The 55,371-nt window shown below is 69.9% G+C and carries 56 protein-coding genes, 2 tRNA genes and 3 pseudogenes (1 of these 61 only partly in view); 37 read left to right on the forward strand and 24 right to left on the reverse strand.

Annotation, left to right across the window (positions count from 1 at the left end):
- Nucleotides 1–173: 173 nt before the first annotated feature.
- From AMK33_RS10085 to AMK33_RS10105, 5 genes are read left to right on the forward strand one after another with little or no spacing between them, the layout of a single operon-like run.
- Nucleotides 174–3,824: a sensor histidine kinase gene (locus AMK33_RS10085; RefSeq protein WP_235618032.1), complete on the forward strand. Its 3,651-nt coding sequence runs from the start codon at nt 174–176 to the stop codon at nt 3,822–3,824.
- Nucleotides 3,821–4,330 carry a roadblock/LC7 domain-containing protein gene (locus tag AMK33_RS10090; RefSeq protein ID WP_073932437.1) on the forward strand — a complete coding sequence of 170 codons (510 nt, stop codon included), beginning with the start codon at nt 3,821–3,823 and terminating at the stop codon, nt 4,328–4,330. Before AMK33_RS10085 ends, AMK33_RS10090 begins: the two co-directional genes overlap by 4 nt.
- On the forward strand, nt 4,327–4,746 hold the full coding sequence (locus tag AMK33_RS10095) for a DUF742 domain-containing protein (RefSeq protein WP_073932438.1): 420 nt from the start codon (nt 4,327–4,329) through the stop codon (nt 4,744–4,746). The genes AMK33_RS10090 and AMK33_RS10095 overlap by 4 nt, the downstream gene beginning before the upstream one ends.
- A complete protein-coding gene (locus AMK33_RS10100; protein ID WP_073932439.1) occupies nt 4,727–5,368 on the forward strand; it encodes a GTP-binding protein in 642 nt (213 codons plus the stop codon). Before AMK33_RS10095 ends, AMK33_RS10100 begins: the two co-directional genes overlap by 20 nt.
- A gap of 44 nt (nt 5,369–5,412) precedes the next feature.
- A complete protein-coding gene (locus AMK33_RS10105; RefSeq protein ID WP_073932440.1) occupies nt 5,413–6,675 on the forward strand; it encodes a styrene monooxygenase/indole monooxygenase family protein in 1,263 nt (420 codons plus the stop codon).
- On the opposite strand, the gene AMK33_RS10110 is transcribed toward AMK33_RS10105, so the two are convergent.
- The 9 genes from AMK33_RS10110 to AMK33_RS10150 all read right to left on the reverse strand — a co-directional run bounded on the left by AMK33_RS10110 (nt 6,639) and on the right by AMK33_RS10150 (nt 14,893).
- Nucleotides 6,639–7,799 (reverse strand): C40 family peptidase, encoded by a 1,161-nt coding sequence (locus AMK33_RS10110; protein ID WP_073932441.1) that lies wholly within the window; start codon nt 7,797–7,799, stop codon nt 6,639–6,641. The genes AMK33_RS10105 and AMK33_RS10110 overlap by 37 nt on opposite strands.
- 103 nt (nt 7,800–7,902) lie before the next feature.
- Nucleotides 7,903–8,217, reverse strand: a complete 315-nt coding sequence (locus AMK33_RS10115) for a hypothetical protein (protein WP_073932442.1) — start codon at nt 8,215–8,217, stop codon at nt 7,903–7,905.
- 28 nt (nt 8,218–8,245) lie between these two features.
- Entirely contained in the window at nt 8,246–8,899 is a 654-nt protein-coding gene (locus AMK33_RS10120; protein ID WP_073932443.1) for a TetR/AcrR family transcriptional regulator, read from the reverse strand.
- 170 nt (nt 8,900–9,069) lie between these two features.
- Nucleotides 9,070–10,008, reverse strand: a complete 939-nt coding sequence (locus tag AMK33_RS10125; protein ID WP_073932444.1) for an AurF N-oxygenase family protein — start codon at nt 10,006–10,008, stop codon at nt 9,070–9,072.
- 113 nt (nt 10,009–10,121) lie between these two features.
- Complete coding sequence (locus AMK33_RS10130) at nt 10,122–10,625, reverse strand: DUF3291 domain-containing protein (protein ID WP_073932445.1); 504 nt, start codon at nt 10,623–10,625, stop codon at nt 10,122–10,124.
- 66 nt (nt 10,626–10,691) lie between these two features.
- The gene (locus tag AMK33_RS10135; RefSeq protein WP_073932446.1) at nt 10,692–12,149 is read right to left on the reverse strand and encodes a penicillin-binding transpeptidase domain-containing protein; all 1,458 of its coding nucleotides are present in this window, start codon (nt 12,147–12,149) and stop codon (nt 10,692–10,694) included.
- Nucleotides 12,146–13,513, reverse strand: coding sequence for an FtsW/RodA/SpoVE family cell cycle protein (locus AMK33_RS10140; protein ID WP_073932447.1), 1,368 nt, complete (start codon nt 13,511–13,513; stop codon nt 12,146–12,148). Before AMK33_RS10140 ends, AMK33_RS10135 begins: the two co-directional genes overlap by 4 nt.
- 43 nt (nt 13,514–13,556) lie before the next feature.
- Nucleotides 13,557–14,270, reverse strand: coding sequence for an SH3 domain-containing protein (locus AMK33_RS10145; RefSeq protein WP_073932448.1), 714 nt, complete (start codon nt 14,268–14,270; stop codon nt 13,557–13,559).
- A gap of 116 nt (nt 14,271–14,386) precedes the next feature.
- On the reverse strand, nt 14,387–14,893 hold the full coding sequence (locus tag AMK33_RS10150; RefSeq protein WP_073932449.1) for a protein-tyrosine phosphatase family protein: 507 nt from the start codon (nt 14,891–14,893) through the stop codon (nt 14,387–14,389).
- Between the two features lie 99 nt (nt 14,894–14,992).
- On the opposite strand from AMK33_RS10150, the gene AMK33_RS10155 reads away from it, so the two are divergent.
- Together AMK33_RS10155 and ku are read left to right on the forward strand one after the other, a co-directional pair.
- The gene (locus AMK33_RS10155) at nt 14,993–15,796 is read left to right on the forward strand and encodes a nuclease-related domain-containing protein (protein WP_073932450.1); all 804 of its coding nucleotides are present in this window, start codon (nt 14,993–14,995) and stop codon (nt 15,794–15,796) included.
- Nucleotides 15,797–15,912: 116 nt separating this feature from the next.
- Nucleotides 15,913–16,953: a non-homologous end joining protein Ku gene (ku, locus tag AMK33_RS10160; RefSeq protein ID WP_443030909.1), complete on the forward strand. Its 1,041-nt coding sequence runs from the start codon at nt 15,913–15,915 to the stop codon at nt 16,951–16,953.
- A 280-nt stretch (nt 16,954–17,233) separates the two neighbouring features.
- Here ku and AMK33_RS10165 read toward each other — a convergent pair whose 3' ends face one another.
- On the reverse strand, nt 17,234–19,003 hold the full coding sequence (locus AMK33_RS10165; protein ID WP_073932452.1) for a beta-ketoacyl-[acyl-carrier-protein] synthase family protein: 1,770 nt from the start codon (nt 19,001–19,003) through the stop codon (nt 17,234–17,236).
- A 320-nt stretch (nt 19,004–19,323) separates the two neighbouring features.
- Here AMK33_RS10165 and AMK33_RS10170 point away from each other — a divergent pair, with 320 nt between their 5' ends.
- The 5 genes and pseudogenes from AMK33_RS10170 to AMK33_RS10190 form a co-directional block, all read left to right on the forward strand.
- On the forward strand, nt 19,324–19,839 hold the full coding sequence (locus tag AMK33_RS10170; protein ID WP_201263000.1) for a SigE family RNA polymerase sigma factor: 516 nt from the start codon (nt 19,324–19,326) through the stop codon (nt 19,837–19,839).
- Complete coding sequence (locus AMK33_RS41295) at nt 19,829–20,554, forward strand: hypothetical protein (protein ID WP_201263001.1); 726 nt, start codon at nt 19,829–19,831, stop codon at nt 20,552–20,554. The genes AMK33_RS10170 and AMK33_RS41295 overlap by 11 nt, the downstream gene beginning before the upstream one ends.
- 100 nt (nt 20,555–20,654) lie before the next feature.
- Nucleotides 20,655–21,252 (forward strand): annotated as a pseudogene (gene sigK / locus AMK33_RS10180) (ECF RNA polymerase sigma factor SigK).
- Nucleotides 21,249–21,996, forward strand: a pseudogene (locus tag AMK33_RS10185) (anti-sigma factor). The pseudogenes sigK and AMK33_RS10185 overlap by 4 nt, the downstream one beginning before the upstream one ends.
- A 200-nt stretch (nt 21,997–22,196) precedes the next feature.
- A pseudogene (locus tag AMK33_RS10190) lies at nt 22,197–22,616 on the forward strand (fasciclin domain-containing protein); the annotation flags it as partial.
- Between the two features lie 81 nt (nt 22,617–22,697).
- Here the strand turns inward: AMK33_RS10190 and AMK33_RS10195 are convergent.
- The 5 genes from AMK33_RS10195 to AMK33_RS10215 form a co-directional block, all read right to left on the reverse strand.
- Complete coding sequence (locus AMK33_RS10195) at nt 22,698–23,111, reverse strand: PIN domain-containing protein (RefSeq protein ID WP_073932455.1); 414 nt, start codon at nt 23,109–23,111, stop codon at nt 22,698–22,700.
- Nucleotides 23,108–23,371 carry a CopG family transcriptional regulator gene (locus AMK33_RS10200; protein WP_073932456.1) on the reverse strand — a complete coding sequence of 88 codons (264 nt, stop codon included), beginning with the start codon at nt 23,369–23,371 and terminating at the stop codon, nt 23,108–23,110. Before AMK33_RS10200 ends, AMK33_RS10195 begins: the two co-directional genes overlap by 4 nt.
- A 155-nt stretch (nt 23,372–23,526) precedes the next feature.
- Nucleotides 23,527–24,387 (reverse strand): carbohydrate ABC transporter permease, encoded by an 861-nt coding sequence (locus AMK33_RS10205; RefSeq protein ID WP_073932457.1) that lies wholly within the window; start codon nt 24,385–24,387, stop codon nt 23,527–23,529.
- Nucleotides 24,384–25,328 carry a carbohydrate ABC transporter permease gene (locus AMK33_RS10210; protein WP_073932458.1) on the reverse strand — a complete coding sequence of 315 codons (945 nt, stop codon included), beginning with the start codon at nt 25,326–25,328 and terminating at the stop codon, nt 24,384–24,386. Before AMK33_RS10210 ends, AMK33_RS10205 begins: the two co-directional genes overlap by 4 nt.
- The gene (locus AMK33_RS10215) at nt 25,328–26,746 is read right to left on the reverse strand and encodes a sugar ABC transporter substrate-binding protein (RefSeq protein ID WP_235618033.1); all 1,419 of its coding nucleotides are present in this window, start codon (nt 26,744–26,746) and stop codon (nt 25,328–25,330) included. The genes AMK33_RS10210 and AMK33_RS10215 overlap by 1 nt, the downstream gene beginning before the upstream one ends.
- A gap of 87 nt (nt 26,747–26,833) precedes the next feature.
- Here AMK33_RS10215 and AMK33_RS10220 point away from each other — a divergent pair, with 87 nt between their 5' ends.
- Nucleotides 26,834–27,703 carry a class I SAM-dependent methyltransferase gene (locus AMK33_RS10220; protein ID WP_073932460.1) on the forward strand — a complete coding sequence of 290 codons (870 nt, stop codon included), beginning with the start codon at nt 26,834–26,836 and terminating at the stop codon, nt 27,701–27,703.
- 571 nt (nt 27,704–28,274) lie between these two features.
- Here AMK33_RS10220 and AMK33_RS10230 read toward each other — a convergent pair.
- Together AMK33_RS10230 and AMK33_RS10235 are read right to left on the reverse strand one after the other, a co-directional pair.
- Nucleotides 28,275–28,496 carry a CarD family transcriptional regulator gene (locus AMK33_RS10230; RefSeq protein WP_073932461.1) on the reverse strand — a complete coding sequence of 74 codons (222 nt, stop codon included), beginning with the start codon at nt 28,494–28,496 and terminating at the stop codon, nt 28,275–28,277.
- Nucleotides 28,497–28,745: 249 nt separating this feature from the next.
- The gene (locus tag AMK33_RS10235) at nt 28,746–29,246 is read right to left on the reverse strand and encodes an Lrp/AsnC family transcriptional regulator (protein ID WP_073932462.1); all 501 of its coding nucleotides are present in this window, start codon (nt 29,244–29,246) and stop codon (nt 28,746–28,748) included.
- 135 nt (nt 29,247–29,381) lie between these two features.
- On the opposite strand from AMK33_RS10235, the gene AMK33_RS10240 reads away from it, so the two are divergent.
- Together AMK33_RS10240 and AMK33_RS41300 are read left to right on the forward strand one after the other, a co-directional pair.
- Nucleotides 29,382–30,077 (forward strand): nitroreductase family protein, encoded by a 696-nt coding sequence (locus tag AMK33_RS10240; RefSeq protein WP_079194805.1) that lies wholly within the window; start codon nt 29,382–29,384, stop codon nt 30,075–30,077.
- A gap of 81 nt (nt 30,078–30,158) precedes the next feature.
- A complete protein-coding gene (locus AMK33_RS41300; protein WP_107425072.1) occupies nt 30,159–31,391 on the forward strand; it encodes an HNH endonuclease in 1,233 nt (410 codons plus the stop codon).
- A gap of 29 nt (nt 31,392–31,420) precedes the next feature.
- On the opposite strand, the gene AMK33_RS10250 is transcribed toward AMK33_RS41300, so the two are convergent.
- A complete protein-coding gene (locus AMK33_RS10250; protein ID WP_073932464.1) occupies nt 31,421–31,612 on the reverse strand; it encodes a hypothetical protein in 192 nt (63 codons plus the stop codon).
- A gap of 9 nt (nt 31,613–31,621) precedes the next feature.
- Nucleotides 31,622–32,470 carry a helix-turn-helix domain-containing protein gene (locus AMK33_RS10255; RefSeq protein WP_073932465.1) on the reverse strand — a complete coding sequence of 283 codons (849 nt, stop codon included), beginning with the start codon at nt 32,468–32,470 and terminating at the stop codon, nt 31,622–31,624.
- Between the two features lie 253 nt (nt 32,471–32,723).
- Here AMK33_RS10255 and AMK33_RS10260 point away from each other — a divergent pair, with 253 nt between their 5' ends.
- Complete coding sequence (locus AMK33_RS10260) at nt 32,724–33,137, forward strand: ATP-binding protein (protein WP_073932466.1); 414 nt, start codon at nt 32,724–32,726, stop codon at nt 33,135–33,137.
- 426 nt (nt 33,138–33,563) lie between these two features.
- On the opposite strand, the gene AMK33_RS10270 is transcribed toward AMK33_RS10260, so the two are convergent.
- Both AMK33_RS10270 and AMK33_RS42400 read right to left on the reverse strand, forming a co-directional pair.
- Nucleotides 33,564–34,259 carry an SMI1/KNR4 family protein gene (locus AMK33_RS10270; protein ID WP_073932467.1) on the reverse strand — a complete coding sequence of 232 codons (696 nt, stop codon included), beginning with the start codon at nt 34,257–34,259 and terminating at the stop codon, nt 33,564–33,566.
- Between the two features lie 315 nt (nt 34,260–34,574).
- Nucleotides 34,575–34,633 (reverse strand) — tRNA-OTHER (locus AMK33_RS42400).
- A 132-nt stretch (nt 34,634–34,765) separates the two neighbouring features.
- On the opposite strand from AMK33_RS42400, the gene AMK33_RS43250 reads away from it, so the two are divergent.
- A complete protein-coding gene (locus AMK33_RS43250; RefSeq protein ID WP_235618040.1) occupies nt 34,766–35,575 on the forward strand; it encodes a hypothetical protein in 810 nt (269 codons plus the stop codon).
- A complete protein-coding gene (locus tag AMK33_RS10280) occupies nt 35,556–37,691 on the forward strand; it encodes a DNA methyltransferase (protein ID WP_079194807.1) in 2,136 nt (711 codons plus the stop codon). Before AMK33_RS43250 ends, AMK33_RS10280 begins: the two co-directional genes overlap by 20 nt.
- Nucleotides 37,692–38,278: 587 nt before the next feature.
- Here AMK33_RS10280 and AMK33_RS10285 read toward each other — a convergent pair.
- Nucleotides 38,279–39,052 carry a type II toxin-antitoxin system death-on-curing family toxin gene (locus tag AMK33_RS10285; protein WP_079194808.1) on the reverse strand — a complete coding sequence of 258 codons (774 nt, stop codon included), beginning with the start codon at nt 39,050–39,052 and terminating at the stop codon, nt 38,279–38,281.
- Between the two features lie 493 nt (nt 39,053–39,545).
- Here AMK33_RS10285 and AMK33_RS10290 point away from each other — a divergent pair, with 493 nt between their 5' ends.
- The 14 genes from AMK33_RS10290 (at nt 39,546) to AMK33_RS10350 (ending at nt 49,356) form a co-directional block, all read left to right on the forward strand.
- Nucleotides 39,546–40,397 carry a helix-turn-helix domain-containing protein gene (locus tag AMK33_RS10290; protein ID WP_073932602.1) on the forward strand — a complete coding sequence of 284 codons (852 nt, stop codon included), beginning with the start codon at nt 39,546–39,548 and terminating at the stop codon, nt 40,395–40,397.
- Nucleotides 40,398–40,494: 97 nt separating this feature from the next.
- Nucleotides 40,495–40,884: an ATP-binding protein gene (locus AMK33_RS10295; protein ID WP_073932469.1), complete on the forward strand. Its 390-nt coding sequence runs from the start codon at nt 40,495–40,497 to the stop codon at nt 40,882–40,884.
- Between the two features lie 175 nt (nt 40,885–41,059).
- Nucleotides 41,060–41,911 carry a sigma factor-like helix-turn-helix DNA-binding protein gene (locus AMK33_RS10300; RefSeq protein ID WP_073932470.1) on the forward strand — a complete coding sequence of 284 codons (852 nt, stop codon included), beginning with the start codon at nt 41,060–41,062 and terminating at the stop codon, nt 41,909–41,911.
- Nucleotides 41,908–42,729 carry a protein phosphatase 2C domain-containing protein gene (locus AMK33_RS10305; protein WP_073932471.1) on the forward strand — a complete coding sequence of 274 codons (822 nt, stop codon included), beginning with the start codon at nt 41,908–41,910 and terminating at the stop codon, nt 42,727–42,729. The genes AMK33_RS10300 and AMK33_RS10305 overlap by 4 nt, the downstream gene beginning before the upstream one ends.
- A gap of 180 nt (nt 42,730–42,909) precedes the next feature.
- Nucleotides 42,910–43,257: an SCO3933 family regulatory protein gene (locus tag AMK33_RS10310; RefSeq protein WP_073932472.1), complete on the forward strand. Its 348-nt coding sequence runs from the start codon at nt 42,910–42,912 to the stop codon at nt 43,255–43,257.
- A 5-nt stretch (nt 43,258–43,262) separates the two neighbouring features.
- The gene (locus AMK33_RS10315; RefSeq protein ID WP_073932473.1) at nt 43,263–44,627 is read left to right on the forward strand and encodes an FtsK/SpoIIIE domain-containing protein; all 1,365 of its coding nucleotides are present in this window, start codon (nt 43,263–43,265) and stop codon (nt 44,625–44,627) included.
- Nucleotides 44,628–44,710: 83 nt separating this feature from the next.
- Nucleotides 44,711–44,923, forward strand: coding sequence for a hypothetical protein (locus tag AMK33_RS10320; RefSeq protein ID WP_073932474.1), 213 nt, complete (start codon nt 44,711–44,713; stop codon nt 44,921–44,923).
- A gap of 24 nt (nt 44,924–44,947) precedes the next feature.
- Complete coding sequence (locus AMK33_RS10325; protein ID WP_073932475.1) at nt 44,948–45,646, forward strand: DUF2637 domain-containing protein; 699 nt, start codon at nt 44,948–44,950, stop codon at nt 45,644–45,646.
- 15 nt (nt 45,647–45,661) lie between these two features.
- Nucleotides 45,662–45,841, forward strand: a complete 180-nt coding sequence (locus AMK33_RS10330) for a mobile element transfer protein (protein WP_073932476.1) — start codon at nt 45,662–45,664, stop codon at nt 45,839–45,841.
- Nucleotides 45,842–45,856: 15 nt separating this feature from the next.
- Nucleotides 45,857–46,012: a hypothetical protein gene (locus tag AMK33_RS41305; RefSeq protein WP_006134826.1), complete on the forward strand. Its 156-nt coding sequence runs from the start codon at nt 45,857–45,859 to the stop codon at nt 46,010–46,012.
- Between the two features lie 20 nt (nt 46,013–46,032).
- Entirely contained in the window at nt 46,033–46,338 is a 306-nt protein-coding gene (locus AMK33_RS10335) for a SpdD-like protein (RefSeq protein WP_073932477.1), read from the forward strand.
- Nucleotides 46,339–46,439: 101 nt separating this feature from the next.
- The gene (locus tag AMK33_RS10340) at nt 46,440–47,816 is read left to right on the forward strand and encodes a replication initiator (protein WP_073932478.1); all 1,377 of its coding nucleotides are present in this window, start codon (nt 46,440–46,442) and stop codon (nt 47,814–47,816) included.
- A complete protein-coding gene (locus AMK33_RS10345; protein WP_006134823.1) occupies nt 47,816–47,986 on the forward strand; it encodes a helix-turn-helix transcriptional regulator in 171 nt (56 codons plus the stop codon). The genes AMK33_RS10340 and AMK33_RS10345 overlap by 1 nt, the downstream gene beginning before the upstream one ends.
- On the forward strand, nt 47,983–49,356 hold the full coding sequence (locus tag AMK33_RS10350; RefSeq protein ID WP_073932479.1) for a tyrosine-type recombinase/integrase: 1,374 nt from the start codon (nt 47,983–47,985) through the stop codon (nt 49,354–49,356). Before AMK33_RS10345 ends, AMK33_RS10350 begins: the two co-directional genes overlap by 4 nt.
- Before the next feature lie 72 nt (nt 49,357–49,428).
- Here AMK33_RS10350 and AMK33_RS10355 read toward each other — a convergent pair whose 3' ends face one another.
- On the reverse strand, nt 49,429–50,037 hold the full coding sequence (locus AMK33_RS10355) for a hypothetical protein (RefSeq protein ID WP_143203816.1): 609 nt from the start codon (nt 50,035–50,037) through the stop codon (nt 49,429–49,431).
- Between the two features lie 342 nt (nt 50,038–50,379).
- A tRNA-Arg gene (locus tag AMK33_RS10360) sits at nt 50,380–50,451 on the reverse strand.
- 136 nt (nt 50,452–50,587) lie between these two features.
- On the opposite strand from AMK33_RS10360, the gene AMK33_RS10365 reads away from it, so the two are divergent.
- The 5 genes from AMK33_RS10365 to thrC form a co-directional block, all read left to right on the forward strand.
- Nucleotides 50,588–51,070 (forward strand): response regulator, encoded by a 483-nt coding sequence (locus AMK33_RS10365; RefSeq protein ID WP_201263003.1) that lies wholly within the window; start codon nt 50,588–50,590, stop codon nt 51,068–51,070.
- A gap of 80 nt (nt 51,071–51,150) precedes the next feature.
- Nucleotides 51,151–52,125, forward strand: a complete 975-nt coding sequence (nrtL, locus tag AMK33_RS10370; RefSeq protein ID WP_073932482.1) for an ArgS-related anticodon-binding protein NrtL — start codon at nt 51,151–51,153, stop codon at nt 52,123–52,125.
- 22 nt (nt 52,126–52,147) lie between these two features.
- On the forward strand, nt 52,148–53,539 hold the full coding sequence (gene lysA, locus AMK33_RS10375) for a diaminopimelate decarboxylase (protein ID WP_073932483.1): 1,392 nt from the start codon (nt 52,148–52,150) through the stop codon (nt 53,537–53,539).
- 158 nt (nt 53,540–53,697) lie between these two features.
- Nucleotides 53,698–54,990, forward strand: coding sequence for a homoserine dehydrogenase (locus AMK33_RS10380; RefSeq protein ID WP_073932484.1), 1,293 nt, complete (start codon nt 53,698–53,700; stop codon nt 54,988–54,990).
- Nucleotides 54,991–54,996: 6 nt separating this feature from the next.
- A protein-coding gene (gene thrC / locus AMK33_RS10385; RefSeq protein WP_073932485.1) for a threonine synthase crosses the window boundary here: on the forward strand, nt 54,997–55,371 show its beginning. 684 nt of this gene lie beyond the right edge of the window; the window shows 375 of its 1,059 coding nt (coding positions 1–375); the start codon lies at nt 54,997–54,999; the stop codon falls past the right edge of the window.

The raw sequence follows: 55,371 nt of genomic DNA on the forward strand, positions 1-55,371 counted from the left end.
GGTTCACTCCTTCGAGTGGCGGGTCAGGTGATGCGCATCCACTGTCCACGCTCACTGGGAGGGTCGGGGAGCGATGGGGGCGCCTCGCTGTCCGAGCACGGTCAAGAGCTCGGGGTGAACGCCCGCACCCGTTGACGGAGCGTCACCCGGATCCACGGGTACACGAGTCAGGAATGCGAGCACCGGTGCAGAAGTCGCGGCCTCGTCGCACAGGCAAGCAGACGGCCCCCACGGGGGACGCGGAGCAGAAGCCCACCGTCGGCAGGGGTCGCCCCACCCATGTACGCAACCGGCTCATCGTCGCCGTGGCCGTGGTGGCCGCCGCGATCGCCGCGGCCGGGGCACCCTCCGTACTCACGGCCTCCGGGCAGCTCAAGGACTCGCAGGACCTGGTGACGCTCGCCGAGCAGACCCAGGACGCCCTCACCCTGGCGCACTCCCTCGCCGACGAGCGCGACGAGGTCGTCCCCTACATCGCGGCTGGCCGCCCCGAGTCGAAGGCGCCCTCCGAGGAGCACAGCGCCCGCGTCGACCGGCAGGTCGAGGAGCTGCGCACCGACACCGACATGCCGCAGGAGCTGCGCGACGGCCTCGACGCCGTCGCCACCGTGCGCAGAGCGGCGCTCACGGGCAAGAGCAGCGCTCTCGAAGCGCATCAGGCGTACTCCACCGCCATCACGCGACTGCACCGGCTCGCCGAACAGCTCGCGGAGCAGATCCCGCCCCGCGCCGGCTCCGGAGCCTACGCGCTCACCGAGCTGGACTCCGCCGTCCAGCAGGCCGCCGCCACCCGCGGACTGCTGCTCGCCGCGCTGAACGTACCGACCACCACCCAGACCGTGATCGACCCGATCACCGGCCTGCCGTCCACCGTCACCAGCTCCTCGGACGCCGACACGAAGCGGCGCGACGCGCTGACCGCCGCCGCGCTCCAGGCCCGGCTGCGCTCCGACGCGGCCCTCGCCGACTTCCGCGAGACCGCGCCCAGGACCGCCCGCGGCTCCTACGACTCCACGGTCACCGGCCCCGAGGTCGAGACCGCGGAGAAGTACCTGGCACGCCTCACCGACGAGCCCACGCTCTCCGACGACGATCTCGACACCAGCGTCAAGAAGCTGCGGGCCGCGCTCACCGCGCGGATCGACACGATGCGCGGCGTCGAGTCCGCGCTCTTCGACCAGCGCACCAAGGACCTCGCCCAGCTCCGCGACGACGACGTCACCGCGCTGGAGATCCGGATCGCCGCCCTCGGCGTCCTGATGCTGCTCGCGATCGGCATCGCCACGGCGATGGCCCGCACCCTGACGCGCCCGCTGTCGGTGCTGCGCCGGGGCTCCGCCCGCCTCGCCGAGGCGGAGGACCCCACCGGCCAGGAGCCGGTCGCCTTCACCGGCCGCAACGACGAGTTCGCCCAGGTCGTCCGCTCCGTCAACGCCCTGCACGCGCACGCCGCCGCCCTCGCCGAGCGGATCGCCACACTGGAGGCCGACCGCAAGCACCTCGTGGGCCAGCGGCAGAAGATGGCCGACGCCCGCGAGGAACTGCGCACCGAACTCGCCGAGTCCGCCGCCCACCTGGAGCGGCTGCGCGCCGGCATCGGCGGTACGTTCGTCAACCTCGCCCTGCGCACCCTCGGACTGGTCGAGCGTCAGCTCGGCGTCATCGAGGGGCTGGAGGAGCGCGAGGACGACCCGGACCGGCTGGCCACCCTCTTCAAGCTGGACCACTTCGCCACGGTCATGCGCCGGCACAGCGAGAACCTCCTCGTCCTCGCCGGCACCGAGCAGGGCCGGCACACGGCGGGCCCGGTTCCGCTGGTGGACGTCGTACGGGCCGCGGTCAGCGAGATCGAGCGGTACGAGCGGGTCCGGATCGCCGCGCTGCCGCCGCACGCGCACATCGCCGGGTTCGCCGCGGACGACCTGTCCCACCTGCTGGCCGAGCTCATGGAGAACGCCACCTCGTTCTCCCCGCCCGACCTGCCCGTCGAGGTCTCCGGCTGGCTGCTGGAGAACGGCGAGGTCATGCTCTCCGTCCAGGACGAGGGCATCGGCATGACCGGGGAGCGGCTGGAGCGGCTCAACTCCCGGCTGTCCGACTTCGACCCGGAGGTCACGTACGACGCGGAGGCCGAGGACGGTCTCGGGCTCGGCCTGTACGTCGTGGCCCGGCTCGCCCACCGGCACGGGGTGCGGGTCCGGCTGCGCGAGCAGAAGCAGGGCGGCATCGCCGCGGTCGTCGTCCTCCCCGACCCCCTGCTGGCACCCGCCACCCCCGGAGCGGTCCCCGCCTCCGTCACCGGCGCCGCGTACGCCCTCCCGGGCGCCGACGCCGAGGCCAACTCCAACGTCCTCCACGGCCGCACGGAGCAGGACGACCCGCTGGTCGCCCTGGCGGAGAAGGCGGTACGCCACCAGGGCTCGCCCGGTGGCGAGACACCGGGCGAGCCGACGGAGTCGCCGGCGGCGGGCGACGCGGGTGGGTCCTCGCGGGGCCCTGCGGAGACCCCTGCGGGGGGCTCGGCCGGGCAGTCCGCGCAGGCTCGTGCGGGGGATGCCGTATCGGGTGGTGTGGAGTCGCCGGTAGCGGATGGCGCGGACGAGTCCTCGCCAGTCCCTGCGGGGAACCTGGCCCGGCAGTCCGCGCAGGCCACTGCGGAGGATGCCCAGCCGGACGGTGGCGACGATCCGGCGGAGACGGAGGCGGAGGCCCCTGCCGGGGAGGCGGAGGAGTCCGCACCCGGCCACGGGGACGAGTCCGCGAGTGATCTCGCGGGGCATGAGGGCGGCGACGCGCCGGTCGAGCGGCCCGCCGAGGTCACGATGGAGCTGCTGATCCCGGTGCAGCCGGAGGCGGCCGACGTGCCGGCGCCCTCGCCGGAGGCCGCCCGGGACCACGGCGCCGACGCCGACCGCACGGCCGTTCCCGGCGCCCGGGGAGCCGAGACCGGCAACACCGCCGAAGCCGGTGCCGGAGCGGCAGCCGAAACCGGTACCGACGCCGTCGGCCGACCGGAGGGCGAGAGCGTTCGCCCGGGGGCGGGTCACGCGGGCGGAAGCGATGCCGCGGGCGCTGCTGCGCAGCCGTTCGGCGGGGGTGCGGACGACGCCGTCCGCCCGGGCGCCGGTCACACGGCCGGAGACGAGGAGTCCCCGTCCGGTGCCGCGAGCCGACCGGTCGGCGAGGCCCCGGAGGACGCCGCTTACCCGGCCGCCTCCCACAGGGACGTACCCGGCGCGGACGCCGGGCCCAAGAGCTACGCCGGGCCGGGCCTCGGGCCCGAGGCCCGGCCCGGAGTCGGCGCCGGGCCCGAGACTCGCCCCGGAGCCGGGACCAGCGTCGGAGCCGGAGTCGGCGCCGGGACCAGCGTCGGGTCCGAGGCCCGGCCCGGAGTCGGCGCCGGCCCCGAGGTCCGCCCCGCAGCGGGCGGCGCCCCCGAGGGCGACCCCGTAGCCGACGCCGAAAACACCGCACCGCTTCCGCGGCGGCCGGTCGCCGCGGGCGGTGGTGACACGGAGCACGCGCGTGTCGCCGACGGGGACGGGGACGGGGACGGAGCCGAGGAACCGGTCACGGCCAAGGGGCTGCCCAAGCGCACGCCCAGGATCACCGCGCCCGTCGCGGCCCCGCGCCCGCGTACCGGGGCCGTGGACGCCGAGGCCCTGCGTCGCCGGCTCGGCGGTTTCCGCCGGGGGGCGGACGCCGGGCGCAGGGACGTCGAGGCGGAACTCGCCGAGCGGACCGGTGGCCACCAGGCGCCGTCCGGTCCGGCCGGCACATCCGAAGAGACCACGGGGGGCACAGTCGAGGAGGCAAGCAGTTGACCGCGTCGCCCAGTACTGTCGGACTGAGCAGTGAGGCCCGCAACCTGCACTGGCTGTTGAGCAACCTCGTCGAGGAGGTGCCCGGCATCCTCTCCGTCGCGGTGGTCTCCTCAGACGGCCTGCTCCTGCTGTCGTCCGACGACTCCCGGAACACCGAGGCCCGCGACGCGCGGAGCGCGAGACGCACCGGCCCCCGCGGCTCCGCCGCCGACCTGGCCACCGTCGTCTCCGGCATCGGCAGTCTGACCGTCGGTGCCTCGAAGCTGATGGACTTCGGTCCGGTCAAGCACACGATGGTGGCGATGGACGAGGGCAGCCTGTTCGTGATGTCCATCAGCGACGGCTCCCTGCTCGGCGTGCACGGCTCCGCGGACTGCGACATGAGCGTGGTGGCGTACCACATGGCCCTGTTCGTCGGCCGCGCCGGCCATGTCCTGACCCCGGAGCTCCGCAGCGAGCTGCGCCAGTCCCTGGAGACCGACGAGTCCACCGGGAGTCGCCGATGAGCAGGTCCAGGAAACACCTTCCGGTCCGCGGCGGCGATCGCAGACCCGCCCGGGTCCGTCCCTACTCGCTCACCGGCGGCCGCACCCGCTTCGGCCACGTCCTGCTCGTCGAGACGTTCGTAGGCGCCACCGCCGCGCTCGAAGCCGCGGGAGAGCGCAAGGAGTTGTCGAACAGCCCGTCCGGCTTCCGGGGCATGCCGGAGATGCGGGCCATCGTCGAACTGTGCCGCCGTATGCGAACGGTGGCCGAGATCGCCGCGCTGCTGAGGATGCCGCTCGGCGTGGTCCGCGTCCTCCTCAGCGACCTCGCGGACCAGGGAAAGATCCGTGTCTACGGAACGGGAACCGGCCACGGCACGGGCCGCCCGGACCGCGCGCTGCTGGAAAGGGTGCTGAGTGGACTCCGTCGTCTCTGACGTCGCTCACGGCGTCTCCCCGCTCACGGAAGAGGGCGACGAGCCGCTGCTGCCCTGGCAGACGGACCGCACCCGCGCGCCCGTCGCCACGAAGATAGTGGTGGCGGGCGGTTTCGCCGTCGGCAAGACCACGCTGGTCACCTCCGTCTCGGAGATCACGCCCCTGCAGACCGAGGCGCTGATGACCGAGGCGAGCGAGGGCACCGACGACCTCACCGCCACGCCCGGCAAGCTGACCACCACCGTGGCCATGGACTTCGGCCGCATCACGCTCGACGACGACCTGGTGCTCTACCTGTTCGGCACGCCGGGCCAGCAGCGGTTCTGGTTCATGTGGGACGACCTGGTGCGCGGCGCGATCGGTGCCGTCGTGATGGCCGACACCCGTCGCCTGAAGGACTGCTGGCCGGCGCTGGACTACTTCGAGAGCTGCGGGCTGCCGTACGTCGTCGCGGTCAACCACTTCGACGGCAGTGAGCGGTTCGACGCCGAGGACGTGCGGGAGGCGTTGACGATCCCCGCGCACATACCCGTAATGATCATGGATGCGCGCCGCCGGATCTCGGTCATCGAGACCCTCTTGTCCCTCGTGGGCCACGCGCTCGACGAAACCCCCGAGTGACCCCCGAGTCATCCCCGAGCAGCCCTCTTAGGAGCGTCCCCCGTATGCGGAAGATACTCGTCGTCGGAGCCGGCCAGTCCGGTCTCCAGCTCGCCCTCGGCCTCCAGTCGCACGGGTACGAGGTCACCCTGATGTCCAACCGGACCGCCGACGAGATCCGTACCGGACGGGTCATGTCGACGCAGTGCATGTTCCACACGGCACTCCAGCACGAGCGCGACCTCCAGCTCAACTTCTGGGAGTCCCAGGCCCCGAAGATCGAGGGACTCGGCGTCTCGGTCGCGGCCCCCGGCTCCTTCGACCCGGGCCCCTCGCAGCGCGCGATCGACTGGCTGGGCAGGCTCGACGGGTTCGCACAGTCGGTGGACCAGCGGGTGAAGATGGCCGGCTGGATGGAGACCTTCGCCCAGCGCGGCGGCCAGCTCGTCATCCACGGCGCGGCGGTCGGCGACCTCGACTACTTCTCCCGTACGTACGACCTCGTGCTCGTCTCGGCGGGCAAGGGCGAGCTCGTGCAGATGTTCGCCCGCGACCCGGAGCGCTCCCCGTACAGCGAGCCGCAGCGCGCCCTGGCCGTCGCCTACGTCCACGGCCTCGGCCCGCGCCCGGAGCACCCGGACACGGAAGCCGTCCGCTGCAACCTGGTCCCCGGTGTCGGCGAGATGTTCGTCATGCCGACCCTCACCACCTCGGGCCGCGCCGACATCCTGTTCTGGGAGGGCATACCCGGCGGTCCGCTGGACGCCTTCAAGGACGTCAAGGACCCCTCGGAACACCTCTCCCTGACCCTGGAACTCATGGAGAAGTTCCTGCCCTGGGAGTACGCGCGGGCCACCAAGGTCGAACTGACCGACGCCGGCGGCACCCTCGCCGGCCGCTACGCCCCCACCGTCCGCAACCCGATCGGCCGGCTGCCCTCCGGCGGCCTCGTCCTCGGCGTGGCCGACGTGGTCGTCGCCAACGACCCGATCACCGGCCAGGGCTCCAACTCCGCCTCCAAGTGCGCCGCCTCCTACCTCGCCTCGATCCTGGAGCACGGCGAGAAGGAGTTCGACGAGACCTGGATGCAGGGGACCTTCGACCGCTACTGGGAGACGGCCCAGCACGTCACCAAGTGGACGAACGCCATGCTCGCCCCGCCGCCGGAGCACATCCTGAACCTCCTCGGCGCCGCCGGACAGCTCCAGCCCGTCGCCGACCGCTTCGCCAACGGCTTCGACGACCCGGCCGACTTCGAGAACTTCTTCTACGACCCGAAGAAGGCCGAGGGCTACCTGATGGAGGTCTCGGGCGCGGCCGGCGCGTAACCCTCGTCAGGTCCCTCCATCGCCCCGTCGGGGAGCTCCGGCGGCACGTACCGCCGTACGGGCTCCCCGTCCGGGTCGGGGCGTACGGCGCCCAGCACCGGGTTGGCCGCGATCGGGGAGACCTTGATCCGCGCGCCGGGGCGGGGCGCCTGCACCACCATGCCGTCGCCGAGGTAGAGGGCGACGTGCGTGGCCTCCGGGAAGTACACGACGAGGTCACCCGGCCGCAGCTCGTCCAGCGGCACCCGCTCCAGCCGCGCCCACTGCTCCTGGCTGGTCCGGGGGACCGGCGTCCCGGCGGCGCCCCACGCCTCGGAGGTCAGCCCCGAGCAGTCGTACGTGTCGGGCCCCTCCGCGCCCCACTCGTACGGCTTCCCGAGCTGCTCCACGGCGTACCGCACGGCCCGTTCGCCCGCCGCCGAGGGAGGAGTGCCGCCGCTGCCCAGCGCGCCGGAGGCCACCAACTCCTCCTGCGCCTCGGCCGTGTTGCCCCGCTCCAGCTCGGCCAGCGCGGCGAGCTGCTCGGCGGTGAGCGAGGCGAGGAGCTCCTCGACCGCGCGGAGCCGTTCGCGGACCTCGTCCCGCTCCTTCCCGCGCCGCTCGGTGAGGGCGAGCCGGGCGTCGAGGGCCTTGCGCGCCCGGCGGGCCAGCGCGTCGGCCTCCTTCTCGTCGCCGGTCAGCCGGCCCACCGTTTCCGCCCGCTCCCGCGCCAGCCGCCCGATAACATGCCCCTGGTCGAGCGCGCGCTGCGGATCGCGCGCCAGCAGCAGCCGTAGGTAGGGGGAGAGGCCGGTGACGCTCTGGTACTGCCGGCGGGCCAGCAGTCCGGCCGCGCCCCGGCTGTCGCGCAGGGAGAGCCGGGTGCGGGCGAGGGCCCTCTCCAGCCGCTCGGTCTCGGCGCGCTGCCTCTTCAGCCGTTCCTCGGTGGCGTTGTAGGTCTCGGTGGCCTTCTCGGCCTCCCGGTACAGGGTCTGAAGCTCCGTCAGCAGCTCGGAGACGGAACGCTCGCCGGAGCCGGCTCCGGCGCCGCCCGGTTCCGGGACGGCCACCGCGGGCACGGGCGCGAGGACGGCCCCGGCCGCCAGTACCGCCGTACACACCAGACGCAGCAACTTTCCTGACACTCCATCACCTCCGACGCGGGGCGGCTCGTCCGCTCCGCATCGCGAGCATCAGACGGGTGTCCGCGGTCCGCTCGCCGAGCGTGCGCGGTTCGGCGCAACCCGGTCACCCGTCGGCGTCGTCCGGCTTGCCCTTCGGCGTGGCGTCTGGATCGGGCGCGGGCCTCGACCACGGCCACTTCCGGCCGTCGCCGGCCCGCCCCGTGGGGTCGTACAGGTACTTCCAGCCCCGCGTCAGCCCGGTCCGCGCGCTCCGCGCCCGGGGCACCCGCCGGTAGACCAGCACGGTGGGCGGGCCGCCGTCCGGGGCCGGGACGGGGATGCGGTACGTCTTCGGCGGGTGCCCGGTGATGCCCAGCAGCACGGGCAGCACGCGCCCGTCCATGGGCCCGCCCTCGAACGGGGTGTCTTCGCTCTTCACGCCCCCAGTGTCGGCGATGCGCGGGCCGTCAGAGGTCCGCGGCCAGCTCCCGCACCAGTGCGTCGGCCTGCGCGTCGCGCCGCGCGGTCACCGCCAGCACCGCCACGAACTGCTCCACGAGCCAGTCCCGCAGTTCGTCCAGGGGCGGCTGTTTGTCCTCGTCGAGCCAGATCAGCGAGGCCGCCTCCACGGCGGTGATCCACATCCGGATCGTCATCCGGAGCCGGCGTCCGGGCTCGGCGACCCCGAGATGGGTGAGGACGTGCTCGGCGGCGGCCCGCCGTACGCCGTCCACTATGGCGGTCGTACGGGAGGTCTCCACGACGCTCCCGCCCTGGAGCAGCGCGCTGAACCCGGTGTCGTGCTGGTCGACGAAGGCGAGGTAGCGGTCGAGGGCGCGGGACAGCCGGGGCAGCAGCGGGCCCTCGTGCGGTTCGTCGAAGCAGTGCCGCAGCTCGTCGGCGGCGGAGCGGAGGGCGGCCTCGTAGAGCTGCTGCTTGCCGCCCGGGAAGTACCGGTACACCAGGGGACGCGACACGCCGGCCGCCTCCGCCACGTCGTCCAGGGAGACGTCCTCCGGGGCGCGGTGGGCGAAGAGGGAGAGCGCGGCCTCGAGCAGCTGGCTGCGGCGTTCCTCGACACTGAGCCGCCGGTAGGCGGGGGTGGGGGCCTGCGAGGTCATGCCCGCAGGGTATCCGTCCGTCCGTCCACGCGAGCAGCCCCGACGACCGCCAGAGCTTCCGTCCGACGCCGCGCAGCACGCCGATGTCGTCCAGGCTGTGCTCGATGTGCGGCTGCGCCGCGTGGCGGTGAGCCGTCCGGGGGGTGTGGTGGTCGGGTGCGGGCGCCCGTCTACGCGAGCAGTCCCGACGACCGCCAGAGCTTCCGTCCGACGCCGCGCAGCACGCCGATGTCGTCCAGGAAGTCCGTGAGCCGCTTCGAGCCCTGTTGCATCACGTCCCGGCGGTGGGCGCTCGCCTTGACCTGGGCGACGGCCGCGCGCCGGTCCAGGCCGACGTTCGTGTAGACCTCGGGGTTCACGAAGGCCACGGAGAACACCCGGGCGAACTCTCCGGAGGTGACCCGGGTGAACTCCTGCGACCACTTCGGCGCGGTCACCATCTGGCGCCGCAGCTCCTCACGGGCGTAGCGCACGTGCCGGGCCTCCTCGACGACGTGGATGCGCGTGACGCCGCGGATCAGCGGCTGGACCCGCTCGTCCGGGAAGGTCAGCCGCTGCATCCAGTCCAGGACCTCCTCGCCGAGCAGGGTCGCGGTGAAGGAGCCGGGGGTGGTGGAGACCGTCTTGAAGAGCCGGCCGAGGTTCTGGTGGACGCGGCTCACCGGGTACCAGGGCGTACCGCCGCGCGAGATCACGCGGGCGAACATCTTGGAGTGCCGGCACTCGTCCTCGATCTCGGTGAGGGCGTACCGCACGTGCGCGCTGGTGGCGGACTTGTCGTAGATGTGCCGGACCAGGAGCTGCATCAGGATCAGCTCGAACCAGATGCCGAGGGAGGCGAGCGCGGCGGCCTCGTGCTGCGAGAGCAGGAGGCGCTGCTCCTCGCTCATCCGCTTCCACATCGGGGTGCCGTACAGCGACACCAGCTCCGGCGGCCAGAACCACTTGCCCTCCTCGAAGGGCGCCTCCCAGTCCAGCTCCTTGTCCGGGTCGAAGGAGTGCCTGGCGGACGACTCGAGCAGCCGCTGGGCCACCTGCTCCCGGTCCTTGAGCAGCCCGAGCGCGTCCCGCAGACCATCGAGCGCGTCGGCTTCCGACAGGGTCGTCATGACGGTTCCACCTCGGGGGCGTCTCGGGTTACCGGCGGGTCACCCACTTATGAGACTGCCTGTCAGCAAGCCCGTCAATCCCTCGCGCACGACTTGTCGACGATCGCCGGCCGTCAGGCCGGGCAGCCCAGCCCCTCCGGCACCTCGCCGGCCAGCGGCTCCGCACCGCCCGGCGGGAACGACGTGCGCAGGGTGAAGGCGTACGGGGTCGGGCCGTTGGTGCGCAGGTGGAGGAGGCGGGATTCCGCCTCCGCGACCGTGGGGCGGTGGCCCTTCGGGACCCACCACATGGTGACCATCGCCTCCTCGACGCGCTCGAACCACTCCCTGCGCCGCGCCAGCATCTCCCGGTGGCGGCCCTGGTACATGAACGCCGTCAGGGCGTCGGTGTCCCGCCACACCGACATGTTGACGATCAGCCAGGAGTCGCCGAAGACGGCGATGTCCGTCGCGTCGCCCCCGTCGCTCTGCAGGCGCCAGACGAAGCCGTCGGCGGCGTCGGCGTCCGCGTTCACCGGGTCGAGACCGTCGACGAAGTCCTTCAACTGCGGGGAGTCCAGCGGAGCCTTGAGGCGGGCGATGTTCACCTGGGCGAGTTCGTACGCGGTGTCGGTCATGTACCGAACGTTAGGTCGGGAACGTGCCGCTCCGGCACCCCCGTCTCATCAAGTGGGCCTCCTCGCCTACGAGTTCAATACCGCCTCCATCACCGCCCGCGCGATCGGCGCCGCCGTCCCGCCGCCGCTGATCTCCCGCCGGTTCGCCGCCGCGTCCTCGACCACCACCGCGACCGCCACCTTCGCCTCCATGTCCGCACCGCCCCGCGCCCAGGAGATGAACCAGGCGTACGGCGTACCGGAGTTGCCCAGCCCGTGCTGGGCGGTACCGGTCTTGCCGCCCACGATCGCACCGGGGATCGCGGCCTTCGTGCCGGTGCCGTCCTCCACCACACCCCGCATCAGCTCCCGCAGCCGCGTCGCCGTCGCCGGGTACATGGCCCGCCGTACCGGACGGGACCCCGCCGTCGACACCGTGCTGCCGCCCGCCCGCGTGGTCCGCTCCACCAGATACGGCTCCCGCACCTGCCCGCCGCCCGCCACGGCCGCCGCGACCATCGCCATCTGCAGGGGCGTCGCCCGGGTGTTGTACTGCCCGATCGACGACAGCGCGAGCTGCGCCCGGTCCACCGTGGTGTCGAAGGTGCTGCGCGCCACCCGGAACGGGATCCGTACGTCCGGGTCGTTGAAACCGAAGGCCTCGGCCGTCGCCCTCATCCTCTCCACCCCCGTGGTCACCCCCAGCTTGGCGAACACCGTGTTGCAGGACCAGACGAACGCCTCCCGCACCGAGGCGTCCTCGCACCCCTCGGACCCGTTGGTCAGCCGGGTCCTCGTCCCCGGCAGGATGTACGGGTCGGGGGAGTCGGTCGGCCTGTCCAGGTTCCTCACCACCCCGGCGTCCAGCGCCGCCGCCGCGGTGACCACCTTGAACGTCGAACCCGGCGGATACGTCCGCCGCACCGCCCGGTTCAGCATCGGCCGGTCCGGATCGGCGTTCAGCCGCGCCCAGGCGTCCCGCGCCACCGCGCCGTTCCCGGACAGCAGCGCGGGGTCGTACGACGGGACCGACACCAGCGCCAGAATCCGGCCGGTCGACGGCTCCACCGCCGCCACCGCGCCCTTCCGCGAGCGCAGCCCCTCGTACGCCGCCCGCTGCGCCGCCGGGTCGATCGTCGTCACGACGTGACCGCCCGCGTTGCGACCGCGCGTGAACTCGTTCCACAGCGGCAGCGGCGCGAGCACCGGGGCGGCCCCGGACAGCAGCCCGTCCTCCGTGTGCTCCAGCAGTGTCGTGCCGTACTCCTGCGAGGCGAAGCCGGTCACCGGGGCGTACAACGGTCCGTCGCGGTAAGTCCGTTCGTAGCGCAGGTGCTCCCCGGTGTCCCGTGAGCCGGTGACCGGCCGCCCGTCGACCAGGATGTCGCCGCGCGGCTGCTGGTAGCGGGCGATGGTGTCCCGGCGGTTGGCCGGGTTGGTCTCGTAGTCCTCGGCGTGCAGGACCTGCACACGGGTGGCGTTCACCAGCAGTGCCACCAGCAGCAGGGCGCAGAACAGCGCCGCGTGCCGGATGTGCCGGGTCACCGGGGCGCACCCCCGCCGCCCTGCCGCCGCGCGGAGTCGCTCAGCCGGACCAGCAGCGCCACGATCGCCCAGTTGGTCACCACCGACGAGCCGCCCTGCGCCAGGAACGGCATCGCCATCCCGGTCAGCGGGATCAGCCCGGTCACCCCGCCCGCGATCACGAACACCTGGAGCGCCACGAGCGAGGCGAGCCCCACCGCGAGCAGCCGTCCGAAGGGGTCGCGCAGGGCCAGCCCCGCCCGGTAGCCGCGCTCCACCAGCAGCCCGTAGAGCAGGAAGATCGCGGACAGCCCGGCCAGGCCCAGCTCCTCACCGGCCGTCGCCAGGATGAAGTCGGACTTGACCGCGAAGCCGATGAGCACCGAGTGCCCGAGCCCGAGCCCGGTGCCGAGCGTCCCGCCCTCCGCGAAGGCGAACAGGGACTGGGCGATCTGGTTCGGGCCCTCGCCCGCCTCGATGGAGCCGAACGGATGCAGCCAGGTCTCGATCCTGTGGTGCACGTGCGGCTCCAGCCGGCCCACCGCCACCGCCCCCAGCGAGGCCAGCAGCAGCCCCACCGCGATCCAGCCCGTGCGGCCGGTGGCGACGTACAGCAGGACCACGAACAGACCGAAGAACAGCAGCGAGGTGCCGAGGTCCCGCTCCAGCACCAGTACGCCCACACTGACCAGCCAGACGGCGACGATCGGGCCGAGCACCCGCCCGGTGGGCAGCCGCAGCCGCAGCCACCGGACGCGGCGGCCGGCGTAGGTGAGGGCGCCCCGGTTCGCGGCGAGGTAGGCGGCGAAGAAGACCGCCAGCAGCACCTTCGCGAACTCGCCGGGCTGGATGGAGAATCCGGCGACCCGGATCCAGATCCGGGCCCCGTTCACCGCGGGGAAGAGGATCGGGACCGTCAGCAGGACCAGCGCGACGGTGACGCAGACGTAGGTGTAGTTCTGGAGCACCCGGTGGTCGCGCAGCACCAGGACGACCATGATGAACAGCGCCACGCCCAGCGTCGACCAGATGAGCTGGGTCGGGGCCGCCGGATCGCCCGGCGTCTCCAGGTCGAGCCGGTAGATCAGCACCAGGCCGAGGCCGTTGAGCAGCACCCCGATGGGGAGCAGCACCGGGTCGGCGCACGGGGCGCGCCAGCGCACCGCCAGATGGGCGACCAGCGCGAGCACGCCGAGCCCGGCGCCGTAACCGGCGGCGCCGGGCGGGACGGTGCCGTTCCTGGCGAGGCCGACGGCGCAGTATCCGTACACCGACAGCAGGACGGCCAGGACGATCAGGGCGAGTTCGACGCCGCGGCGCCCGGTGAGGCGGACGGTGGGCGCGGGCGGATCCGCCGTCGCCAGGGTGATACCGGCCTTGCTCATGTCCGGAACTTACCCAAATAGGGCGCCTCGCGTGCTTCGCTCATCAGCACCAGCGTGGCGCGGGACCGAGGTTGTCGATGTGGGCGGCCGGGCCCCAGGCCCAGGTGCCGTCCGTGAGGAGGTACCAGAGGGGGTTGTGGTCCACCTTGTCGCCCGGGACCTTGCAGAAGATCGAGACGACGTCGCCCTTGTGGGCGTACCGGATGATCTGCGAACCCCGGTTCGGGGCGCTGCGCAGGGCCAGGGAGTTCGCCGTGACGACACCCTTGTACTGGCCCTGGTCGCCCTGGTTGCCAAGGTTTCCTTGGCCGCCCTGGTGGTGGCCGCCGGCCTGGTTGCCCTGGTTGTTGTTGCCGCCCTGCTGGTTGCCTTGGTTGCCGCCACCGCCTTGCTGGTTGCCGTTGCCGCCACCGCCTTGCTGGTGGCTGCCGCCCTGCTGGTTGCCGCCACCGCCTTGCTGGTTGCCGTTGCCGTTACCGCCCTGCTGGTTGCCTTGGTTGTTGTTGCCGCCCTGCTGGTTGCCGTTGCCGCCACCGCCTTGCTGGTGGCCGCCGCCCTGCTGGTCGGCGTTGCCGTTGCCGCCCTGCTGGTTGTTGTTGCCGTTGCCATTGCCGCCCTGCTGGCTCCAGTTCCCCTGGCCGCCGCCCTGGTTCGGGTCGTCGGCGGCGACGGCGGGGGTGACGGCGGTCGCGACCGCGAGGGCCCCGGCGGCGAGAGCTATGGGCAGGCGGCGGGTGAGCGGGGGACGTGGGGACATGGGGTACCTCCACATGCGGGGAAAACGGGTCGAAGGTGACTTATCGCCACACTAGGAGCGGCCCTCCGCACCCGCCCGCCCTGCTGCGCCATCGGGGACGGCGCCACCCGCCCCGCCTACTCCGCCAGCTCCTCCAGCAGCCGCGCCGTGGGCAGCCCGGCACGGAGGTAGTCGACGAACAGGTCGTTGTGCAGGGCCCAGGACGAGCGGCGGGAGCGGATCAGCCGGATCGCCGCCTCGGCGGTCCTGCCCTGCCGTACCAGCGCGTGCGCGACCACCAGACCCGAGCGGTTGTACCCGTGGTAACAGCGCACGAGGACCGTACGGCCGCCGTCCAGTGCCTCGCACGCCGCCTCGGCCAGCCGGATCACGCCCGCGAGCTGTGTCCCGTCCAGCGGTCCGTCGGGGATCGGCCACACCTGGTGCTCGACCCCGGGATCCGGCCCGTGCCCGGGCAGCCGCAGCAGCGTCTGCACGAGATCGAACTGCCGGTTCACCACGGCGAACTCCAGCCGGCCGGAAAGACCCCGGAACTCGTGCCCGCCCATCCACAGGCCGGGCACGACCTCGTTCCACGGACTGTCCGGAGCCGGTACGTCGGGTTGTCTCCTGCGGGTACGCAACGGCGCCTCCCCACCCTCACCGCCCAACTCCTCTCCAAGGTAACCGCCTTCTTGCCCCCGGAGCACCCGCCTGTTCCCATGGACGTGAGGTGATGATGCATGGACGGACTGCGCGTCATACCGACCTGGTGGCACGGCCGGGAAAGGCTGTACGTCTGCCTCCCGGACGGCCGGAACCTCGCCTGGTACGACCGTGAGACGGCCAGGGTCAACCTGCTCGGCGAGGACCACGAGGAGGACGTGCTCACCGCGCTGGGCCCCTTCCTCGCCGGCCCGGTCTCGGTCGGCCCGCCCCCGGTCCCCACCCCCGCCGAGCTGGCACGTCTGTCCCTGCACCCCGACGACGACCTCGCGCCGAACCGCCCCGGCGAGGCCCTGCTGATCGACCTCGACCGCGCTCCCGGCCCGGCCCGCCGCCTCCGCCCGGACCCGCGCCGCAGGGCGCTCACCGCGGAGCGGACGGTGGGCGAGGCCCTGGACCGCATGGACGGCGCCGGCTGGCACACCCTGCACTCGATCCCGCTGCCCGGCGGCGACCGCATCCACCACCTGCTGATCGGCCCCGGCGGGCTGTACGCCGTCCACGCCCTGTACGCCCACCGGCAGCGGGTGACGGTCGCCGACCCCCGGGTCGCCCTGGGCCGCCGCGAGCCGCGCCCTCTGCTGCACAGGGTCCGGGCCGACGCCGACCATGCCTCCCACGCCCTGACGGCCGAGGTCCGCCCCGTGCTGGTCCTGGTCGGCGCGTCGGCCGTGACGGTCCCGGTCCCGCCCCGCGAGGTGCGCGTCCTGACGGACGCCGACGTGGAGACCCTGACCCGCACGGGCGGAGTCCTGAAACCGGCCGACACGGAGGCCCTGCACGCGATGGCCCGGGACCGGAACACCTGGTCCCGGCTGTGACCGGCCGCCCCCGCCGCCCTCTCGGCGAGGAACGCCATAAGATGAGAATCTCGTGCAAAGTATGACAAACGCTCCGACTGTGATCGGCGGACGGCCGGACCGGAAAGGTGCTGCACATGAGATCCATCTGGAACGGCGTGATCTCGTTCGGCCTGGTCAGGATCCCGATCAAGCTCGTGAACGCCACCGAGAGCCATGCGGTCCCCTTCCGTGAGATCCACACGGAGGACGGTGGCCGGATCCGTCACCGCAAGTTCTGCGAGCTGGAGGACCGCGAGGTCACCGCCCAGGAGATCAGCAGGGGCTACGAGGAGGCGGACGGCACGATCATCCCGATCACCGACGAGGACCTGGCCCACCTGCCGATCCCCACCGCCAGGACGATCGAGATCGTCACCTTCGTCCCCGAGGACAGCATCGACCCGCTCCAGATGAGCGCCGCGTACTACCTGGCGGCGGGCAGGGCACCGGCCGCCAGGCCGTACACGCTCCTGCGGGAGGCCCTGAAGCGCGGCAACAGGGTGGCCATCGCGAAGTTCGCGCTGCGGGGCAGGGAGCGCCTGGGCATGCTCCGCGTGGTCGGCGAGGCGATCGCCCTGCACGGTCTGCTCTGGCCGGACGAGGTCCGCGCCCCCGAAGGGATCGCCCCCGACGCGGACGTCACCCTCCACGACAAGGAGCTGAACCTCGCGGACGACCTGGTGGACGCCCTCAGCGAGGTCGGCCTGGAGGACCTGCGCGACGAGTACCGCGAGGCGGTGGAGCAGGTCGTCGCCGCCAAGATCTCCGGCGAGGCCCTGCCCGAGGCGCCCGAACCGGAGCGCGGTGTCGAGGTCCTGGACCTGACGACGGCCCTGGAGCGGAGCGTCCGCGCGGTCCGCGGCGAGCCGGACGAGGCCGAGGTCAAGCGGTTGCCGCAGCGCAGGACGTCCCGCTCGTCCCCGAAGGAGACCGGCGGCAGGAAGTCCACGTCGAAGGCGGAGAAGAAGACGGCGTCCCCGGCGCGCAAGTCGACGTCGAAGACGAGCCAGGCCGAGAAGAAGAAGACGGCGGCGAAGAGCACGGCCGGGAGTACGGCCGGGAAGACCTCCTCGAAGAAAGCCCCCTCGAAGAAGACCCCGGAGACGGGGACACCGTCCCGCAAGCGCTCGGCCTGACCCACCGCGGATCCGGCGGCCCGCACGCCGGCGTCACGTCGGCGCCGCGAGGGCGCTACGAGGCCGCCCGCGCGGGCGGCACGCGGGCGCCGCGAAGGCGCCGTATGGACGCCATGAGGGCACCGTGAGGATGGCTGTGTGGGCGGCGTGTGGGCGCTACGAGGCCGCCCGCGCGGGGCGGCGCGAGGGTGCCATATGGGCGCCATGAGGGCGGCGTGTGCGGGCGGCGCGCAGGCGCCGCACCCGGCCGCCGGCGCCGCACCCGGCCACCGGCTCCGCGCTACGCCACCCGCCTCAGCGCCAGCACCGCGTTGTGCCCACCGAACCCGAACGAGTTGCTCAGCACCAGATCACCGCCGTCCGACAGTGCCCGCGGTTCCCCCCGCACCACGTCCAGGTCGATCGCGTCGTCGACCTCCCCGCAGCCCACCGTCGCCGGTACCACCCGGTGGTGCAGCGTGAGCACCGCGGCGACCGCCTCCACCCCGCCCGCGGCCCCCTGAAGGTGCCCCAGGTGCCCCTTCAGAGCCGTGACCGGCACGTTCTGCCGCCCGAGCACGCCCCGCAGCGCCCGGGCCTCCGCGAGATCGCCGTCGACCGTGGCGGTGGCGTGCGCGTTGACGTGGACCACGTCCGCCACCTGGCCCCCCGCGTCCCGCACGGCCCGCCGCAGCGCGAGCGCGATGCCGTCGCCGGACGGATCCGGCGCCGCGACGTGGTGGGCGTCGGCGGACAGCCCCCACCCGGCGGCCTCGCAGTAGACACGGGCCCCACGGGCGCGCGCGTGCTCCTCGGACTCCAGGACGAGCACCCCCGCCCCCTCCCCGTTGACGAACCCGTCACGGTCCTTGGCGAACGGGTGCGACGGCGAGCCCCCGGCCGGGTCACCCTCGGCCAGCGCCCGCATCGCCGCGAAGGACGCCATGATCGCCGGCGTCACGACCGCCTCGGCACCGCCCGCGAGGGCGACGTCGACCCGCCCGTACCGGATGCGGTCGACCGCCTGCCCGATCGCCTCGGTCCCGGAGGCGCACGCGCTGGTCACGGTGCGCGCCTCACCGGTGATGTGCAGGTCGAGGGAGACCTGCGAGGCCGCCTGCGAGGGCACCGTCATCGGCGTGGTCAGCGGTGAGACACCGCGCGGCCCCTTCTCCCGCAGCCTCCGGTCCCCGCCGACCAGCACCGACGCGTCCCCGAGGATGGCGCCGAGGCTCACCCCGACCCGCTCCGGATCGAGCCCGCTCTCGCGCGTACCGCCGTCCGCGTACCCCGCGTCGGCCCACGCCTCCCGCGCCGCCAGCACGGCGAACTGCGCGGCCCGGTTCATCCGCCGCGCCGCCTGCCGGGGCAGCAGCCCGGCCGGGTCCACCGGCACGGTCCCGGCGATCCGCACCGGCAGCCCGTCGAACTCCTCGCCCGCCAACTCCCGTATGCCGTGCCGTCCTTCGAGCAGTCCCTGCCACAACTCGCCCGCACCGACGCCCAGCGGGGTGACGGCACCGAGCCCGGTGACGACCACCCGCCGCGCCCCGGCCGCCTCCGCCGCCCGCACGGGGCGCGGTTCGTGCCGTACGACGTCGCCCTCCCGGTCGGCCCCGGCGGCCCACCGGCGCACCTCGGCGTCGGACACGGGCCCGGCCGCGCCCTCACCGTCGGCGTGCCAGGCGCCCCAGCGGCGGACGTACGTCACCTCCTCGGCCTCCGGATCGACGGCGCGCAGGGTGCGCACCCGGTCCCCGTCCCGGAACTCCACGTCGTCGAGGACCGGCGAGCTCACCCGCGGGACCGCGGCCACGTCCAACCGCCGCCCGGCGACGGTCACCCGCTGGTCGCGGCGCAGCGCCTCCTCGTGGTCCGCCCCGCCGAGCGGCGGCCGCAGCGTGACCCGGATCACCTCCGGGCCCTCGGGCAGCGTGTGCGTCACGACGTGCCACCGGTGCCGCACCGCGTCCTCGCGGGACAGGGCGAACAGGTCACCGGGAACGACCTCGGCGGCGGTGACCGCGTACGGGCGTATGGGTACTTCAGGCGTTTCGGGGGAGTGGGTCATGGCCGCGCATGCTCTCTTTGGTCCGAACTGTCGTACTGGGGGCGGTTACGAGTGTTCTGTACGACATGCGAACGGACCATTGTTGAATCACGGGCATGTCCGTTTTGCCATGTTCTACCAGGAGGGTGACGGGAGACACACCCGGCAACGCGCGGGCGGGGCCGGTGAGTTACCCGGCCGTAGCCCGTATGTGCAAAACGTCACGAATCGCCCGACACTCCCGCTCGCCGACGGGGAACGGTGTGCTTCGATGTGTGCGACACCTGTACGCAGCGGGGACGGCCGGGTTGCACGGGGCATCCGAGACACCGGTGGAGGGCATGACCGAGGAAGAGTTCGACGCTTTCTACGCGACCGCGTTCCCCCGTCTGACCGGGCAGTTGTACGCCTTCACCGGGGACCTCGGCGAGGCCCAGGACGTGGTCCAGGAGGCGTTCGTACGGGCCTGGGACCGGCGTCGGAAGCTGCTCGCCGACGAGGCGCCCGAGGCGTGGGTGCGCACCGTCGCCATGCGCCTCGCGGTGAGCCGCTGGCGCCGTACGAGACGCTGGCTGGAACTGGTGCGGCGCACCCCGCCGCAGGAGACGACCCCCGGACCGGGCCCCGACCGCACCGCCCTGGTCGCCGCGCTGCGCCAACTGCCGGAGCAGCAGCGCATGGCCGTCGTCCTGCACCACCTGTGCGACCTCAGTGTCGAACAGGTAGCCTCCGAAACAGGTGCACCCGTGGGCACGGTCAAGGCCAGGCTGTCCCGCGGACGGGCGGCACTGGCCAGACACCTGACGGTGGACGAGGCCGAGGAGCCGGCCTGGAGGGAGAGTGGCCGTGTCGGATGAACTCGCCGGTGCCTTGCGCGAGTTGGCCGCACGGCACGAGACCCCGCCGCGCGTCGGTGCCGCGGAGATCCGCGACCGCGCCCGGCGCCGCTCCCGCCGCCGCAGGGCGACCGCCGCGCTCGGCACGGCGGCCACGGCGGCCTGCGTGCTGACGGCCGTCGCGTTCACCCTGCACACCGGGGAACCCGCCCGGAACGGCCGTACCCCGGCCGCGGCATCGGACGCCCGCACCCCCGCCCCCACCACGGCGACCCCGGTCCCCGCCTCCGCCGGCGTCCTGGACCTGGGCCGCCACACCCTCACGCTCGGCGAGCGCGTCATGCGCGTCGACTCGCACTCCTTCCGCCGGTTCCCGCCCGGCAGCCGGATGACGGTGACGGCCAAGACCGACCTCAAGACGCTGCCGCTCGAAGGCATCACCAGGTCCGGCAAGGCGGTCAAGGTCCCCTACCTGGTGGAGCTGCGCACCCCCGACCGGCAGCCGGTCTACGCGGGCGCCCTCGCCTTCGACACCAAGGCGCTCGCCGCCCTCTCCGCCGAGACGGGCTGGCTGGGCATGAGCCCCACGGACGCGGAGTGGTTCTACACCCGGGCACGGACGGGCGACCACATCGAGATCACGTCGACGGCCACCCCGGACGAGAGGGCGACGACCTCCGCACCGACTTCGGGAAGCACGGGAGGCACGGGAGGCATGGGAGACGCGGGAGGCTGACCCCCGCCCGCCGGCCGGCCCCCTGCCCTCGGCGGCCACCTGCGATTTCTCCCTCCGGCGACCAATCCGCGACGCCCGCAGGACCGGATTACGCCCGGAGATGTCCCGACCGCGGAGGGCCCACGCGAAAGAAGCAGTCCACATCGGCGGAAACCCCTCGTGGGAGCCGGATCTCCAGGAACTGGTGGGCCGCGTCGCGCTCGGGGACGAGGAGGCGTTCGCCTCGGTCTACGACCGGGTGGTGAGCCCGGTCCTCGGAGTCGTCCGCTCCGTACTGCGGGACCAGGCCCAGTCGGAGGAGGTGGCCCAGGAGGTCCTGGTCGAGGTGTGGCGCACGTCCCCCGCGTACCGCCCCGACCGCGGCACCGCCATCAACTGGATCCTCACCCTGGCCCACCGCCGCGCCGTGGACCGGGTGCGGTCCGCGGAGGCCCCGACCACAAGGCCGCCGCCCTGGCCCGGATGCCCGAGTACGACGAGGTCGTCGAACAGATCGAGGCCCGCATCGAACGCGAACAGGTACGCCGCTGCCTGCCACCCTCACCGAGATCCAGCACCAGGCCGTCACTCTGGCCTACTGCCGCGGCCTGACCTACCGCCAGGTGGCGGAAGCGCTGACGCTCCCGCTGGACACGGTCAAGACCCGGCTGCGCGACGGCCTCATCCGGCTCCGCGACTGCCTGGGGGTGACCGCGTGACCACCGCCGACCTGCACCGGATGACCGGCGCCTACGCCCTGCACGCCCTGCCCGACGACGAACGCGAGACCTTCGAACGCCACCTCGCCGACTGCGAACCGTGCGCGCGGGAGACCGCCGAACTCGCCGCCACCGCCGCCCGCCTGGGCCTCGCCCTCTCCGCCCCGCCCCGCGATGCGGGAACAGGTGCTGCGCCGCGTCACCACCGTCCGCCAGCAGCCGCCCGGCCCGCCGGCCACTCCCCGCCCGGCCCGTACGGCCGTACGGGCACACCGGCTGTCCCGCTGGGCGCTGGCCGCCTGTCTGGCGGCGGCCGCCGCGCTCGGCGGCACGGCCGTCTGGCAGTACGAACGCGCCGAGGACGCCCGGGAGCAGGCCCGCCGCGCCGAACAGGGCACGGAGGAGATCGCCGCCGTACTGGCCGCCCCGGACGCCACGACCCGGGCCGCGTCCCTGGGCGACGGCGCCACCGGCACCGTCGTCGTCTCCCGGGACCGGGACAGGGCGGTGTTCGTCGTCTCCGGCATGGCACGCCCGCCCGGTGGCAAGGTCTACCAGCTCTGGTTCGACGACGGTGGCACCATGCGGTCCGCGGGCCTGATGGACCCCGGCCGCACCGACCAGGCCGTCCTGATGAAGGGCGCCTTCGACGGCGCGTCCGCCATGGGCATCACCGTCGAACCAGAGGGCGGCTCCCGCCGGCCCACCTCCGACCCGCTCGCCCTGATGGAACTCCCCACCTGAATCCGTTGCGGGAACGCGTGCGGATTGATGCGGACCGGCCGTTGAAAAAAGATTCACCGAATCGGGTGAGAGACCAATCCGCCGGCCTTTCGGGGCCGGATTCCCCACGTGACCGACGACGAGAAGAAAACGCGATACCCCCTGGGTGCGCTGAGCGGAGCACTGGCCGGGTTCTCCGCGCTCGCCGTCGCCGAACCGGTGGCGGCATGGCCGAGGACCCGGTGGCCACCGCCGCGTCCAACAACCCGGCCCTGTCCACCCTGGTGACGGCGGTGAAGAAGGCCGGCCTGGTCGACACCCTCAACAACGCCGAGGACATCACGGTGTTCGCGCCCACCAATGACGCCTTCGCGAAGATCCCGAAGGACACCCTGGACAAGGTGCTGGCCGACAAGGAGCAGCTCGCGAACATCCTCACCTACCACGTGGTGGGCCAGAAGCTCACCCCCGAGGACCTGGGGAACGGCTCCTTCGAAACCCTGCAGAAGTCGAAGCTGACGACGTCCGGCGCGGACGGGGACTACACCGTCAACGACTCCGCGAAGGTGGTCTGCGGCAACGTCAAGACCGCCAACGCGAACGTCTACATCATCGACACGGTCCTGATGCCGGCCTCCTGACACCACACCGGGCACGTCCCGGGCGCCACGCGGCAAGGCGCCCGGGACGTGCTTCCGCGCCGGACAGGACGGTCCCCGGCGTCAGACCTTGATGACGGTGGCGAGTGTTCCGCAGAACGCGGTGATGTCCTCCGGGTCCGAGGTGAGCACGGTGACGGGCCCGGGAGCGGCCAGGGCGGTCGCGCTGAGCATCGCGTCGATGGCGTACTTGTGGCCGTGCAGTCCGGCGTCGGCGAGCAGGGCGGCGGCGTGGCGGGCGATCGGCTCGGTGACGGGTTCGACGACGAGGCGGGAAAGGGTCCATTCCAGGGCGGGGCGGTTGATGCGAGGGTGGACGACCTCCACGAGCGTGGCCGTGGACGTGATCACCCGCAGGTCGTCGGCGCGGGCGAGGGCGAGCCAGGCGGTGACCGCGCGGTCGCGGAGGACGGCCTTGGCGAGCCCTTCGCTGTCCAGCACCAGCGTGCCGCCCGGGACGGCGGGGGAGCGGCTCACGCGGCGTTCGCTCCGCCCGGCGTCTGCTGCTGCCGGGCCTGGTGGAGCTGATCGCGCAGGGCCAGGATCTCGTCCTCGGTGACGGGCCCGTGCTCGGCTTCGGCAACGGCGATGAGCTCGTTGAGATTGTCGCGTTCGATCTGGCGGGCGACAGCGGCGGCGACATAGGCGGACAGCCCCGACGGACCACTGCGGGCCTTGGCCGCTTCGGCGATGTCACGCGGCATGGTGATCGAATACTTGCCGGTAGGCTCACTCATGCCACTCATCCTACCTCTCATCCTCCCACCTGAGCCGGGATGTCAAGCGGGCTGATCCTTCGCCCACCACAGAAAGCCCGCCGAAGGCCGCCGGTCGGCGAAACCTTCGCCGACCGTTGAGAACCCCGTTCCACCGCGGCGGCCGTGCCACCGCCCTACCCCTTGACCGCCCCCGACGTCAGCCCCCGGATGAACGACCGCTGCAGCGCAAGGAAGGCGAGCACCGACGGCAGCATCGCCAGGAAGGCCCCCACCAGCAGCACCCCGATGCCCACCTGGTCGTCCGAGCGCAGGGAGCGCAGCGCCAGCGGCAGGGTGTACTGGGCCGGGTCGGTGGCGACCAGCAGCGGCAGCATGTACTGGTCCCAGATCATCGTGAACCCGAAGATGCCGATCACCCCCAGCGCGGGCCGGCACAGCGGCAGCACGACCTGCCAGAAGACCCGCAGCTCACCCGCGCCGTCCAGCCGCGCCGACTCCTCCAGCTCCTTGGGGATCTCCTTCATGAACTCGGTCATCACCAGGATCGAGAAGCCCCACGCCGCCACCGGCACGATCATGCCGACCAGCGAGCCGACCAGACTGACGTGCAGCACCGGCAGATCCGCCAGCAGCACCGACAGCGGTACGGCCAGCACCTCCTCCGGCAGCATCATCGTCGCCAGGACGAGCACCAGCACCACCGCCGAACCGCGGAACCGCTTGCGGGCCAGCGCGTACCCGGCGAAGACGCTGACCAGCACCTGGAGGGCCAGCCCCCCGCCCACCACGAGGAAGGAGTTGAGGAGATAGTCCAGAACATTCCGGTCGATCGCCCGTTCCAGGTTGTCCAGGGACAGCCGGTCGGGAAGCAGGGTGAACTGCGTCGGGTCCACGGTCGGTGTGAAGGCGCCGATCATCAGCGCCAGCAGCGGCCCCGCGAAGACCGCGAAGAGAACGGTGTACAGGACGAACCGCAGCACCCGGGCCCACGGCCCGCGCGCCTCCTGCAGTCCGAGCGCGGTGTCGTTCCTCATCGGACCTCCTTACGGCGCAGGCGCGAGGCCACGGTCAGCACCAGCAGAACCAGGAACAGCAGTACGGTCCCGGCCGCCGCGACCCCCAGCTCGTTGCGTTCGAGACCGAGCTTGTACGTCAGTGTCAGCAGCACCTCGGTCGAGCCGTCGGGCCCGCCGTTGGTGAGCAGGAACACCTCGGTGAAGATCCGCAGGCCCCGGATCGCGGCCAGGGTCAGCAGGATCGCGAACACCGGCCGCAGTCCGGGCAGCGTGACGTGCCAGATCCGGCGGAAGCGCGAGGCCCCGTCGACCGCCGACGCCTCGTAGAGCACCCGGTCCACCCCGGCCAGCCCCGCCAGGAAGATCATCATGTCGTACGGGGCGCCCCGCCAGATGCCGACGAAGGCGATGGACGCCAGCGAACTGTCCGGCGAGTTGAGGAACTCGCTGGGCCCCATGCCGAAGACGGACAGCACCGAGTTCAGCGCGCCGCCCTCGGCCGGGTAGTACATGACCCGCCACACCTCGGCCACCACCGCCATGGCCGTGACCACCGGCAGGAAGATCGCCGACCGGATGAACCACAGCGACCGGGTCTGCCCCTCCAGCAGCAGGGCCAGCGCCAGCCCGAGCACGATCGAGCCGGCGGTCGTGGCCACGGCCAGGACCACCGTGTGCCACACCGCCGCCCCGAAGTCGGAACTTCCGGCGATCTCGGAGTAGTTGGCCCCGCCGACATAGGTGTTCCCGAGGAACGGCCGTACTTCCTCGAAGCTCATCCGCACGGCCTGCGCCATGGGGATGAACTTGAAGTACAGGAACAGCAGCAGGGCCGGCGCGAGGAAGAGACAGGGCGTCGCGGCCCGCCGCAACCGCGTCGTCATCGGCGGCGCCGTACGGGGCGGACGCCGGACACCGCCCGTCCCGCGCGACGACGTCCGCGCCTCCGTCACCGCCATCAGCCCTTGGCCCCCTGCTTCTCGAGCTCCTCGTCGATCTCGCCGGCCAGCTTGCCCATCGCCCCGGCCACGTCGCGCGAGCAGTCGGAGACGACGCCGTTGAGGCCCTCGGAGGAGATCTGCCGGACGGTGGACCAGTTGGGCAGGGCCGGCGCGTTGCGGCCGGACGTGTCGTAGGCCTTCTGGAAGACGTCCCAGCGCGGGTCGCCGCGCTCGGCGGCCCCGTCCACCGTGGTGTTGACCGGCAGCCGGACGATGATGCCGCCGTTGTCGACCCCGAGGCCGATCTTCTGCCCGGCGGGGGAGGCGGCGAACTCGGCGAACTCCTGCTGGCCCTTCTCGTTGGCCGAACCGGCCATCATGTAGACGTTCTCGCCCTCGGCCAGGGCGGTCGCCGTCCCGCCGGCGCCCGGAGGGGCCGCGACGACCTCGTACTTGTCCTTGCCGAGCGACCCGTCGAAGCGCGGCAGCATGTACGGCCCGGTGAGGTAGATGCCGCCCTTGCCGCTCTCGAAGACGGTGTGCGTGGTGGAGGAGTCGGCGGTACTGGCGCCCGGCTGGACGACCTTGGAGTCGCAGAACATCGCCTGCAGCTTCTCCACGGCCTCGACGGACGCGGCCCCGTCGATCGCGGGCGCGTAGCCGTCGCCCTGCTTCTCGACGAACCCGCCGCCCTCCGACCACAGCATGGTGGAGAACCACCAGGTCAGATAGCCGCGGGTGGTGGTCCCCGGCACCACCATCCCGGCGGTGTCGTCCTTCCCGTTGCCGTCCGGGTCCTCCTCGGTGAACTTGACGGCCAGCTCGGTCAGTTCGTCCCACGACTTCGGTACGTCCGCCCCCACCTCCTCCCGCCAGTCCTTGCGTATCAGCAGCGCGAAGGCCTGCGAGTTGAAGGGCACCCCGTAGTACTTGCCGTCGTACCCCCGTGCCGCCTCCCAGGCCCGGTCGGCGATGTCGGCGCTCCCGGCGACACCCTCGCGGTCGACCTCACGGACCAGCCCCTGGGTCACCAGGTTCCCCAGCTGGCCGGTGTCGTTGATGACGATGTCCGGCAGGTCCTTCTGCGCCGTGCGCTGCTGGAGCTTGGTCTCGAAGTCCGTCACGCCGACGGCGACCAGCTTCGCCTCGATGCCGCTCTTCTTGCTGAACGCCTCGGTGAGCGCCTGAGCCGACTCCGCGGCCGGACTGCCGGCGTCCTGCCGGATCCACACCTCCAACGGAGCCGACTCGTCCTGCTGTTGACCTGATCCACCCGAGGAGCACCCGGTGGCGGCGACGGCGGCTACGGCGAGAACGGCGGCGAGCGCGCCGAACCGCCGCCCTCCTTCTTGCTTACGGAGTTGCTTGGACACGAGGGTCTCCGTCCAGTCCGTACGGGCGAGGTGACCGGACTCTACGCACAGACTCTCTCCCACATCTAGACTGTAAGATGGAATTTATATACGTGAACGCCGATGAGTGATGCAGCGGTACGGGCGGGCCGACAGGGCACCATGGGACGTATGGCCGACAACCGGATCGTGAACACCCACCAGTCCGAGGCGTGGAACGGCTACGAAGGCCGGCACTGGGCCGACCACCAGTCGCGCTACGACGCCCTCAACGACCCCACCAACGCCCCGCTCCTGTCCGCCGCCCACATCCGGGACACGGACGGCGTCCTCGACATCGGCTGCGGCAACGGACACCTGACCCGGCTGGCCGCCCGCACCGCGGACCACGCCGTGGGCGTCGACCTGTCGGCCCCCATGCTGGAACGGGCCCGCGCGAGCACCGCCGCGGACCACCTCACCAACGTCACCTACCTCCGGGCCGACGCCCAGGTGCACCCGTTCGAGCCCGCCTCCTTCGACGTCGCCCTGAGCCGCTTCGGCATCATGTTCTTCGCCGACCCGGTCGCCGCGTTCACCAACATCGGACGCGCCCTGCGACCGGGCGGGCGGCTGGCCTTCGTCTGCCCGCAGTCCGTCGACCGCATGGACCAGTCAGTGATCTTCGCGGCGGTGGCCGAGCACGTGACCCTGCCCGACTTCTCCGAGAAGACGGAGACGGGCCCCGCCGCCTTCGCCGACCCGGCACGCACCCGGCACGTGCTGGGCGAAGCCGGTTACGACGCGATCACCGTCACCCCGCTCGAAGTGCCGCAAGGATGGGGCACGGACGCGACCGACGCCACCGAGTTCCTCTTCGGCTGGGGCCCGATGCGCCACTGGCTGCGCGACGCGGCTCCCGAGGACGTCGCCCGCGCCCGCCAGGCCGCCACCGACGCCTTCCGCACGTACGAGACGAAGGAGGGCGTACGCCTCACGGCCCGCCACTGGCTGGTGACGGCGACCTGGCCGGGCGTCCCGAGCACACCGGGACCCGCGTGACCTCACCGGGCCGTACCCCTGCGTCTCCGACCGGTCGTCCTTCCCGCACACACCCACAGTGGCCCGGGGCAACGACGGTGTCGTTCCGCGCCTCGGCCGGAGGCTGCCAGGACATCCAGCACAGGGAGCCCACCTTCCCGGCCTCACTCTGCGCGTCGCTGGCGCCGCTGTCCCCCTCACTGCACCCGAGCCGTCCCCCGGCGACGACCACCCCGTGAGTCGCTCGCGCCCCGGACGTCACCGACACGTGACCGGGCTCACCCGCTTTCCAGTGGGTGAGCCCGGTCACGTCCGGCACCGCCGGACCACTGTCACGAACGGCGGCCGGCCGCCTTGGGCCGCGCCACACCCGCGTCCGGGAAGGACCCCGGACCGTCGTCCGGGCCGAAGGACCAGTCGTCCCCGAAGTCCGGGGCGTGGAAGGGACGTGTCGTCGGAGGCGGCGCTGTCGCGGAAGCAGGGCGTGGCGCCCCTTCCAGGGCGGAGAACTGCGAGGTCAGATCGATGAGGGAACTCCCATTCGTTACGGGTCCCGGTGGGACCCGGCGTGCCGTGACCGGGCACGGCGGTCCTACAGCTTGGTCATCTTGGAGTACGGGCTCAGGATCCGTCGTTCCTCCGAACCGAAGTTCACGACCGCGGCGATCCCCTCCTCGATACCGACGACCCGGCCGAGGCCGTACATGTCGTGTGTGACCTGGTCGCCCACGGCGAACTCCTTGGGAGGCAGCGTGACCGGGGCCTTGAAGGGGCTCGTGGGCAAATGGCGCTTGGGTGCAGCAGACTTTGTCATTGCCCCCAGTATGCGCCTGCCGTCCCCGGCTGGCTGCGGTCCTGCGACGCCCGAACCGTCACACTTCCACGGCGCCGCCACCCGGCCGACCTCCGCGATCCGGCGAGTGCGAGCGGCGTCGGGCGCACTGACCTGCGGGAAGAGCACGCAGAGACACGAGGAACGGACCCCTTCCGGCGTCATCACCCTGAACCGTTCCGGGTTCGGCAGGGACTCGAAGCGGCCGTCGAACCGGACCCCGGTGGTCGGTCAGCCGCGTGCGTCCGGATTCCCCGACAGGCCGGCCACCTCGTCGACCAGGGGCTGGACCCGGTAGGGGATGACCGGGCTCAGCGCGATGACCGTCGTGCTGCGGCGGACGCCCGGTACCTCGAGGACCTGGTCGATCACCTGTTGCACGTGCTGGTTGCTCGTGCCCGCGATGCGGCACCAGATGTCGCCGGGGCCCGTCACGACATGGGCCTCGAGGATCTGCGGCACGGCCCGCAGGCGCGCGACGATGGCCGCGCGGGCCGGCTGGTCCACCTCGAACGTGGTGAACGCCTGGACCACGTGGCCGAGGGCGGCGACGTCCATGTCCGGTCCGTAGCCGGTCACCACACCGGAGGCGGTCAGCCGGTCGAGCCGCGCCTGCAGTGTGCCGCGCGCGACGCCGAGTCGGCGGGCGATCTCCAGCAGACCCTCACGCGGACGCTCCCGGAGCAGCCGCAGCATCCGACCGTCGAGCGGGTCGAGCCCCTGTCGTGCCACAGCACCTGCCGATCTGCCACCCCGAAGGCACCATCACGCCTCATTCTCTGCCACATTAACAAGCAAGAACTGAGTCTGTTGCCTAATCGACTGCCCATGGCCCACGCTGTGGCTCCCCGTCCACGAGGAGCAGGCGTGAGGCAGCACACCCACCCGTTCGTCCCGTACCGGCCCGACCGGTACGACGAGGCCGAGATGGTCCGGCGGGGGAAGGACTTCGTGTCGTTCCTCAACCGCCGGCGCAGCGTGCGGTTCTTCAGCGACGAGCCGGTCCCGCGCGCGTGCGTCGACCTCGCCGTCGCCGCGGCGAACACCGCCCCCTCCGGGGCCCACTTCCAGCCGTGGAAGTTCGCCGTGATCGGCGACGCCGAGACCAAGCACCGCATCCGGGTCGCCGCCGAGGAGGAGGAACGGGTCAACTACGAGGGCGGCCGAATCCCACCCGAGTGGCGCGCCGCGCTCGCCCGCCTCGAAACGGACTCGGACAAGAGCTTCCTCGACGTCGTGCCGTGGATCGTCGTCTGCTTCGCCGAGAAGAGCACCGCGATGCCGGACGGTTCGCTGCGCAAGAACTACTACGTGAACGAGAGCGTGGGCATCGCGTGCGGCCTCTTCATCGCCGCCCTGCACGCGATGGGGCTGAGCACCCTGACCCACACCCCCAACCCCATGGGCTTCCTCACCGAGATCTGCGAACGCCCCGGCAACGAACGCCCCTACATCCTCTTCCCCGTCGGCTACGCCGCGGCCGACTGCGAGGTCCCGGACCTGACGCGCAAGCCGCTGACGGAGGCGATCGCGGAGACCCCGGGCCAGCACCGGCCAGTGTGATCACGCGGCCCCGCGCCCCTGATCCTGCTGTCCGGGACCACACCCGCTGGATTGTCATACTGTCCGACTAGCTTTCGGGGTATGGGGCTTGGCGACATCAGGTACGAAGACGTCATCGCGGCGACCGAAGAGTTCCGCCGCCTGGGCCGGGACGACTTCCTTCAGACGTACGGCTTCGGGCGAGCCAGGTCGTACGAGATGGTCCTGGACGGTCTCCGCTACGACTCGAAGGCCATCGCCGGTGTCGCCCATGGGTACGCCACGGGCGACTTCTTGACCGCGGGGGACTTCAGCGGAGGTGCGGCCACGGTGGCACGACGTCTGCACGAGCTCGGCTTCGTGGTGGAGACCGGAGAGACATTCCACAGCCCTGCCGCCCTGCTGGAGCGCCTCCGGAAACTCAAGGTCTCCCGCGGTCCCGGGAACCCGGCCCCCAGCCGCCACCAGCCGTTGAGCCTCCTGTGGGCGATATCCCGCGAAGCCGACGAACGGCCCCGCATGACCCCGTGGCCACAGTTCCGGGACGAGGTCGGCCCGCTCCTGGTCGAGTTCGGCCTCCCCAACGCGAAGGCCACACCGGAGTACCCGTTCTGGCATCTCCGGGGCAGCGGACTGTGGGAGGTCCAGGGCATACCGGCCGATTCGGCCAAGGGGATGCCGAAGGTGAGCATCCTCGACGCGCACCACCCGCAGGCCGGCTTCACGGAAGAGACCGCCGACCTCCTCCGAGACCCGGTGACCCGCCTCGACGCCATCGCCACGATCTGCGAGACGTATCTCCAGGACGCCGACCGTCAGGCCCTCTTCGAGCGAATAGGCCTGGCCGGATACACCACAGCGGGCAGCCTGCTGAGCCCGTCGGAGGGCGAGAGCAGCGGTACCGACACGGATGACGAGCACGAGCGGGCGACCGGCCCCGCACCACGCCGTGACGCGACCCGCTCCGTCATCGTCCGCGACGAAGCCCTGGCCAGGAAGGTCAAAGAGCTGGAGGGCGACCGGTGCCAGATCTGCGACACGGCACTCCGCCGCCTGAACCGCCCCTACAGCGAGGCCGCGCACATAAGAGGCCTGGGCAGGCCCCACCACGGCCCCGACGAACTCCAGAACCTCCTGTGCCTGTGCGCCAACTGCCACGTCCTCTTCGACGGCTTGGAGATCTACGTCGACCCTGACGGCCTGGTCAGGGGAACGAGAGGCGACAGAGAACCCCGCCCGCTCCGCCGCGACCCCGGACACCCGATGGACGAGGCACACATCGGCTATCACCGCGATCTCTGCAACCTCAACGCTCGTAAGCCCGCCATCGGCTGACCTGGCCCAGGGCCGGGGCGCTGCGGGCCCTACAGCAGGTGGTCGGCCTTACCGGCTTTGATGTCGGTGATGAGGGTGCGCAGGGCTTCGAGGGAATCGGTGAGAGGGTTCTCCTCCTGACCGGCGACAGCTATGTACCCGTTGCCGTCGGCATCGGTACCGAGACGGAAGCAGGAGCTGCCCTCGGCGCAGAACGGGGCTTCCCAGGTGATGTCGGGCATTGACACTCCTCATAGTTGGCGTGAGATGTCGCGGACGAAGTCTCTGGACTGCTCTGGCGACAGAGCCAGACTTTCCAACAGATCGAGCTGCGCCCGGTATTTCGCCAACTGACCTTCGGCGTGGAGGAAGGTGGGCCCGTGGGAGCTGTCCATCTGCACCGTATCGAGCTGCGGGACGGGCCCTCCGATGTGGACGACCGTCTGCCCGGCACCAGGAAAGGCACCGTGGGCGAAGGGCAGAACAAGCACGGTGACGTTGTCCCGCTCGGACACCTCCAGCAAGTACTCCAATTGGGCACGGGCCACGTCGGCACCGCCGAACTGCATCCGGAGCGCGGCCTCGTGGATGACCGCCACGTACGGGACCGCCCTATCTCCGGTGATCACCTGTTGGCGTTCGGCACGCAACGCAAGTCGCAGAGCAACCTCGTGCTCGGGCAAGGCGGGAACCGCAGCCCGGAAGATGGCCATCGCCTGTTCCGAGGTCTGAAGTACGCCAGGCACATGCACGGTGTTGGCGCCGCGCATGCGCACCGCGTGGTTTTCCGTCTCCGCGATGTCCAGCAAGCCTTGGGGCAGGATGCCCCGGTAGCGCTCCCACCAACCCGTACTCGCCTGGGCCATCTCGACGAGCGCCTCGATGTACGTCTCATCGGTCACGTCACAGTTGCAGGCCAGTGTGCGCAGGCGGTCGGCGCTGATACCCCGGACTCCGGACTCGATGTTGGAGATCTTGCCCCGGTCCACACCCAGCAGGCCCGCGGCGAACTCTGCGGACATCCCTGCCGCAGTTCGGATCCGACGTAGCTCACTTCCCAGTCGCTTCTGCCGTTCTGTGGGGGTCGTCCTCGGGGGCATCGGGGTTCCTTCCATCCGGCAGAGGTTGCTCAGCGGCACTCGGAGGCCGCCGTACCTCTCCGTGGTGAATTCTCTTGAGCGCGTGGGAAATTTACCACCGACTGCTCTACTGTCAGTATCGCGCAAGCTACACACCGCAATGCCGGAAGCGCACCGCGCGAGCATGCCCGCCTGCCCTGGGGCGGGTGTGCCGCGACCAGGGCGGTAGGCCACCGGCGAGCCCCAAACCCCTCACACAACACTGGAGTTCGTCATGCCCGAAATCCCCCTGGTACCTATCCACTGGCACTTCCCCGCCCACCCCGCCTCCGTACGGAGGGCCCGCCACGCCGTCGCCGAATCGCTACCGCACGTCCTCCGCCCGCACCTGGGAGACGACTTGGGCCTGTTGACCTCCGAGCTGGTCACCAACGCCATCCGCCACGGGGCCTGCCAAGAGGACGAGGACCTGATCGAACTCGTTCTGTGGCCCGCCGACGGCCACTACTGGCTCGCCGTCTCCGACCCCGGCACCGGCAAGCCCGTGCTGGCCCACCCGGACACGGACTCCGAGAACGGCCGGGGCCTACTCCTCGTCGACCGCCTCGCCACCGCCTGGACCGTACGCCCCCGCCCCACACGCGGAACATCCGTGGTCGCGGGCCTCTCTTTCCACCAAGGCGGCTGACTCGGCGGAGCAGTCAGCCGAGCCGTTCGGACAGCACGGCCCTGCCTGTGCTGTCCGAACGGCTGCCCCAACTCGGCTGGAAAGGGCAGGCCCCTCGCCGACCGAGGCCCGCGCACCCAAAAGTGCCCCTATTGCGTCGCGTCGCAGCTCTCGCAGCGGCTCACAGCCGCCCGCTCGGTGTTGCCCTGGGTGGCACGGAGCGGGCTGGAGGGAGCGAGACGACGCCATGCTCCGGGGGAGGGGGCGAGCACCCAGCCGTAGCGGGGCGGTCGGATGTCGGCCGGGGTGATGTGCGTGCAGCCCGGAAGGTGGGCCTTGCCGCTGGCGTGGATGATGATCGAGGCTGCCGGCCAGTCGTCCCATTCGCTGGTGACAGGTGCGCTGCCGTGAGGCGTGCGCGGAGCGCAGTCGGCGCAGTTGTGCATTTCATGGCGTTCGCAGTACTGCATCGTCCTCACCCTGCCAGGTCTCGAGCTGTCGCTCGGTGCGCTCGAGCCACCTTCGGTACCAGTACGCGAAGTCATGCCCGGTCGGCTCGATTCCTCGGTCCATAGGCCTCAGATCCTCCCAGATGGCACCTCGGTGCGGGCCCGTCATCACCAACAGCGACGCGTAGCCGCATCCCTGCTCGCTGAGGAACACCGCCCCCGCCTCCTGGGCGTCGTACAGCTCCTCGTAGCGTGCATCCCAGGCCGCGTGCGCGCGACTGAACTCCTCGTCGGTCGCAAAGGCGTCCGGCGTGGGCTCCTGTGTCTCGACCGCGGCGAGCTCGTTTTGCAGTGCCTCGGCCACGAAGGGGCGTCCGGCGAACTCGGCGGTGGTCGACTGCGCGGGGAAGGCAAGCCCGATGCCGAGCCACTGCCACCCACCGTCGCCCATGGCCGGTGTCATCAGGCCGTAGTCGGGGCCGGCTCCCCCTGCTCCGACGCGGAGCAGGAAACTCCGATACTGCGCCGGCAGACTGACGCCCAGGTCCGCTTCCAGGGCTCGGACCTGTTCTTCGCTCATGACTGGACCGAGGCGAAAGCCATGCCCCCGTGCCCCGAAGATCTTTCCTGCTCCGGGGTGTTCGGCAAACCGAAGCACCCGCTCCCGCACTCCCACCCACGTGTCTTCGCTCACGGGCTCACGCTAGTGAGACGCGCACCGTACCGGCACGGGATTTTCCCGTGGAGCAACGACGAAGCCCCAGGCCGCTGAGCTTGGGGGTCTGCCGGGCTTGCCTGACCGGACCTGTCCACGAGTGGTCCGCAGGACTTCCCTCAAGGGCCTGCGAGATGACCTCTGAACTGCCGCTCGACCCTCCAGGAACAACACGCTGTCACAGCACGATCACTGACAAACGGCTGCTTCCGGCGGCATCCGCCCGCACATACGCGAAGACCCCGCCCTCAGCGTTTCCGCTGGTGACGGGGTTCAGGTCACACTTACACAGTGTGCCCCCGGCAGGATTCGAACCTGCGCACACGGCTCCGGAGGCCGGTTGACAGGGGGGCAAAGCGGCTGGTCACGACTCTGCGTAGATCGCGATGGACTCAACCCGTCCACAGATAGTCCACGATGCCACTAGTGTTGCTCGGCAAGCTCAGAGCAGTGGCAATAGATCGCGAAATGGGTCAACTGTGACGATGGTGACGGTAGTGGACGTGTTCCTCTCCTGCTACGAGGCTATGCAGCGTGGTGACTTGATTCACCGGAGAAATAGGCGAGACAAGGAGTTTCACTTCCAGGATTGGGTTGGCCATCGCATTACCGAGACGGGTTTTCCATGGGAAGTAACTAAGCGGAATAAGTACCCTGACTACATCATGACCAATCACCCGGAAGGGTACGAGGTTAAAGGGCTAGAAACCCCGGGGCGACAGCTAGATTTCGACTGCAATAGCCAACTCGCTACTGGAATGCATGAAGGGAGGTCAGTCTACTATGTTTTTGGCCGCTATCCGAAGAAGCCTGATGCGGACCGCTTCCCCGTTCTCGATCTAGTCATCTGCCATGGCGACTTCTTGAACGCTCATCATGATTACATCCATAAGAATGATAGTTTTCGCGACTTTGGGTCCTATGGCGACATCCTGGTACGTGATCGAAAAATGTACGTTGCCCCTACCCCTTACGCCTTGGCGGACGGCCTTACTTCCAACTGCACGCTGATCGCTCCCGAAGAAGAAGTACTTGACGGAGTTGACCGCTTGCGCCAGGTTGGTCGCCTCACCCGCACCGATGCTGATAGAATCGCCACGAAGTATAGCTTTGACTTTCGCGACAACACCTTGTGCACCGAACTGGCGGATAATCCCACAGCGGGAACTACTCGTAACTTCGCCGCTTACAGAGAAGTAGGTGATTCGGCTGGTGATGTCGTTATGAAACCCGCGCGACGACTTCCGCGACAGCTCCCACTGGATGAGACGACCGATGAACTATCCAATCCCTGACTTCCCGGCTCTCTCTGGTGTTGGCGCGCCAGGCCGTAAAGGTATCCCGATCTCATCTGCCCTGGAAACTTGCTTTCCTGCAGTCGAGCTTAGCGCAATCGCAGAGAATGAATCGTGGCGTAAGGAAGTTCATAGGCCGGCTACGAGCACGCATAAGTGGTGGGCCAAGCGCTTGGGTAGTGTATTTCGTGGAATCATGACGGCTGCAGTCACTGAGTCGGGAGATGACGCCATGAAGGCGTATAGTAACCCTACTGATCTGAGTGGCTTGGTAGTTTTTGATCCTTTCGCAGGATCTGGCACTACGCTCGTTGAGGCGGCGAAACTCGGCGCGAGTGCTATCGGCTCGGACATTAACCCGGTTGCGACGCTCGTCCAGCGGCAAGCGGTACAGCGTTGGGAGCAGTCTGAACTGCAGCGGGCCTTTAAGCTAGTTGAAGCAAGGTGCCGTGAAGAGATTGACCGCGTGCACCGCAGTGACACCGGCGAGACGGTCCTTTACTACTTCTGGGTTTCGTTGGCCCTTTGCCCGGGATGCCAAGAAACAACTCGACTCTTCTCAACCCACGTCTTCTCGCAGCATGCGTACCCCAAAAGGGTGCCCGAGGCTCAGATCGTTTGCCCGACGTGTCTAGATATTCAAACCGGACGATATGACTTCGAGGCGACGAAGTGTCGTAATGGGCACGAGTTCGGACGCGCCGGCGCAGTCAATCGTAGCCAGATGACGTGCCCTAACGGACATGTCTCCAAGGTTCTTGATGCCCTGGGAGGTAAAACTCCCAAGCGGCAGATGTTCGCCAAGCTTGTCTTGGGTAAAGACGGTGTGAAGCGGTACGAGCCGATTACTGCATTCGACGTCTCCCTGTATGAAGAATGTGTTGAGCTACTCAGGGAAAAAGAGAACAGTCTTGTTCTGCCAGTCGGGCGACTCGATCCCGGAGAGAATACTCGTCAAGCGATGCGATGGGGTTTCTCGGAGTGGCGACAATTTTTCAATGAGCGGCAACTCTATTCGCTAGGCTTGCTTGGTGCAGCGATTCGCGATGTTCAGGCAGGAGATGCCGAGCGCGAAGCCTTGGTTGCCCTATTCTCGGGGACCCTTGAATTCAACAACATGTTTTGCTCGTTCAAGGGAGAGGGGACTGGCGCAGTCAGGCACATGTTCAGTCATCACATTCTGAAGCCTGAACGCATCCCGCTCGAAGCGCATCCTTGGGGCACGCCAGCCTCATCCGGGTCGTTCTCTACTCTTTTCCGAAGCCGCATCCTTCGGGCGCACGAATACAAGGCTGAACCCGTTGATCAGTTGCTGGTCGATGGTGAGGTGAAGAGGGTGGCGGGCGTATCGCTACCTATCGACGGCCAACTGGTTCGCACATGGCCGGATCAGGGACTCGGGCCCGGTCAAATCTATATTCGGAATGGCGACTCATCTCGTACTGACATCCCTTCTGAATCTGTAGACCTGATCATCACCGATCCTCCATACATGGATAATGTCCATTATTCGGAGCTTGCCGATTTCTTTCATGCATGGCTCCTCAAAATGAGGCCGTTCTCGGACTACCCTGCGTCTGGGGAAACGACGAGGAGCTCGGACGAAGTGCAGAGCGCCGATCCTTGGCAGTTCGGTGACGCAATCTCGCGAGTATGGAAAGAGTGTGAGCGAGTGCTAAAGCCGGACGGCTTGCTCGCCTTCACTTTCCACCAAGCTCGACTGTCGGGGTGGGTTAGCCTCGTCAAGGCTCTAGCTGATGCTGGTCTTTTTGTTACGGCCATTCAACCGATCAAGGGTGAGATGAGTACCAGCGTCACAAAGGGAGGTAAGGAGCCCTCTAACCTCGACTCAATCGTCGTCTGCCGGAGACGAGGAGCATGCCGTCCGGGTCAGGTATCGCCGGAAGCTGCGGTTACACAGGGGGAGAGGCTCCTCACTGAATTGAAGAGATCCGGAATTCAAGTTGGCATTGGTGATGTTAGGTCGGTGATCCGTGGTCACGTCCTTGCAACCCACACGCTCGACCAGAGTCTGGAGCTTGCTGCACTAGCAGAGTTGGCTGACTCTCTGGCTGAGGTGAGCGTGGCACGTCTTTGCGATGCTGCGTCAGTGTGAGATTCAGCCGGACGTGTTAGACGAAGGTGCACTGGTTCATTGGCGCGGCTGACCAGAGAGCCTGACAAATCTCACGACTTCTGGCGAGCCCAGGTGCCGTGGGCTTCTGGCATGGTCAGTCGGCAGCGGCTGACCTTGGAGGGCGCAAGGTCTTACCGGCGCCTACGCTAGAAGGCGCCATTTCGTCGACGATAGTAGCTTCGACACGACAGGTTCCCGCAGGTTTGTCCGGTTGGTTGGCCTAGCGCCAGAGCGACCTGAGCGTGAGGCCGGCCGATAGATGCCAACTCAGCCGCAACTGATCACCGACGGCCGTGAATCGCGGCCTCCTAATCGAGCAAACTTCTGACCTGCTGCTGCGTTGTCAGTAGCTGTCGACGTTGGTCAACGTTGAGCGCCCTCCCGCGGCCCTAGGATGACCTGGGAGGGCGCTCGTGCGTGTGCACCTGCACTAAGGATTTCGTTCAGGCAGTGGCCACAGGGCCCAAGCGACAGGGAGACAAACTGCGGTGTGCCCAGGGCCCTTGTTACCTGCGGCTATTGGGTTCAGCGGTGAACATCAATGTCACACTGTGGGGGAGATGCAATCAGGCATCGGCGAGTCGCCAAAGAACGTACCGATATTCGTCTACGAATTGATCGACAGCATTGTCTATGTCGTAGAATTCTCGACTGCTGCCGAGCTCGTGTAGACCCAATTGCTGACGGATACGCTTAATTTCAGAGACAGCCACGTCGAAGTTGCTCCGTGGGTAGCCGGTCTTTACGACCTGCGCCCCTCGTCTGATCTTGATGAAGTTACTGTCTGGTTGATCAAAGGTGCAACCGTGGGCGCTGAGGATCTTCCTTAGGTCCTTGAAGGTCATCGTGCGATCACCGAATGTCTGTCGAAGCATGCGGCTTCGGAACCAGCTGGCTAGCGCGCGTACCTCGGCGTCGGGGTCTCGTCTCTCATTCTTGAGTAGGGGGAAGTTGCCTGCCACGATGGAAGTAGCCATCGTGTACAGGTCGTCCTCTGATGTGTTACACAGGTCAAATCCATTGCGTTCAAGTGCAACCAGGCTGGAGACCAGTGCTGTGCGCTTATTTCCGTTTTCGAAGGCGTGACTCTTTGCGATCCCGTAAAAGAGGGTGGCGACCTTTTCGTGAGGTCGTTCGTATTTTTCCCTGAACACCCCTGATGCGTCACTCATCCCAGTGTTCTGGCGCTCCACTGCCGAAGATAGCTTGTTGGCGTCCAATGGGCGGTTTCCGCCGAAGTCGTGAGAGCCGAGATTGCTTTCTGCGAGTCGTTTGCGAACCGTCAATACTTCTTCGACGGTAAGTGCAATGTAATAGCCAGAGTATGCAGTTCGGGCCATTAGTTAACCACCCCCTGTGATCAGCGTCACGCCTAGTCTGCCATGTTGCTTCACAGCGCGGATGGATGTTGTCGGTCTGCGCGCTACGCAAGGTCGGCGGAGCGGCTTTGGGCTGGAGCTGCTTTGGGGCGAGTGATCATGGCCCCGTAAGCTTCCGGCGCGTCGGGCAGTCTGTGGACCTGCCCGTTGAAGCACGACGTTGGGGCCATGATCTTGGAGGCTCGCCCCAAAGTGGCTGCCTAAAGCCGTGGAGCCGGCCGCCCCAGCCACAGAGGGTGTCTCCCCACTTCTGCCCGCAGCCGCCGAGCGCGCCGCCGGGCGCGGCCAGCCGGGGCGAAGACAGGAGGCAGGCCGCGCCGCAGAGGCGGCGCGCGCCCGCGCCGTGCGCGGGCCTTGAACCAGTAGAGAAAGTTTGAATCACGCTCGGGGCGCTCGGTGATCACTGAGGCTCATGTACCCGGTCACCGCTGTCTCGTGGTGTAGAACCCTGAGTATGGGGAGTGAGCGGCGGGAGCGGATGAAGGCGCTCGGGGTGCGTCTTCGAGGGCTGCGTACTGAGGCCGGCCTGACGGGTGCCGTGCTGGCGCAACGGGCCGGTGTAGGGCAACCGACCGTTTCCAAGGTCGAGACCGGGCGCATGGTGCCGAGTCCTGACGTACTGGATCGGCTCTCGCGTGCCCTCGGCCTCGACGACTCGACCGCGCGTGAGGTGCGTGACCTCCTGGTCGCCGTGGAGGCTGCCACGGACTCCGGTCCGATATCCGGTGAGGAAGCTCCCGCTGGGGCTGTCCTCGATGAAGCGGTGCGGTCCGCTCGGCTGGTGCGGTCGTTCCAGTGCGTTGTTCTGCCGGCCATGCTCCAGAGTGCGGAGTACGCCCGGCACGTCTTCGAGAGTGCGCCCAACTCCACTCCTGAGGCGGTCGGTCGGGCTGTCGCTGCCCGCGTGGAGCGGCAGAGCGTCCTGTACGAGCCGGGGCGTAAGTCGGTGTTCGTGCTGACGGAAGCGGTGTTGCGGACCTGGCCGGGGACTCCCGCGCTGATGCTTGCCCAGCTCGACCGGCTGCTGGCCGTCGAGAGTCTGAGCACGGTACGGCTCGGGGTCGTCCCTTGGCGTCGGCCGGTGCCGCTTCTGCCTCCTCACGGGTTCACGTTGTGCGACCAACGGGCGGTCGTGATCGAGGCGTTCGCCGGGGAGCGGGTGTCGGTCGACCCCGCCGAGCTGGCCGCGTGCGAGGAAGCGTTCGGTCGTTTCGAGCGGGCTGCCGTCTTCGGGGGCGAGGTGCGGGAGCTGCTGTTGCGGGTGATGAAGGAGTTCCGCGAGCTGGGAGACATCGTCACCCCTTAGAGGAATAATTCCTCTGCATGCCTGGCCTGTTGGTCGCGCATAGGAATACTCTGCCGCTGCGCTGTCTAGACCCCTAGACGCAGACAAGGAGCTTGCCATGCGTACCAAGTGGTGCCGTGCCTTCCCCGGCCTGGCTGAGCAAGTGGTCCAGGCCCGTCACTTCGTGGCCGCCATGATCGCCGAGGAGGGTCCGGTCGATGACGCCGTCCTGGTCGTCAGCGAGCTGGCGACCAATGCCGTGCGGCACTCGCGGAGCGGTTCGGCCGGCGGCTGGTTCCTCGTGATCGTCGGCTTCGGTGGCGGCCTCGTGCGCATCGAGGTGGTCGACCAGGGCGGCGAGCGTGTGCCGCACCTGTGCGACGTGACCAGTCAGGAGGAGGGCGGGCGCGGGCTGCTGCTGATTGCGTCCTGCGCCAAGGACTGGGGCGTGAAGAACTGGCCCGACGGGCGTTCCGTATGGGCCGAGCTGGCATGGGAGGGCGCGTGACCGCGCTCCGCTCGTCGATAGCCGGCGGTTGCCTTGCGGGCGGTGGCGGGTGAGTCCGCGGGGTGTGCCCCGGCGGCGGTCCCGGTTCTTCGTGGTCGGCGGTCGTACGGGACGGCGCCTGCCGCCCATTCCGTCTAGGGCCCTAGACTCCTGGGTACTTCTGGGAGGTGTGGTCATGTCGGACGAGTTGCAGCGGATCATGGCGATCGATGATCCGTACCTGCTCCTGCGTGAGGTCACGACAAGGTTGGCCGACGCGCAGCAGGAGGTGACCGAACTTGCCCGGCTCCGTCGCCGTGTGGTCCAGGACCTCCACGCGCAGGGACTGTCCTATGCGCAGATCGCCGAGAAGGCCGGCCTGAGCCGCGGGCGGATTCATCAGATCCGGCATACAGGGCCGGCACCTGAGGGGGCCTTCCTCGGCACGGGTGCCGTCACGGTCGTGACTCCGCTGCGGTGGGACGACGTGAAGAAGCGCCCGGTCGTTGCCATGGCCGACGTGAACTCCGGGAAGCGCTTGGAGGAGCTGGCGAAGACGTACGGGCTCAGTGTCAGCTCCGGCCACGTACTCGTGAGTGGTGAAGTCGACCTCAACCGTGACGGCCTGGTCGTCGTCTGCGGGCCGGGCATGTCCCAGGTCATGAGTGACCTGTACGCCCAGGACCCGGTACTCGGCTGGGAGCATCCGGAGGGCGAACCGTGGGCCCTGGTGGACCGGCGCACTGGCACGGCGTACCACGCGGGAGCGGACATCGAACCGCGCCGCCCGCACGATGTGGGATACCTCGGCAGGCTGCCCCGCCCGGACGGCAACGGCTCGGTGCTCGCCATCGCCGGCATTCACACGGCGGGCTCCCTCGGTGTCGTGCACCTGCTTGCCTCGGACCTCGGGGCGCTGTGGGGGCAGGTGGGGGAGCGGCACTTCTCCACGCTGGTGAGCGTCGAGTACGACCCCGAGACCGACGAACCGCAGTCCGTCGAACTGCTCTGCCCCCTCTACCTGCACGACGAGGAGACGACGGCGTGAACGTCGCCCTCGGCTCCCTGCCTGCCGAACCGGGCCAGCAGAACGAGGACTTCGCGGCCGTCGCCCCCGGCGTGGCCGTCCTCCTCGACGGTGCCAGTGTGGCTGGGGCGGAGACCGGTTGTGTGCACGGTGTCGCCTGGTTCTCCTCGACGCTGGGCGGGCTGCTGCTGAGCAGCATCACGGCACACCCCGCCCGGCCGCTCATTGACTGCCTCGCCGACGCGATCCGGGACGTCCGTTCGCTGCACGAGGACACCTGTGACCTGGCCTATCGGGCCAGCCCGACCAGTACGGTCGTCGCGGTCCGGGCCGGTGGGGGAGCTCTGGAGTACCTCGTCCTCGGTGACTCGACTCTCCTCCTCGCCGACAGGGACGGGAAGACGACTGCCGTCACCGACCAGCGCCTGGACGAGGTCGGTGAACGGCTGCGCGCGCCGGTCGACGAACTGCCCACCGGCTCACCTGAACACGCTGCCGCCCTGGCCGAGTACCGCGACGCCCTGACTGGGCTCCGTAACCGGCCGGGCGGCTTCTGGATCGCCGGCCCCGAACCGCGGGCGGCCGAACACGCCCTCACGGGAACGGTGTTGCTGGAGTCGCTGGCGTCCGTGACGCTGATGAGCGACGGCGTCACACGCCTCGTCGACCAATTCGCCCTCGTCGACTGGCGAGAGGTGCTGGCCGTCCTAGGCTCCTCCGGCCCGGACGAACTGATCCGCCACGTACGGGAGGCGGAGAACGGCGACCTCGACGGGCAGCGCTGGCCGCGCGGCAAGGCAAGCGACGACGCGACGGTCCTTCACTGGGTGCTCCCGTAGCGCGTCCGGGTGGCCTTCAAGGGCTGCTCGTATACCCCTCTAGACAGTTGACGGAGCGTCGGGTTACGGTAGCCGTCAACCCCCCTAGACAGTTGGGGCGGCTTCCTCCCTGTGCTGTCTAGGGGGGTATTCAACGGCTCGGCGTCCGTGACGGACGCCCGATCAAGTGAGGTTCACACAATGCGCGTCATCCCCGTGGACACCTCGTCCGCCACTCTGCTGGTTACGAAGCTGCCCGAGGTCAAGGTGAGGGACCGGCAGACCGGTGAGGTGGCCGTGGACCCGGTCACCAACGACCGGCTCATGGTCCTGGAGCTGGTGTTCATCGCCCAGGGCGGCTCGGACATGATCAAGGTCACCGTTCCCGAGAAGGGCATCGGCGAGGGCCTGGTCATGGGCGCGCCGGTCTTCCTGTCCGGGCTGGTGGCCCGGCCCTGGGAGAGCGAGTTCGGCGGCCGTGCCCGGCACGGCATCGCCTACCGGGCGGACGCTGTCATGGTCGGCACTCCGGCCGCGGCGCAGGGCTGAGCGTCATGACCGATGCCCTGTGGGTTCTGGTGCCGGCACTGCCGGCGGTGGCCGCGCTGGTCGCGGTGCGCCGTCGGCTGCCGGTCCTGTTCTGGTGGCTGGTCGGGTATCCGGTCGTCGCGCTGCGGGTGCTCGCCACATACCGGGCCACCATGGACGCCTGCGGCCTGACAGTGCCTGCCTCGGCCATGCGCCGGGCCACCGCCCGGATGATCGGGCGGCAGGCTGCTCCCGTACCGCCTCGCCGGTCGCTGCCGCTGCCGACTGGGTCCGGGCTCGTGATGCGGCTGCGCATGGCGGCCGGGCAGGCGCCCGAGGACTTCACCGCTTCGGCCGACCGGCTGCGGCACGCCTGGGGCGCGCACGCCGTGCACGTCCGTCCCACCAAGCCGGGTCGGCTGGAGCTGCGGTTGATCGGCTGGGACGTCCTGGCCGACGTCCGACCTCCTCGGCGGTGGCTGCGGACCGAACCGCTGTCCCTGCCGCTGGCGCTGCGCGAGGACGGGCACTGGCACGTCCGGGACTTCCGCACCGTGCCGCACGAACTGATCCTCGGCGCCACGCAGTCGGGCAAGTCCGTGTACCTGCGCAACTTGCTGTGCGGGCTGGCCCGGCAACCCGTCGCACTCGTCGGCATTGACTGCAAATGGGGCGTCGAACTGGCGCCGTTCGCACCCCGGTTGTCGGCGCTCGCCGACACGCCGGACCGTGCGAACGACCTTCTTGACGTCCTGGTGGAGGAGATGGAGGCACGGTTCCGCCTGATCGGCATGACGGGCGGGACCGGTCCGGACGCCGTGCTCACCTCGGACGTCTGGGGCCTGCCGGAGAAGGTGCAGCCGGTGCCGGTCGTGGTCGTTGTCGACGAGGTCGCCGAACTCTTCCTCGCCGCGAGCAAGGACGACGAGAAGCGGCGGGACGCCATGGTCACCAAGCTCATCCGCCTTGCCCAGCTCGGCCGCGCGGCCGGCATCTACCTGGAGGTGTGCGGGCAGCGCTTCGGCGCCGAACTCGGCAAGGGCGCCACCATGCTCCGCGCCCAGCTCACCGGACGGGTCTGCCACCGCGTCAACGACGAGACATCCGCCAACATGGCGCTCGGCGACATCGCGCCGGAAGCGGCACTGGCCGCGACCTCCATCCCGGCCGAACGGCCCGGCGTCGCGGTCGTCGGCGACTCCTCCGGCGGCTGGTCCCGCGTCCGCTCACCCCACCTCACCCTCGACGACGCGGCGGCAGTCTGCCGCGACACCTCGGGCCTGGTCCCGGAACTGCCCCGCCTCGACGCCTTCCGGCCCGTCGTCGCCGAACCGGCCGGGCCACCCTCGCTCCCCGCCGCGGTGCCCACCGCTCGTCCGGCCACCGAGTAACCGCACTCCCTCTCCCACGGCCGGCGTGACCGCCTCGCGCCATGTCCCTACCCCTCCCATGCCCGAAACCGGAAGGAAGCCCTGTGTCACGCCCCTCCATCGCCGAGGTCAGCGCGCTCATCGCGGACCTGGCCGCGCTCCGGCAGGACCGGACCTCCGCCGAGTACGCCGCGCTCATGGACCGCAAGGCGGATCTGCTGGAGCGCATCGCCGACCACACGCCCGGCGACACCGAGGCCGCCGAGGTGGCCCGCCTCGCCCGCGAGCACGCCGACTCCCTCAAGTCCACCGACTGACCACGCCGGAAGGAGACCGAGCCGATGCGTGCCCACCTGGCCCGCGTAGACGCCGTGATCGTTCAGGCCGTCATCGCCGGTGCCCTGTCCTTCGCCCACCTGCACGACCTCGCCGAAGCGGCCGGACAGTCCGGCTGGAAGGCGTGGGCCTACCCCGTGAGCGTCGATCTGCTACTGGTCGCCGCCTGGCGCCGGATGCGCCAGTTGCAGCGGGCAGGACAGGCGGCCGGTGGCCCACGGCTGTGGTTCCTGGTGGCCCTGGCCGCGTCCCTCGGCGCCAACGTCGCCACGGCCGGGCTCCTCGACCTGGACGACGTACCGGCCTGGCTCCGCGTGACGGTTGCCGGCTGGCCCGCCATCGCCTTCTTCGGCGGCACGCTGCTGGCCCACGCTCCGCACACCCCGGAAACACCAGCGGCCCCGGCCCCCTCGGCAGCGGACACCCCTGCGGAGCCGCGCGCCGTTCCGTCTGCCGTCGACCGGCCCGACCGTGAGGCGCTGCCGGCGTCCTCCATCGACCCCGGCCCGGCTCCGAAGCCCACTGCCGAACCGGTTCCTACTCCGGCCCCCGCCGTCGCCCTGCCGCCCGCCCTCGTCGACCGCGTCCGGGCCCTGGCCGACGAGCACCGCTCGACCACCGGTCACCCCGCCGACCCGGACGCCGTGCGCGCCCGGCTCGGCCTGCCCCCGTCCATGACCGCATCCGTCGCCGCCCACCTCTGAGAGAGGAGCACCACCATGAACCCCCGTTTCCGCAACGTCCGCCGCATCGGCCCCGTCAACGTCGCTTCGTACGTCGACCGCGGCCGGAACCGCCACCTGGCCGCCTGCACCGCGCCCCGCTGCGACTTCTCCGCCGAGTACGACAGCCGCGCCGCCGCTGAACTGGCCGCCCGTACCCACCGCTGCTCCGCCTGACAGGAGGCCACCGAAGTGGACGTTCCGCTCTGGCTCGCCCTGCTCGTCGTCGGCGTCCTCGGCGTCAAGCTCATCCGCCCGCCCTGGTGGCTCATCGCCGTGCTGCTCCTCGGCGGCTACCTCCTCGCCGACAGCCTGCTCGCCCCCGTCATAGACCCCGCCCTCAAATGACCCGCGAAGGGAGAACGCTCATGTTCCGACCGAAGGTCCCAACCATGCCGCAGCCCACCGGCCCGGCCGCCCCGCCCGCCGTCGTCGAAACGACCACCATCACGCCGGGCACCCCGGCTCCGCCGCCGGCCCACGTCACCCCGGCCCCGAACCGCCCGGCCGTCCGGCTCACGCCCGGCACCGCGCTCGCCCTCGTCGGCGGCGGCACCGCCGTGGTCCTGGTCGTCGGCGCCGTCCTGGTCTCCATGCTCCTCGCCGTCGCCCTCACCGCCACGTCCGTGGCCGTGTGCGCCGTCGTCATCCGCTCCGTCCTCACCCGCCGCTGACCTCATTGCTCCGCCCGCCCGGCCTGCCCATGCTGTCTAGCCCCCTCGACAGGCCGGGCGCTCACACCGCACGTCCGCTCTCTTCAAGGAGGAACCCGCACATGCGTCCTGCGGCTCCGACCGCAGCCATCCGCCAGCTGGCAGCACTCGCCCTGCACGGCGACCTCAGCGCCTACGCCCACCAGATCCAGCGCCTCGGCGGCTGCGAGCGGCCCGTACGGATGGAGGGTCACCGGCTCGACGTCCACGCCGCCACTGGCGAGATCGTCCGCGAGCTCGCCGACCGTGACCTCCCGGCCGGACAGCTCCTCATCCGCTGCAACAACCGCCGTGCTACCCGGTGCGCTTCCTGCGCCGAGATCTACCGCAAAGACACTTTCCACCTCGTCACCGCCGGGCTGAGCGGCGGCAAGGGCATCGGCCCGTCCGTCGCCCAGCACCCGCGGGTCTTCGCCACCTTCACCGCCCCATCCTTCGGCCCCGTCCACAACCGCCCCGGCGGCGGCCGGTGCCGCTGCGGACGCCTCCACTCGGACGACGACCCCGCCCTCGGCACGCCCCTGGACCCGGACCGCTACGACTACCGCGAGGCCGTCCTGTGGAACGCGCACGCCGGGGCCCTGTGGGGCCGCTTCACCACCTACCTGCGCCAGCAACTCGCCTCCCGCGCGGGCCTCAGCCGCTCGGCGCTGCGCCACTGCCTCAAGCTCTCGTACGCCAAGGTCGCCGAGTACCAGCGGCGCGGCGCCATCCACTTCCACGCCGTCATCCGCCTCGACGGGCCGGACGGCGCCGAGGACGCCCCGCCGGCCTGGGCCACGACCGAACTGCTCACCGACGCGATCCGCTCCGCGGCGCGGACGGCCGAGACACCCGGCCCGGTCCTCGACGGACGTGCGTACGCCTTCCGCTTCGGTGAACAGCTCGACATCCGCCCCATCCGCTCGGCCGACTTCGCGGGCACCTCGGAACTGTCCAGCCGCGCCGTGGCGGCCTACATCGCCAAGTACGCCACCAAGGGCGCCGAGACCGCGGGCACCCTCGACCGGCCCATCCGCAACCCCATCACGGACCTGATCGGCTCCGGCGTCACCGACCACGCCCGGCGCATGATCCTCACCTGCTGGCACCTCGGCGCCCTGCCCGAACTCGAAGACCTGCGCCTGCGCAAGTGGGCCCACATGCTCGGCTTCCGCGGCCACTTCTCCACCAAGTCCCGCGCCTACTCCGTCACCCTCGGCGCCCTCCGCCAGGAACGCGCCGACCACAACGAAGCCCTGGCCCGCGAACGCGCGGCCGAGGCCGGCCACCCGCTGCCCGACCCGGACACCGTGCTCGTCCTCTCGCACTGGCGTTTCGCCGGCACCGGACTGACCGCTGCAGAACACCTCATCGCTCACGGCATCCCTTCTCCCGCAGCCCTGACAGACGACGACACGGAAGGAGAACCGGCGTGGACCACCGACGTGACGAATTGATGACCGTCCCGCAGATCCTCGCAGAGCTGGGTGGTGTGTCCCGCCGTACTTTCTACCGGTGGCGAGAGCTGGGGCAGGGCCCCGCTGCGTTCAAGCTGCCCAACGGGGAGCTCCGGGTGTGGCGGAGTGACTTCACCGCCTGGTTGCGGCAGTTGGAGGCGGCGGCATGAAGTCTCTCGACGTAAAGGTGTGGGGTGTTCGGAAGAGGAACACCAAGAAGTCGTCCTATGACGTCCGGTGGACCGTTGCCGGGAGCGTGTTCTCCGAACAGTTCCGCACTAAGGGGCTTGCGGACCATTACCGTTCCAAGTTGCTTCGCGCCGCTCATGCCGGCGAAGAGTTCGACACAGATACAGGGCTGCCCGATTCGATGGTCGAAAAGGCAGCCTCGATGACCTGGTACGCCTTCGCTCAGAAGTACCTCGCCATGAAGTGGCCGCACGCGGCGCCGAACACGCGCAACGGGATCAACGAGGCCCTGACCGCCGTGACGATGGCCCTTCTTGACGATCGTCCGGGACAGCCGTCCGAGGAACTGATCAGGAGGGCGCTCCGTAACTGGGCCTTCGTCCTTCCCGGACCGGACGAGCGTGAATTGCCGACTGAGATCGCGAACACCTTGCACTGGGTGGCCAAGGCGTCGCGTCCGCTCTCGGACCTCGGTGACGCCGCGATCGGCAGGGCCGTCCTGGATTCGCTCAAGCTGAAGCTCGACGGGACGGCGGCAGCCGCGGAGACCGTCCGGCGCAAGCGTCGGACACTCGTCAACGCGTTGCACTATGCAGTGGACCTCGGGGAGTTCAAAGAGAACCCGATCACGGGCATCCGCTGGAAGAAACCGAAGGTGGCCGGGGAAGTTGATCCCCGGGTCGTCGCCAATCCCGCGCAGGCCCGTTCCCTGCTGACTGCGGTCTCGTACGTCGGTGGGTACGGCCGGGCGCGTGGTCGCCGACTCGTCGGCCTGTTCGCCTGCATGTACTACGGCGCCTTGCGTCCGGCTGAGGCCGTCGGCCTCACCGATGCGGACCTGAAACTGCCCGAGGTCGGCTGGGGGACGGTGCTGTTGAACCGGACGCGTCCCAGCGTCGGCAAGCAGTGGACGGACTCCGGTGAGACCCATGACGACCGGGGCCTCAAGAACCGCCCGGCGGAAGAGGTCCGGCTCGTCCCGATCCCACCCCAGCTCGTCGCCATCCTCCGGCAGCACCTCGACACGTTCGGCACCGCCGAGGACGGACGGCTGTTCACCAACGAGCGTGGGGGAGTGGTCGGCTCCTCGACGTACTACCGCGTCTGGCAGGAGGCTCGTGCGCTGGCGCTTCCGCCGGCCGCGGTCGCCTCACCGCTCGCGGCTCGCCCGTATGACCTCCGGCACTCGGCACTGTCGACCTGGCTCAACTCCGGGGTGGACCCGACGGAGGTCGCCGAGCGTGCGGGCAACAGCGTTGAGGTCCTGCTGAGCCGCTATGCCAAGTGCATCGACGGACGACAGGAGATCGTCAACCGCAAGATCGAGGAGTTGTTGCGCGAGTACGAGTGATCACTGTTGCGACAGATGTGGGCCCTTGGAACCTCCGAGGGCCCACATTTTTGGCAACGCAGCTGTAGATCGTCAGGAGCTGATCTGCTGGTGTGTCGCCAGCCCGAGATCGGGGTTGTACCAGTTCGGAAGCTCTTGGGTGGCACGTACCTCCAGACGCATGAGCGCTCGCACGTGCCCCTGCTGCGGGGTGAGCGAGTCCAAGAGACCAATGACCTGGGCGAGCTTCGCCTGACGATCGGGTGAGTCTGGCTTACCCGCTAGCTCCATCAGGTTCCTGTAGGCGACCGTGAGCTGAGCGTTCACTTTGCTCTCAAGCTCAAGAACCGCGTCGCTTGCCACCAACTGAGCTTCAGCACGGGTATCTCGTTGGGTACGCCGCGCACTGCTCACTTCCGCTGCTTCCGCGTCGGCAGGTCCAGATCTCAGTGCGTACGCGTACGCCAGCATCGCGTCTCTGTAGTGACGATCATGGGCGTTGAGCAGAACGTAGCAGCTCCGGAGCTGATCGATCCTGCGTTCATCTTCAGAAGCTTGCTGCTCTGTGACACGGACCCGTTCTTCTTGCTCCAGCCTCCGCAACTCCGCCCGCTGAGCGAGGACCTGAGTGATCACTGCCGAAGCCAACGTGCCACCTACACCAACGATTGCGACGATCACAGAGATGGTCGCGCCGGACATCTCCACCCCCTGGGCTCAGATGAGTTCCCTTGATGTGCAGACGGTAGCCAACGCACCCGCGTCGCTCGCTCCAGTCGCTGATGATCGGCAGGGGGAGTTGCTGCCGGCATGGCACCGCCGACGGCCCACCCCGTGTGGCGCTTGCTGCCCGGTCTCTTGACCCGCTCAGGGGGCCCGCCATTTGTCGGGGCTGACCTGGGCAGACGCCTCAAGATCCTGTCCACGAATAGTCCACAGACCCCGACATGCGGCCGCTCCGGGCTGCACCCGCCTGCACATACGCGAAGACCCCGCTCGCAGCGTTTCCGCTGGTGACGGGGTCTTTAGGCACCTAATCCAAGGTGCCCCCGGCAGGATTCGAACCTGCGCACACGGCTCCGGAGGCCGTTGCTCTATCCCCTGAGCTACGGGGGCGTGTCCGTCGCGGTGATCGCGGCGACGGGTAGAACATTACCAGCTCCCGGGGGGTGGTCATGAACCCGTTTTCGCAGCAGGCGACAGCCGGCCGGGGTCGGTCCGGAGTGCGGGGTGTCGCCCGTGCGGGGCGGAAGTGGGGAAACGCCGGACGTGGTGGCCGGGTCCGACCTACTCTCGAGTTGTGCCAGGCGCATCGGGCCGGGTTCTTGTTGTGGACGACAACAAGGTCATCCGGCAGTTGATCAGGGTCAACCTCGAGCTGGAGGGCATCGAGGTCGTGACCGCGGCCGATGGTGCCGAGTGTCTGGAAGTCGTCCATCAGGTGCGGCCCGACCTCGTCACCCTCGATGTCGTCATGCCGCGGCTCGACGGACTCCGGACCGCGGCCCGGTTGCGTACGGACCCTCGGACCAGTCATCTCCCGCTCGTCATCGTCAGTGCCTGTACCCAGTACGAGATCGAGAGCGGGCTCGATGTGGGAGTGGACGCCTTCCTCGCCAAGCCCTTCGAGCCCGGGGAGCTCGTCCGGCTCGTCCAGCGGTTGATCCTCGGTCCCCTCGGGCGGGTTCGTGGGCCCGGTGACGCCGAGCCGGCCGCCGGTCATGCCGGAGGGTGAGATCCGGCGGTCGTCCACATCTCGGAATCGCGACCTAACTCATTCGTCTACCCACCCCCTTCCTCCCCTACGCTTGTCCCGTGACCCCCGTCGAGCTCTCCCGCACCGTGCTGCACGCGGTGCGCCGTGCCGTCGATGAGGGGGAGCTGAGGGTGGTGGCTCTGCCTGAGAAGGTTCGTGTCGCGCCTCCCGGGCCCGGAGGGTGCGGGGACTACGCGACCAATGTCGCCCTTCAGCTCGCGCGGCCGGCCGGGCAGCCGGCTCAGAGGGTCGCCGAGATTCTCAGGCCTCGTCTTCTGCGCTCCGACGGCATCGATGACGTCGTCGTCACCGGACCCGGGTTCATCAACATCAGCCTCGCCGACGCAGGAGAACCCGCCGGGCTTGTTCGCGAGGTTCTGCGGTGCGGATCCCGGTACGGGCACAGTGACGTCCTGAGTGATCACACCGTCCGGCTGCGGTCGGCCCGTGATGTGCGTGCCGTCGTCCAGGTCGAGGCTCTCGTTCGTGTTCTTCGGTCGCAGGGTGCCGTGGTTCGCGTCGACGACCACGACGGCATCGTCGTCCGGCCCGTTCCCGCGCCCGCCGACCCCTTCCGCCTCGGTACCGACGCCGGCCGCTGGGCCCTGCTGTACCCCGCCCCGCACGACCGGCCCCGGATCGGTGACGAGCATCTGGTGCAGCGGGAGAGCAATCCGCTGTTCCGGGTGCGGTACGCCCATGCCCGGACCCGGGCGCTCCTGCGGAACGCCGCCGACCTCGGATTCGGTCCCGAGCCCGGTGCCGTGGACGGAGCCCAGCCGCTGCTCCAGGTCCTCGTCGACCACCCCCGTGTCCTCGTCGCCGCCGCCACCCACCGTGCGCCCGACCGGCTCGCCCGGCAGCTCGTCGCCGTCGCCGACGCCGTGACGCCGCTGTTTCCCGCCGTGCTGCCGCTCGGCGAGGAGAAACCCTCGGCCGCCCACCGTGCCCGGCTCGCGCTCGCCGACGCCGCCGGGGCGGTGCTGGCCGGTGGCCTGTCCCTGCTCGGCATCGACGCACCCGATCACCTCTGAGAGAGTCCAGAGAGACACTGACATGAGCCGTTCCGCACACCCCGCCGGGCCCCGTCACGCCGACGTCCTTCCCGAGGGGCACTACTCCGCACCGCCCACCGACCTGAACGCCCTCGACTCCAAGGTGTGGGCCGAGACCGTCACGCGTGACACGGACGGTGTGCTCACCGTCGGCGGGATCGACGTCAAGCGGCTGGCCGAGGAGTACGGCACGCCCGCCTACGTCCTCGACGAGGACGACTTCCGAGCCCGGGCGCGGGCCTGGCGTACCGCCTTCGGCAGTGACGCCGACGTGTTCTACGCCGGCAAGGCATTCCTCTCCCGGGCCGTCGTGCGGTGGCTGGACGAGGAGGGGCTGAATCTCGACGTCTGTTCCGGGGGCGAGCTCGCCACCGCGCTCTCCGCCGGGATGTCCCCCGACCGCATCGCCTTTCACGGCAACAACAAGTCCGTGGCGGAGATCCGGCGGGCCGTGGAGGCCGGGGTCGGGCGGATCGTGCTCGACTCGTTCCAGGAGATCGTCCGGGTCGCGCACATCGCGCAGGAGCTGGGCACGCGGCAGCGGGTGCAGATCCGTATCACCGTGGGTGTCGAGGCGCACACGCACGAGTTCATCGCCACCGCCCACGAGGACCAGAAGTTCGGCATCCCGCTGGCCGGCGGGCAGGCCGCGGAGGCCGTGCGGCGGGCGCTGAAGCTGGACGGTCTCGAGCTCATCGGGATCCACTCCCACATCGGGTCGCAGATCTTCGACATGTCCGGGTTCGAGGTGGCCGCGCACCGGGTGGTGGGGCTGCTCAAGGACATCCGGGACGAGCACGGCGTGGAGTTGCCCGAGATCGACCTCGGGGGTGGGCTCGGGATCGCGTACACCAGTGACGACGACCCGCGCGAGCCGCACGAGATCGCCAAGGCGCTGACCGAGATCGTCACCCGGGAGTGCGAGGCCGCGCGGCTGACGACGCCCCGGATCTCCGTCGAGCCGGGGCGGGCCATCGTCGGGCCCACCGCCTTCACGCTCTACGAGGTCGGCACCGTCAAGCCGCTCGACGGGCTGCGGACGTACGTCTCCGTGGACGGCGGGATGTCGGACAACATCCGGACCGCGCTGTACGACGCCGAGTACAGCGTCTCCCTCGCCTCCCGTGTCTCCGACGCCGAGCCGATGCTGTGCCGGGTCGTCGGCAAGCACTGCGAGAGCGGTGACATCGTGGTGAAGGACGCCTTCCTGCCGGGGGACCTGGCACCCGGGGACCTCATCGCCGTCCCCGCGACCGGGGCGTACTGCCGGTCGATGGCCAGCAACTACAACCATGTGCTGCGTCCGCCCGTCGTCGCCGTCAGGGACGGCGAGGCGCGCGTGATCGTGCGGCGGGAGACGGAGGAGGATCTCCTCCGGCTCGACGTCGGATGAGCGGCGACGACAAGAACACCGGCCGGGTGGCGGAAGATCTTCTGTCACCCCGGTCGTGAAAATGAAATAGATGTCTCACGATCCGGACATAGCGCAGAAAGTCCCGTCCGGTGAGTGAGACTGGTGCAACCGAGACGGTAATCAGGAAACGAGGTCGGATGATGCGTACGCGTCCGCTGAAGGTGGCGCTGCTGGGCTGTGGAGTGGTCGGCTCAGAGGTGGCGCGCATCATGACGACGCACGCCGACGACCTCGCCGCCCGGATCGGGGCCCCGGTGGAGCTCGCCGGCGTGGCCGTGCGGCGGCCCGACAAGGTGCGCGAGGGGATCGACCCCGCCCTGGTCACCACCGACGCCACCGCGCTCGTCAAACGCGGCGACCTCGACATCGTCGTGGAGGTCATCGGCGGGATCGAGCCCGCCCGTACGCTCATCACCACCGCCTTCGAGCACGGCGCGTCCGTCGTCTCCGCGAACAAGGCGCTGCTCGCCCAGGACGGCGCCGCGCTGCACGCCGCCGCCGAGGAGCACGGCAAGGACCTCTACTACGAGGCCGCCGTCGCCGGCGCCATCCCGCTGATCCGGCCGTTGAGGGAGTCCCTCGCGGGTGACAAGGTCAACCGGGTGCTCGGCATCGTCAACGGGACCACCAACTTCATCCTCGACAAGATGGACTCCACGGGCGCCGGCTATCAGGAGGCGCTCGACGAGGCCACCGCGCTCGGGTACGCCGAGGCCGACCCCACCGCCGACGTCGAGGGGTTCGACGCCGCCGCCAAGGCCGCCATCCTCGCCGGGATCGCCTTCCACACGCGGGTGCGGCTCGACGACGTGCACCGCGAGGGCATGACCGAGGTCACCGCCGGCGACTTCGCCTCCGCCAGGGAGATGGGCTGCACCATCAAGCTGCTCGCCATCTGCGAGCGGGCCGAGGACGGGGCGTCGGTCACCGCGCGGGTGCATCCGGCGATGATTCCGCTCAGCCATCCGCTGGCCTCCGTGCGCGGCGCCTACAACGCGGTGTTCGTCGAGTCGGACGCCTCCGGCCAGCTCATGTTCTACGGGCCCGGTGCCGGTGGTGCGCCGACCGCTTCCGCCGTGCTCGGTGACCTCGTCGCCGTGGGGCGCAACCGGATCAGCGGGACGACCGGGCCCGGTGAGTCCGCGTACGCCGCGCTGCCCGTCTCGTCGATGGGCGAGGTCGTCACGCGGTACCACATCAGCCTCGACGTGGCCGACAAACCGGGTGTTCTCGCCCAGGTCGCGACCGTGTTCGCCGAGCACGGTGTCTCGATCGATACGGTTCGCCAGCAGGGCAAGGACGGTGAGGCCTCCCTCGTCGTCGTCACGCACCGTGCGTCCGACGCGGCCCTCGGCGGGACCGTCGAGGCGTTGCGCAAGCTCGACACCGTGCGCGGTGTCGCCAGCATCATGCGGGTTGAAGGAGAGTAACCAGCAATGACCCACCAGTGGCGCGGAATCATCGAGGAGTACCGGGACCGGCTGCCGGTATCCGACACCACGCCGGTCGTGACGCTCCGCGAGGGCGGCACGCCGCTCGTGCCCGCGCAGGTGCTCTCCGAGCGCACGGGCTGCGAGGTGCACCTCAAGGTCGAGGGCGCGAACCCGACCGGGTCCTTCAAGGACCGGGGCATGACCATGGCCATCTCCAAGGCGAAGGAGGAGGGGGCCAAGGCGGTCATCTGCGCCTCCACCGGCAACACCTCCGCCTCCGCCGCCGCGTACGGGGTGCGCGCGGGCATGGTGTCCGCCGTCCTCGTGCCGCAGGGCAAGATCGCGCTCGGCAAGATGGGGCAGGCGCTGGTCCACGGG

This window comes from Streptomyces sp. CB02400 (assembly GCF_001905725.1).
Classification (GTDB): domain Bacteria; phylum Actinomycetota; class Actinomycetes; order Streptomycetales; family Streptomycetaceae; genus Streptomyces; species Streptomyces atrovirens.

What these genes read in the sequence shown, in the direction of transcription:
- AMK33_RS10085 (WP_235618032.1), top strand. Translation starts at nt 174, where the DNA reads ATGCGAGCACCGGTGCAGAAGTCGCGGCCTCGTCGCACAGGCAAGCAG.
- AMK33_RS10095 (WP_073932438.1), top strand. Translation starts at nt 4,327, where the DNA reads ATGAGCAGGTCCAGGAAACACCTTCCGGTCCGCGGCGGCGATCGCAGA.
- AMK33_RS10105 (WP_073932440.1), top strand. Translation starts at nt 5,413, where the DNA reads ATGCGGAAGATACTCGTCGTCGGAGCCGGCCAGTCCGGTCTCCAGCTC.
- AMK33_RS10120 (WP_073932443.1), bottom strand. Translation starts at nt 8,899, where the DNA reads ATGACCTCGCAGGCCCCCACCCCCGCCTACCGGCGGCTCAGTGTCGAG.
- AMK33_RS10125 (WP_073932444.1), bottom strand. Translation starts at nt 10,008, where the DNA reads ATGACGACCCTGTCGGAAGCCGACGCGCTCGATGGTCTGCGGGACGCG.
- AMK33_RS10130 (WP_073932445.1), bottom strand. Translation starts at nt 10,625, where the DNA reads ATGACCGACACCGCGTACGAACTCGCCCAGGTGAACATCGCCCGCCTC.
- AMK33_RS10140 (WP_073932447.1), bottom strand. Translation starts at nt 13,513, where the DNA reads ATGAGCAAGGCCGGTATCACCCTGGCGACGGCGGATCCGCCCGCGCCC.
- AMK33_RS10145 (WP_073932448.1), bottom strand. Translation starts at nt 14,270, where the DNA reads ATGTCCCCACGTCCCCCGCTCACCCGCCGCCTGCCCATAGCTCTCGCC.
- AMK33_RS10155 (WP_073932450.1), top strand. Translation starts at nt 14,993, where the DNA reads ATGGACGGACTGCGCGTCATACCGACCTGGTGGCACGGCCGGGAAAGG.
- ku (WP_443030909.1), top strand. Translation starts at nt 15,913, where the DNA reads ATGAGATCCATCTGGAACGGCGTGATCTCGTTCGGCCTGGTCAGGATC.
- AMK33_RS10165 (WP_073932452.1), bottom strand. Translation starts at nt 19,003, where the DNA reads ATGACCCACTCCCCCGAAACGCCTGAAGTACCCATACGCCCGTACGCG.
- AMK33_RS10170 (WP_201263000.1), top strand. Translation starts at nt 19,324, where the DNA reads ATGACCGAGGAAGAGTTCGACGCTTTCTACGCGACCGCGTTCCCCCGT.
- AMK33_RS10200 (WP_073932456.1), bottom strand. Translation starts at nt 23,371, where the DNA reads ATGAGTGAGCCTACCGGCAAGTATTCGATCACCATGCCGCGTGACATC.
- AMK33_RS10205 (WP_073932457.1), bottom strand. Translation starts at nt 24,387, where the DNA reads ATGAGGAACGACACCGCGCTCGGACTGCAGGAGGCGCGCGGGCCGTGG.
- AMK33_RS10210 (WP_073932458.1), bottom strand. Translation starts at nt 25,328, where the DNA reads ATGGCGGTGACGGAGGCGCGGACGTCGTCGCGCGGGACGGGCGGTGTC.
- AMK33_RS10220 (WP_073932460.1), top strand. Translation starts at nt 26,834, where the DNA reads ATGGCCGACAACCGGATCGTGAACACCCACCAGTCCGAGGCGTGGAAC.
- AMK33_RS10230 (WP_073932461.1), bottom strand. Translation starts at nt 28,496, where the DNA reads ATGACAAAGTCTGCTGCACCCAAGCGCCATTTGCCCACGAGCCCCTTC.
- AMK33_RS41300 (WP_107425072.1), top strand. Translation starts at nt 30,159, where the DNA reads ATGGGGCTTGGCGACATCAGGTACGAAGACGTCATCGCGGCGACCGAA.
- AMK33_RS10250 (WP_073932464.1), bottom strand. Translation starts at nt 31,612, where the DNA reads ATGCCCGACATCACCTGGGAAGCCCCGTTCTGCGCCGAGGGCAGCTCC.
- AMK33_RS10255 (WP_073932465.1), bottom strand. Translation starts at nt 32,470, where the DNA reads ATGCCCCCGAGGACGACCCCCACAGAACGGCAGAAGCGACTGGGAAGT.
- AMK33_RS10260 (WP_073932466.1), top strand. Translation starts at nt 32,724, where the DNA reads ATGCCCGAAATCCCCCTGGTACCTATCCACTGGCACTTCCCCGCCCAC.
- AMK33_RS43250 (WP_235618040.1), top strand. Translation starts at nt 34,766, where the DNA reads ATGGTGACGGTAGTGGACGTGTTCCTCTCCTGCTACGAGGCTATGCAG.
- AMK33_RS10280 (WP_079194807.1), top strand. Translation starts at nt 35,556, where the DNA reads ATGAACTATCCAATCCCTGACTTCCCGGCTCTCTCTGGTGTTGGCGCG.
- AMK33_RS10285 (WP_079194808.1), bottom strand. Translation starts at nt 39,052, where the DNA reads ATGGCCCGAACTGCATACTCTGGCTATTACATTGCACTTACCGTCGAA.
- AMK33_RS10290 (WP_073932602.1), top strand. Translation starts at nt 39,546, where the DNA reads ATGGGGAGTGAGCGGCGGGAGCGGATGAAGGCGCTCGGGGTGCGTCTT.
- AMK33_RS10295 (WP_073932469.1), top strand. Translation starts at nt 40,495, where the DNA reads ATGCGTACCAAGTGGTGCCGTGCCTTCCCCGGCCTGGCTGAGCAAGTG.
- AMK33_RS10300 (WP_073932470.1), top strand. Translation starts at nt 41,060, where the DNA reads ATGTCGGACGAGTTGCAGCGGATCATGGCGATCGATGATCCGTACCTG.
- AMK33_RS10310 (WP_073932472.1), top strand. Translation starts at nt 42,910, where the DNA reads ATGCGCGTCATCCCCGTGGACACCTCGTCCGCCACTCTGCTGGTTACG.
- AMK33_RS10315 (WP_073932473.1), top strand. Translation starts at nt 43,263, where the DNA reads ATGACCGATGCCCTGTGGGTTCTGGTGCCGGCACTGCCGGCGGTGGCC.
- AMK33_RS10325 (WP_073932475.1), top strand. Translation starts at nt 44,948, where the DNA reads ATGCGTGCCCACCTGGCCCGCGTAGACGCCGTGATCGTTCAGGCCGTC.
- AMK33_RS10330 (WP_073932476.1), top strand. Translation starts at nt 45,662, where the DNA reads ATGAACCCCCGTTTCCGCAACGTCCGCCGCATCGGCCCCGTCAACGTC.
- AMK33_RS10335 (WP_073932477.1), top strand. Translation starts at nt 46,033, where the DNA reads ATGTTCCGACCGAAGGTCCCAACCATGCCGCAGCCCACCGGCCCGGCC.
- AMK33_RS10340 (WP_073932478.1), top strand. Translation starts at nt 46,440, where the DNA reads ATGCGTCCTGCGGCTCCGACCGCAGCCATCCGCCAGCTGGCAGCACTC.
- AMK33_RS10345 (WP_006134823.1), top strand. Translation starts at nt 47,816, where the DNA reads ATGACCGTCCCGCAGATCCTCGCAGAGCTGGGTGGTGTGTCCCGCCGT.
- AMK33_RS10350 (WP_073932479.1), top strand. Translation starts at nt 47,983, where the DNA reads ATGAAGTCTCTCGACGTAAAGGTGTGGGGTGTTCGGAAGAGGAACACC.
- AMK33_RS10355 (WP_143203816.1), bottom strand. Translation starts at nt 50,037, where the DNA reads ATGTCCGGCGCGACCATCTCTGTGATCGTCGCAATCGTTGGTGTAGGT.
- lysA (WP_073932483.1), top strand. Translation starts at nt 52,148, where the DNA reads ATGAGCCGTTCCGCACACCCCGCCGGGCCCCGTCACGCCGACGTCCTT.
- AMK33_RS10380 (WP_073932484.1), top strand. Translation starts at nt 53,698, where the DNA reads ATGATGCGTACGCGTCCGCTGAAGGTGGCGCTGCTGGGCTGTGGAGTG.